This window comes from Uliginosibacterium sangjuense (assembly GCF_059132465.1).
The window spans coordinates 621,972-677,389 of the sequence record NZ_CP101132.1 but is presented as its reverse complement, the minus strand read 5'-3'; the positions used below and the strand labels follow the sequence as shown (position 1 = coordinate 677,389).

Annotated in this window: 57 protein-coding genes and 1 tRNA gene (2 of these 58 cut by a window edge); 13 read left to right on the top strand and 45 right to left on the bottom strand. The window is 66.7% G+C overall.

Annotated features, from left to right (window positions below; translation table 11 throughout):
• The 6 genes from NMB43_RS03075 to NMB43_RS03050 all read right to left on the bottom strand — a co-directional run.
• Positions 1-213, bottom strand: partial view of a NanQ anomerase/TabA/YiaL family protein gene (locus tag NMB43_RS03075; protein WP_494350692.1) — the beginning only. Its footprint begins 237 nt before the window's first position; only the first 213 of its 450 coding nucleotides appear in the window; the start codon lies at positions 211-213; its stop codon lies off the left edge, out of view.
• A gap of 126 nt (positions 214-339) precedes the next feature.
• Positions 340-588, bottom strand: a complete 249-nt coding sequence (locus tag NMB43_RS03070; RefSeq protein WP_494350691.1) for a YfhL family 4Fe-4S dicluster ferredoxin — start codon at positions 586-588, stop codon at positions 340-342.
• 66 nt (positions 589-654) lie between these two features.
• Complete coding sequence (gene coaD / locus NMB43_RS03065; RefSeq protein WP_494350690.1) at positions 655-1,149, bottom strand: pantetheine-phosphate adenylyltransferase; 495 nt, start codon at positions 1,147-1,149, stop codon at positions 655-657.
• On the bottom strand, positions 1,146-1,691 hold the full coding sequence (gene rsmD / locus NMB43_RS03060) for a 16S rRNA (guanine(966)-N(2))-methyltransferase RsmD (protein ID WP_494350689.1): 546 nt from the start codon (positions 1,689-1,691) through the stop codon (positions 1,146-1,148). The genes coaD and rsmD overlap by 4 nt, the downstream gene beginning before the upstream one ends.
• On the bottom strand, positions 1,688-3,025 hold the full coding sequence (locus tag NMB43_RS03055; protein WP_494350688.1) for a M16 family metallopeptidase: 1,338 nt from the start codon (positions 3,023-3,025) through the stop codon (positions 1,688-1,690). Before NMB43_RS03055 ends, rsmD begins: the two co-directional genes overlap by 4 nt.
• Positions 3,026-3,036: 11 nt before the next feature.
• Entirely contained in the window at positions 3,037-4,416 is a 1,380-nt protein-coding gene (locus NMB43_RS03050; protein ID WP_494350687.1) for a M16 family metallopeptidase, read from the bottom strand.
• Positions 4,417-4,533: 117 nt separating this feature from the next.
• On the opposite strand from NMB43_RS03050, the gene ftsY reads away from it, so the two are divergent.
• Both ftsY and NMB43_RS03040 read left to right on the top strand, forming a co-directional pair.
• The gene (gene ftsY, locus NMB43_RS03045; RefSeq protein ID WP_494350686.1) at positions 4,534-5,553 is read left to right on the top strand and encodes a signal recognition particle-docking protein FtsY; all 1,020 of its coding nucleotides are present in this window, start codon (positions 4,534-4,536) and stop codon (positions 5,551-5,553) included.
• A 93-nt stretch (positions 5,554-5,646) separates the two neighbouring features.
• Positions 5,647-5,826 carry a hypothetical protein gene (locus tag NMB43_RS03040; protein ID WP_494350685.1) on the top strand — a complete coding sequence of 60 codons (180 nt, stop codon included), beginning with the start codon at positions 5,647-5,649 and terminating at the stop codon, positions 5,824-5,826.
• Positions 5,827-5,844: 18 nt separating this feature from the next.
• Here NMB43_RS03040 and zapD read toward each other — a convergent pair whose 3' ends face one another.
• The 9 genes from zapD to glnA all read right to left on the bottom strand — a co-directional run bounded on the left by zapD (position 5,845) and on the right by glnA (position 14,478).
• On the bottom strand, positions 5,845-6,600 hold the full coding sequence (zapD, locus tag NMB43_RS03035) for a cell division protein ZapD (RefSeq protein ID WP_494350684.1): 756 nt from the start codon (positions 6,598-6,600) through the stop codon (positions 5,845-5,847).
• Between the two features lie 55 nt (positions 6,601-6,655).
• On the bottom strand, positions 6,656-7,282 hold the full coding sequence (gene coaE / locus NMB43_RS03030) for a dephospho-CoA kinase (RefSeq protein ID WP_494350683.1): 627 nt from the start codon (positions 7,280-7,282) through the stop codon (positions 6,656-6,658).
• 1 nt (position 7,283) lies between these two features.
• The gene (locus NMB43_RS03025; RefSeq protein ID WP_494350682.1) at positions 7,284-7,994 is read right to left on the bottom strand and encodes an SPOR domain-containing protein; all 711 of its coding nucleotides are present in this window, start codon (positions 7,992-7,994) and stop codon (positions 7,284-7,286) included.
• 81 nt (positions 7,995-8,075) lie between these two features.
• On the bottom strand, positions 8,076-8,789 hold the full coding sequence (locus tag NMB43_RS03020; protein ID WP_494350681.1) for a type III pantothenate kinase: 714 nt from the start codon (positions 8,787-8,789) through the stop codon (positions 8,076-8,078).
• 105 nt (positions 8,790-8,894) lie between these two features.
• Positions 8,895-9,710 (bottom strand): biotin--[acetyl-CoA-carboxylase] ligase, encoded by an 816-nt coding sequence (locus tag NMB43_RS03015; RefSeq protein WP_494350680.1) that lies wholly within the window; start codon positions 9,708-9,710, stop codon positions 8,895-8,897.
• 105 nt (positions 9,711-9,815) lie between these two features.
• The gene (gene ntrC, locus NMB43_RS03010; RefSeq protein WP_494350679.1) at positions 9,816-11,240 is read right to left on the bottom strand and encodes a nitrogen regulation protein NR(I); all 1,425 of its coding nucleotides are present in this window, start codon (positions 11,238-11,240) and stop codon (positions 9,816-9,818) included.
• 64 nt (positions 11,241-11,304) lie between these two features.
• Positions 11,305-12,390, bottom strand: coding sequence for a nitrogen regulation protein NR(II) (gene glnL / locus NMB43_RS03005; protein ID WP_494350678.1), 1,086 nt, complete (start codon positions 12,388-12,390; stop codon positions 11,305-11,307).
• Between the two features lie 57 nt (positions 12,391-12,447).
• Positions 12,448-12,936, bottom strand: a complete 489-nt coding sequence (locus NMB43_RS03000) for a DUF4124 domain-containing protein (RefSeq protein WP_494350677.1) — start codon at positions 12,934-12,936, stop codon at positions 12,448-12,450.
• A 132-nt stretch (positions 12,937-13,068) separates the two neighbouring features.
• Complete coding sequence (gene glnA / locus NMB43_RS02995) at positions 13,069-14,478, bottom strand: type I glutamate--ammonia ligase (RefSeq protein ID WP_494352103.1); 1,410 nt, start codon at positions 14,476-14,478, stop codon at positions 13,069-13,071.
• Positions 14,479-14,851: 373 nt separating this feature from the next.
• On the opposite strand from glnA, the gene NMB43_RS02990 reads away from it, so the two are divergent.
• From NMB43_RS02990 to clsB, 4 genes are all read left to right on the top strand, one after another.
• Positions 14,852-15,304 (top strand): rhodanese-like domain-containing protein, encoded by a 453-nt coding sequence (locus NMB43_RS02990; RefSeq protein WP_494350676.1) that lies wholly within the window; start codon positions 14,852-14,854, stop codon positions 15,302-15,304.
• Between the two features lie 99 nt (positions 15,305-15,403).
• A complete protein-coding gene (nadA, locus tag NMB43_RS02985; protein ID WP_494350675.1) occupies positions 15,404-16,504 on the top strand; it encodes a quinolinate synthase NadA in 1,101 nt (366 codons plus the stop codon).
• Between the two features lie 189 nt (positions 16,505-16,693).
• Positions 16,694-17,440 (top strand): endonuclease/exonuclease/phosphatase family protein, encoded by a 747-nt coding sequence (locus NMB43_RS02980; RefSeq protein ID WP_494350674.1) that lies wholly within the window; start codon positions 16,694-16,696, stop codon positions 17,438-17,440.
• Positions 17,437-18,627 carry a cardiolipin synthase ClsB gene (gene clsB / locus NMB43_RS02975; protein ID WP_494350673.1) on the top strand — a complete coding sequence of 397 codons (1,191 nt, stop codon included), beginning with the start codon at positions 17,437-17,439 and terminating at the stop codon, positions 18,625-18,627. Before NMB43_RS02980 ends, clsB begins: the two co-directional genes overlap by 4 nt.
• Positions 18,628-18,640: 13 nt before the next feature.
• Here the strand turns inward: clsB and gluQRS are convergent, their stop codons facing one another.
• From gluQRS to NMB43_RS02945, 6 genes are all read right to left on the bottom strand, one after another.
• The gene (gene gluQRS / locus NMB43_RS02970; protein ID WP_494350672.1) at positions 18,641-19,567 is read right to left on the bottom strand and encodes a tRNA glutamyl-Q(34) synthetase GluQRS; all 927 of its coding nucleotides are present in this window, start codon (positions 19,565-19,567) and stop codon (positions 18,641-18,643) included.
• Between the two features lie 16 nt (positions 19,568-19,583).
• Positions 19,584-22,016: an ATP-binding protein gene (locus NMB43_RS02965; RefSeq protein ID WP_494350671.1), complete on the bottom strand. Its 2,433-nt coding sequence runs from the start codon at positions 22,014-22,016 to the stop codon at positions 19,584-19,586.
• Positions 22,013-23,005, bottom strand: coding sequence for an ABC transporter substrate-binding protein (locus tag NMB43_RS02960; protein ID WP_494350670.1), 993 nt, complete (start codon positions 23,003-23,005; stop codon positions 22,013-22,015). The genes NMB43_RS02965 and NMB43_RS02960 overlap by 4 nt, the downstream gene beginning before the upstream one ends.
• A 70-nt stretch (positions 23,006-23,075) precedes the next feature.
• Positions 23,076-23,393: a rhodanese-like domain-containing protein gene (locus NMB43_RS02955; RefSeq protein ID WP_494350669.1), complete on the bottom strand. Its 318-nt coding sequence runs from the start codon at positions 23,391-23,393 to the stop codon at positions 23,076-23,078.
• Positions 23,390-23,578, bottom strand: a complete 189-nt coding sequence (locus tag NMB43_RS02950) for a YgaP family membrane protein (RefSeq protein ID WP_494350668.1) — start codon at positions 23,576-23,578, stop codon at positions 23,390-23,392. Before NMB43_RS02950 ends, NMB43_RS02955 begins: the two co-directional genes overlap by 4 nt.
• A 134-nt stretch (positions 23,579-23,712) precedes the next feature.
• Positions 23,713-24,138: an Lrp/AsnC family transcriptional regulator gene (locus NMB43_RS02945; protein WP_494350667.1), complete on the bottom strand. Its 426-nt coding sequence runs from the start codon at positions 24,136-24,138 to the stop codon at positions 23,713-23,715.
• Positions 24,139-24,263: 125 nt separating this feature from the next.
• Here NMB43_RS02945 and ocd point away from each other — a divergent pair, with 125 nt between their 5' ends.
• Positions 24,264-25,337: an ornithine cyclodeaminase gene (gene ocd / locus NMB43_RS02940; RefSeq protein WP_494350666.1), complete on the top strand. Its 1,074-nt coding sequence runs from the start codon at positions 24,264-24,266 to the stop codon at positions 25,335-25,337.
• Positions 25,338-25,407: 70 nt separating this feature from the next.
• On the opposite strand, the gene NMB43_RS02935 is transcribed toward ocd, so the two are convergent.
• On the bottom strand, positions 25,408-26,961 hold the full coding sequence (locus NMB43_RS02935) for a helicase HerA-like domain-containing protein (protein ID WP_494350665.1): 1,554 nt from the start codon (positions 26,959-26,961) through the stop codon (positions 25,408-25,410).
• 50 nt (positions 26,962-27,011) lie between these two features.
• Positions 27,012-27,569, bottom strand: a complete 558-nt coding sequence (locus tag NMB43_RS02930) for a hypothetical protein (protein ID WP_494350664.1) — start codon at positions 27,567-27,569, stop codon at positions 27,012-27,014.
• Between the two features lie 195 nt (positions 27,570-27,764).
• Here NMB43_RS02930 and NMB43_RS02925 point away from each other — a divergent pair, with 195 nt between their 5' ends.
• The 3 genes from NMB43_RS02925 (at position 27,765) to ruvC (ending at position 29,979) form a co-directional block, all read left to right on the top strand.
• The gene (locus NMB43_RS02925) at positions 27,765-28,490 is read left to right on the top strand and encodes a YebC/PmpR family DNA-binding transcriptional regulator (protein WP_494350663.1); all 726 of its coding nucleotides are present in this window, start codon (positions 27,765-27,767) and stop codon (positions 28,488-28,490) included.
• Positions 28,491-28,557: 67 nt separating this feature from the next.
• A complete protein-coding gene (locus NMB43_RS02920; RefSeq protein ID WP_494350662.1) occupies positions 28,558-29,418 on the top strand; it encodes a DMT family transporter in 861 nt (286 codons plus the stop codon).
• Between the two features lie 9 nt (positions 29,419-29,427).
• Positions 29,428-29,979: a crossover junction endodeoxyribonuclease RuvC gene (gene ruvC, locus NMB43_RS02915; RefSeq protein ID WP_494350661.1), complete on the top strand. Its 552-nt coding sequence runs from the start codon at positions 29,428-29,430 to the stop codon at positions 29,977-29,979.
• 24 nt (positions 29,980-30,003) lie between these two features.
• Here the strand turns inward: ruvC and NMB43_RS02910 are convergent, their stop codons facing one another.
• Positions 30,004-30,915, bottom strand: a complete 912-nt coding sequence (locus NMB43_RS02910; protein WP_494350660.1) for a hypothetical protein — start codon at positions 30,913-30,915, stop codon at positions 30,004-30,006.
• A gap of 86 nt (positions 30,916-31,001) precedes the next feature.
• The gene (locus tag NMB43_RS02905) at positions 31,002-31,988 is read right to left on the bottom strand and encodes a TRAP transporter substrate-binding protein (RefSeq protein ID WP_494350659.1); all 987 of its coding nucleotides are present in this window, start codon (positions 31,986-31,988) and stop codon (positions 31,002-31,004) included.
• 319 nt (positions 31,989-32,307) lie between these two features.
• On the opposite strand from NMB43_RS02905, the gene NMB43_RS02900 reads away from it, so the two are divergent.
• Together NMB43_RS02900 and NMB43_RS02895 are read left to right on the top strand one after the other, a co-directional pair.
• Entirely contained in the window at positions 32,308-34,401 is a 2,094-nt protein-coding gene (locus NMB43_RS02900; protein ID WP_494350658.1) for a molybdopterin-containing oxidoreductase family protein, read from the top strand.
• A gap of 67 nt (positions 34,402-34,468) precedes the next feature.
• Complete coding sequence (locus NMB43_RS02895; protein ID WP_494350657.1) at positions 34,469-34,936, top strand: tetratricopeptide repeat protein; 468 nt, start codon at positions 34,469-34,471, stop codon at positions 34,934-34,936.
• 187 nt (positions 34,937-35,123) lie between these two features.
• On the opposite strand, the gene rlmB is transcribed toward NMB43_RS02895, so the two are convergent.
• Together rlmB and rnr are read right to left on the bottom strand one after the other, a co-directional pair.
• On the bottom strand, positions 35,124-35,861 hold the full coding sequence (gene rlmB, locus NMB43_RS02890) for a 23S rRNA (guanosine(2251)-2'-O)-methyltransferase RlmB (RefSeq protein ID WP_494350656.1): 738 nt from the start codon (positions 35,859-35,861) through the stop codon (positions 35,124-35,126).
• Entirely contained in the window at positions 35,854-38,709 is a 2,856-nt protein-coding gene (rnr, locus tag NMB43_RS02885; protein WP_494350655.1) for a ribonuclease R, read from the bottom strand. Before rnr ends, rlmB begins: the two co-directional genes overlap by 8 nt.
• Before the next feature lie 90 nt (positions 38,710-38,799).
• Here rnr and NMB43_RS02880 point away from each other — a divergent pair.
• Positions 38,800-38,884 (top strand) — tRNA-Leu (locus tag NMB43_RS02880).
• 121 nt (positions 38,885-39,005) lie between these two features.
• Here NMB43_RS02880 and NMB43_RS02875 read toward each other — a convergent pair.
• The 18 genes from NMB43_RS02875 to NMB43_RS02790 form a co-directional block, all read right to left on the bottom strand.
• A complete protein-coding gene (locus NMB43_RS02875) occupies positions 39,006-40,316 on the bottom strand; it encodes an adenylosuccinate synthase (protein ID WP_494350654.1) in 1,311 nt (436 codons plus the stop codon).
• Positions 40,317-40,323: 7 nt separating this feature from the next.
• Positions 40,324-41,487 carry an ATP phosphoribosyltransferase regulatory subunit gene (locus NMB43_RS02870; RefSeq protein ID WP_494350653.1) on the bottom strand — a complete coding sequence of 388 codons (1,164 nt, stop codon included), beginning with the start codon at positions 41,485-41,487 and terminating at the stop codon, positions 40,324-40,326.
• A 2-nt stretch (positions 41,488-41,489) separates the two neighbouring features.
• Entirely contained in the window at positions 41,490-41,675 is a 186-nt protein-coding gene (locus NMB43_RS02865; RefSeq protein WP_494350652.1) for a DUF2065 domain-containing protein, read from the bottom strand.
• Positions 41,675-42,553 carry a protease modulator HflC gene (hflC, locus tag NMB43_RS02860; protein ID WP_494350651.1) on the bottom strand — a complete coding sequence of 293 codons (879 nt, stop codon included), beginning with the start codon at positions 42,551-42,553 and terminating at the stop codon, positions 41,675-41,677. The genes NMB43_RS02865 and hflC overlap by 1 nt, the downstream gene beginning before the upstream one ends.
• Complete coding sequence (gene hflK, locus NMB43_RS02855; RefSeq protein WP_494350650.1) at positions 42,553-43,797, bottom strand: FtsH protease activity modulator HflK; 1,245 nt, start codon at positions 43,795-43,797, stop codon at positions 42,553-42,555. The genes hflC and hflK overlap by 1 nt, the downstream gene beginning before the upstream one ends.
• A gap of 14 nt (positions 43,798-43,811) precedes the next feature.
• Complete coding sequence (hflX, locus tag NMB43_RS02850) at positions 43,812-44,960, bottom strand: GTPase HflX (RefSeq protein ID WP_494350649.1); 1,149 nt, start codon at positions 44,958-44,960, stop codon at positions 43,812-43,814.
• 42 nt (positions 44,961-45,002) lie between these two features.
• Complete coding sequence (gene hfq, locus NMB43_RS02845; RefSeq protein ID WP_494350648.1) at positions 45,003-45,251, bottom strand: RNA chaperone Hfq; 249 nt, start codon at positions 45,249-45,251, stop codon at positions 45,003-45,005.
• 103 nt (positions 45,252-45,354) lie between these two features.
• Positions 45,355-46,683, bottom strand: coding sequence for a ribosome biogenesis GTPase Der (der, locus tag NMB43_RS02840; protein WP_494350647.1), 1,329 nt, complete (start codon positions 46,681-46,683; stop codon positions 45,355-45,357).
• 19 nt (positions 46,684-46,702) lie between these two features.
• The gene (gene bamB, locus NMB43_RS02835; protein WP_494350646.1) at positions 46,703-47,839 is read right to left on the bottom strand and encodes an outer membrane protein assembly factor BamB; all 1,137 of its coding nucleotides are present in this window, start codon (positions 47,837-47,839) and stop codon (positions 46,703-46,705) included.
• On the bottom strand, positions 47,839-48,477 hold the full coding sequence (locus tag NMB43_RS02830) for a YfgM family protein (RefSeq protein ID WP_494350645.1): 639 nt from the start codon (positions 48,475-48,477) through the stop codon (positions 47,839-47,841). The genes bamB and NMB43_RS02830 overlap by 1 nt, the downstream gene beginning before the upstream one ends.
• Before the next feature lie 41 nt (positions 48,478-48,518).
• The gene (gene hisS / locus NMB43_RS02825) at positions 48,519-49,778 is read right to left on the bottom strand and encodes a histidine--tRNA ligase (protein WP_494350644.1); all 1,260 of its coding nucleotides are present in this window, start codon (positions 49,776-49,778) and stop codon (positions 48,519-48,521) included.
• Between the two features lie 55 nt (positions 49,779-49,833).
• Complete coding sequence (gene ispG, locus NMB43_RS02820) at positions 49,834-51,087, bottom strand: flavodoxin-dependent (E)-4-hydroxy-3-methylbut-2-enyl-diphosphate synthase (RefSeq protein ID WP_494350643.1); 1,254 nt, start codon at positions 51,085-51,087, stop codon at positions 49,834-49,836.
• A 7-nt stretch (positions 51,088-51,094) separates the two neighbouring features.
• Positions 51,095-52,048 carry a RodZ domain-containing protein gene (locus NMB43_RS02815; protein WP_494350642.1) on the bottom strand — a complete coding sequence of 318 codons (954 nt, stop codon included), beginning with the start codon at positions 52,046-52,048 and terminating at the stop codon, positions 51,095-51,097.
• A complete protein-coding gene (pilW, locus tag NMB43_RS02810; protein WP_494350641.1) occupies positions 52,048-52,893 on the bottom strand; it encodes a type IV pilus biogenesis/stability protein PilW in 846 nt (281 codons plus the stop codon). The genes NMB43_RS02815 and pilW overlap by 1 nt, the downstream gene beginning before the upstream one ends.
• Positions 52,890-53,981, bottom strand: coding sequence for a dual-specificity RNA methyltransferase RlmN (gene rlmN, locus NMB43_RS02805; protein WP_494350640.1), 1,092 nt, complete (start codon positions 53,979-53,981; stop codon positions 52,890-52,892). Before rlmN ends, pilW begins: the two co-directional genes overlap by 4 nt.
• A 37-nt stretch (positions 53,982-54,018) precedes the next feature.
• Complete coding sequence (gene ndk / locus NMB43_RS02800; protein WP_494350639.1) at positions 54,019-54,444, bottom strand: nucleoside-diphosphate kinase; 426 nt, start codon at positions 54,442-54,444, stop codon at positions 54,019-54,021.
• Between the two features lie 123 nt (positions 54,445-54,567).
• On the bottom strand, positions 54,568-54,936 hold the full coding sequence (locus NMB43_RS02795) for a sirohydrochlorin chelatase (protein WP_494350638.1): 369 nt from the start codon (positions 54,934-54,936) through the stop codon (positions 54,568-54,570).
• Positions 54,933-55,418, bottom strand: partial view of a tRNA threonylcarbamoyladenosine dehydratase gene (locus NMB43_RS02790; RefSeq protein WP_494350637.1) — the 3' portion only. Its footprint extends 315 nt past the window's final position; only the last 486 of its 801 coding nucleotides appear in the window; its start codon lies beyond the right edge, outside the window; its stop codon occupies positions 54,933-54,935. The genes NMB43_RS02795 and NMB43_RS02790 overlap by 4 nt, the downstream gene beginning before the upstream one ends.

Here is a 55,418-nt window from a genome sequence, read left to right as displayed (position 1 = left end):
GTCGATGTAGCGCCGGTGCGACTCCCAGAAACCTTCACTGTGCGGCTTGGCGTCATAGCGCTGGACCAGCGCGAAGAGCTGGTCGCCCACGATGTCATGGCGCCGCGCCGGCAGTTCCTCCAGTTTCTGCGTGCGCAGGAAATCGAAAGCCTGGGCGAACAGCGGGTGGAGGGATTCGTAGCGCGCCGCGTTGGGCAGGTAGTCGATGATCATGGCGTGGTCCGGTCAGGTCACAGGGAAAGGACGATGCCGCAGCATGCCTCAAGCCGCCTCACCACATCTTGACCAGGCGCGACGATCCAGCCGCAAAATCTTGTGTCGCGGCCTTTTCCCCGGGCTTTACTTGCTGGTGAGCTTGATGAACTTGGTCATCAGCTCATCCTTGCTTTCGACACGGTCGGGGTTCAGCGGAATGCAGTCGACCGGACAAACCTGCTGGCACTGCGGCTCGTCGTAGTGGCCCACGCATTCGGTGCACTTGTCGGGATTGATCTCGTAGATTTCGGCGCCCTGGGAGATCGCATCGTTCGGGCATTCTGGCTCGCAGACGTCGCAGTTGATGCATTCGTCGGTGATCATCAAAGCCATGGGTTCTTACCTCGGTTGTTGCTGCAGGCTGCTCGCCTGTCTGGAAGTGAATAGGGAAGGAAAGCCTCACACCTGCCCGGCCGCGACCTTGCGCTTGATGCGCTCGTTCACACTGGGCTGCACGAAGGTGCTGACGTCGCCACCCAACACGCCAATCTCGCGCACCATGGTGGCGGACAGGAACATGAACTCGTCGCTTGGCGTGAGAAACATGGTCTCCACGTCAGGGTGCAGGCGGCGGTTCATGCCCGCCATCTGGAATTCGTACTCGAAGTCGGACACCGCGCGCAGGCCGCGCACGATGACCTTGGCGCCCTGGCTGCGAATGAAGTCGATCAGCAGACCCGAGAAGCCATACACCTCGACGTTCTGATAGACGGAGAGGACTTCGCGCGCCATCTCCACCCGCTCGTCGAAGGTGAAGAAAGGGCGCTTGCCGCTGCTCGCAGCCACGCCGACGATCAGACGGTCGAACACGCCGGCGGCGCGGCGCACGAGATCCTCATGGCCACGCGTGAGCGGATCGAAGGTTCCGGGGTAGACGGCGATGTGCTGACTCATGGTTCATCCTCGCGGGCGAGCAGGTGATAGTGCACCTGCCCGGCCTTGCCTGCCTTGATGCTGCACAGGTGGCCCAGGCGCTCGATTGGGTGCTCGGCCTCGGCGTAGACGCGCCCTCCAGGCGCCAGCAAGGCCTCCAGACTGGGCGCGATGCGCTCCAGCCACCCCTGATTGTACGGGGGGTCGAGAAAGATGATATCGAAGCGGCGCCCCGCAGTCTGCGCAAATTTCGTCGCATCGCCGCGCACCAGGCGCACCCGCGACTCGGCCTTGAGGCTGGCGACGGCAGCGCGCAGATGCTCCACCACGCGCGGCGCCAGTTCCACCATGACCACCTCGGCCGCGCCGCGCGAGGCCGCCTCCAGCCCCAGCGCACCGCTGCCGGCGAAGAGATCGAGGCAGTGCAGGCCATCGAGGTCTTGCCCCAGCCAGTTGAACAAGGTCTCGCGCACGCGGTCCGGCGTCGGCCGCAGGCCGATCGCATCCGGCACCGTGACCATGCGCGAGCGCCACTCGCCTCCGACGATGCGCACCTTGCTCATGGCTGGCCCGGCCCGCCCACCACCACGGTGATCAGGGCGTCGGGCTTCACATGCCGCGCAAAGGCCGCCATCACGTCCTCGCGCGTGAGCGCCCGCACCCGCGCCGGAAAGGTGTCCAGCGAATCGAGCGGGCTGCGGTAATACGCGATCGACGCAACCTGGCCCAGCACCTTGCGATTGGTATCCAGCCCCAGGGCCTGGCCGTTGATGAGATTGTCCTTGGCCGCCTGCAGCTCGGCCTCACTGGGCCCCTCGGCGAGAAATTTCGTCAGCACCTCGCGCACCACCGCGACAGCCTGATCCGCCTGCTCCGCCTTGGTCTGCAGGCCGATCTGGAACGGCCCCTGGGCCAGACCCGGCGCGACGTAGCTATAGACGCTGTAGGCCAGGCCACGCGCATCGCGCACCTCTTTCATCAGGCGTGACACGAAGCCGCCACCGCCCAGCACATAGTTGCCCAGGCGCAAGGCCAGGGTGTCCGGATCGTTACGCTTGATCGTCGGCAGGCCGATCGCCACATGCGCCTGCGCCGAGGGGTGGGCGATGCGCTCGCTGAACGCCTGCGGCAGCGGCGCGTCCGCCACCGGCGGCAACACCTCGCCTGCGGGCAGTTCGGCGGTCAGGCGCTGCACGATGCGCTCGGCCTCTGCGCGGGTGAGGTCGCCGACCAGGGTGATCACCATGCCGCGTGCGACGTAATGGCGCTGATGGAAGCGCAGCAGGTCCTCGCGCGTGATGCGGCCGAGGTCCTCCTCCCGCACATTGCGCCCGTAAGGATGCTCGCCGTACATGCGCTCGGAGAACCGCCGCCCCAGCACCGCGGCCGGCTGGGTGGCCGCCTCGCGCAGGCCGGCGATGCGCCGTGCGCGCTCGCGCTCCAGCACCTCCGGCGGAAACACCGGTTTGCTCAGCACCAGGCGCAGCAGGTCGAGTGCGGCATCACGCTCGGCCGGATTCGACAGCACCCGAAGCGACAGGCTCGCCATGTCACTGCCGGCGTCACCGCCCAGTTGCGCGCCGACATCGGCGAGGCGGTCGGCGATCTCGTTCTCGTCCAGCACGCGCGCACCGTCCTGCACGCCGGTGTCGAGCAGGCCGTGGGTCAGGCCGGCCACGCCACGCCGATCCGCCGGATTGCGCACGCCGCCGGCGTCGATGTCGAGCTGCACGTCGATCATCGGCAGGTTGTGGTCTTCGACAAGATAGACCCGGCTCCCCTTGTCCGTGGTCCAGTGCTGGATGGATATGCCCGCCTCCGCCACACCGGCCGTCAACAAGGCGATGGGCAACAGCAGGGCAAGGGCGGCATGCCGCGGCGAGTATGCGATTCTCATGATGCGTTCTCTCAGTGACGCAGGCCGGCTGCGGCGCGGGGCGGGTCGGACTTGAGCGGCAGCGGCACAAGTTCGGCGACGGTCAGTCCGTCATCGCCGAGCAGGCCTTGCGCGGCCGCTTTCACCTCGGCCGCGCTCACCGCGCGCAGGCGCTCGAACACGCGCGCCTCGTCGCGCCACGACCAGCCGAGGATCTCGAGCCCCCCGATCTGCATCGCCTGCCCCATCTGCGAATCGCGACTGAAGACCTTGGCGGCGACGAGTTGCGCCTTGACGCGCGCCAGCTCACGCTCGCTGACGCCCTCCTCGGCCACCCGTCGCAACTCGGCGCGCAGGTCCTGCTCAAGCTGGGCCACGGTCACCCCTGCGCTGGGCACGCCTTCCAGAATGAACAGGCTCTGCTGACCGCGCGAGGTAGCGTCATAGCCCGCGCCGACCGACACCGCGCGCCGGCTCTCCTTGACCAGCTTGCGCGGCAGGCGCGCGCCGTCATAACCGTCGAGCACCGCGCCCAGCACCTGCAGGGCCAGCGCGCCACGCGCCTGCGGGCTGTCCTCGTCGGCTGCACGCAGCGCCGGCGCGCGCCAGGCCAGCACCAGATAGGGCAGTTCGGCCGGCGCCTTCACCGTGACGCGCCGCAGTCCGGCCTGCTCCGGCTCGCGCTGCGCTTTGCGCGGGGGCAGTGACACCTGCGCCAGGCCCCCGTAGATCTCGGCGGCCTGGCGGAACACCTCGGCATGATCGACATCACCGACCACCACCACGATGGCATTGTTCGGGCCGTACCAGCGCGCGTACCAGTCGCGCGCATCCTGCGCACGCATGTTGTCGAGGTCCTGCATCCAACCCACGATGGGGCGACCATAGGGATGCGCCTGGTAGACGGCCGCCATCAGACTCTCGAAGACGCGTGCGCGCGGCTGGTCGTCGGTGCGCAGGCGGCGTTCCTCCTTGATGACCTCGATCTCCTTGGCGAAGGCCTGGTCGTCGATCACCAGGTTGCGCATGCGGTCGGCCTCCAGGCGCATCACCTCGCCCAGGCGCGCCGCCGGTACGCGCTGGAAATAGGCGGTGTAGTCCTGGCTGGTGAAGGCGTTGTCGCTGCCACCCAGGGCCGCCACGCGGCGGTTGAACTCGCCCGGGCCGATCTCGCGCGTGCCCTTGAACATCATGTGCTCCAGCGCATGCGCCACGCCGGTCGTACCGCTCAGCTCGTCCATGGCGCCGACGCGGTACCACACCATGTGCACTGCGGTAGGCGCGCGCCGGTCCTCCTTGACCACCACCTTCAAGCCATTGGGCAGGGTCGTCTCCCAGGGATTGGCCCGCAACGGCAGGCTGCAGGCCAGGAGGGCGAGGCACAGCAGGCGCAGAAGGAAGGATGAAGGCATCTGTTAGACTTTCCGGGTTTCGGGCCGCCCCCGCCAGCCACAGGCTGACGCTCGGCGCGGCATCATAATTCAAGCACGGGCAGGACTGTCCGCCCGGCTTTCCGACCGTCACCCCACATGTTTAGTTTCTTCAAGAAGAAAGCCGCGCCCGCGACCGAGACGCCCGCCGCCACGCCAGAGGCCGCGCCCGTCCAGGCGCCGCAGACCGACACGCCGGCCAAACTGTCCTGGCTGCAGCGCCTGCGCAGTGGCCTGTCACGCACCGCCGACCAGATCGGCGGCCTGGGCGACCTGTTCTCGCGCCGCAAGATCGACGAGGACCTGCTGGAAGACCTGGAAGCCACGCTGCTGATGGCCGACTGCGGCGTGGAGGCCACCAACGCCCTGCTGCGCGAACTGCGCCAGCGCTGGAAGCAGGACAAGCTGGAAACCGGCGAGCAGTTGCGCGCCGCGCTGGCCGAGGCCTTGCGCGACCTGCTGCAGCCCTTGCAGGCGCCGCTGCAGGCCGACGGCCATCGCCCCTTCATCATCATGCTGGCCGGCGTCAACGGCGCCGGCAAGACCACCTCCATCGGCAAGCTGGCCAATCATTTCCAGGCTCAGGGCAAGAGCGTGCTGCTGGCCGCCGGCGACACCTTCCGCGCCGCCGCGCGCGAACAACTGGTGGAATGGGGGCGGCGCAACAACGTGACCGTGATCGCGCAGGACGGCGGCGACCCGGCCGCGGTGGCCTTCGATGCGATCAGCGCGGCCAAGGCACGCAGCATCGACGTCGTGCTCATCGACACCGCCGGCCGCCTGCCCACCCAGTTACACCTGATGGAAGAGATCGCCAAGGTGCGCCGCGTGATCCAGAAGGCGGAACCCAGCGGGCCACATGAGGTCCTGCTGGTGCTGGATGCCAACATTGGCCAGAACGCGCTGGCCCAGTTGCACGCATTCGACAAGGCCGTCGGCGTGACCGGCCTGGTCGTGACCAAGCTGGACGGCACGGCCAAGGGCGGCGTGATCGCCGCGATCGCCCGCACCCACCCGAAACCGCTGCGCTTCATCGGCGTCGGCGAGGGCATCGAGGACCTGCAGCCCTTCGAGGCCACCGACTTCGTCGACGCCCTGCTGGCCCCGCGCGAGAGCTGAACACCGAACGTCTGCTTACATCTTGCCGCCGAACGGACTGGAACTCGACGACCCAGCCCCCATCTGACCAGGCATCAACATAAGGAGAACATGATGCCCCAGACCCGGACCCGCACCCAGCAGAACCTGATCGCCCTCACCTTCGCCTCGGTGCTCGCCACGACAGTCAGTGCGTGGGGACTCAACTGGAACAAGGACGCGAACCGCGACACGCGCAGCACGACGCGCGAACAGACGCAACAATTGGATGACAAGGACGGACCTGCCCGCTGAGCGCCAGGGCGGCGCCACTCACAGGTTGCAGAAGGTCAGCTCGAAAGGCACATCCGTCTCGGCCTGGCGCGGGCGGGTAATCAGCTCGGGCGCGACGAAGCGGATGTTGAAGGCATATTTGTTGGCGCTGATCTCGGGCACCACCGCCCATTCGCGCTCCAGGCGCAGGCGCACCATCTGCACCGTGCGCCCGCCCATCATCATCTGATAGACGCCACGCCGCGCCACCTGGCTCTCGGTACGGCCGCTGGCGCGCAACAGGCGCAGCACGATGGTCAGGCCGTCACGCAAGGGCAGCAAGGGCTCCAGCCAGTGCTGCAGGTCATGACGTCGCTCGGCGGGATCGCGATTGAGCCAGAAGTGATAGGACGGCAGGTCGAATTCGCACACGCCACCCGGTATGTTGGAACGTGAGCGGATGGCCATCAGCCACTCGCTGTCGCGCACGTACTGACCCACCTTGCCGGACATGCCCAGCAGCGCCGTACTGGCCTGCTCGATCTCGTACAACGCACCGGCCAGGGCTTCTTCGGAGATCTGTGGATTGTCACGGAAGGCATGCAGAATCTGGCGCTGGCGCTCCAGTTCCTGCACCAGGTCGACCTTGAGGTCGGCGCGGCCGGCAACTTCCAGCAGCTCGAACAGGGTCAGCAGACCCGCATGGTGTTCGTAGGCCCCTTCCGAGGTCGAGAAGTACAGCGCCTTGTCGAACAAATCCTCCAGCCGCAGCAGGGTGCGTATGCGCTCACCGAGAGGATATTCGTAGGTAATCACCGCAACGCTGCCGCTTTTCTGTTGATTTTCTATGGCCTGGAGAAACTGCCGAGCATCATAGCACCGTGCCGGTGCGTTTTTGCTCCGCCTCCCGTATACACCGCAGGTGCAAAGCCTCCACCTGCGGCGCCAGGGCGTCGAGCGCCCCGTCGTTGTCGATCAGGGTATCCGCGAGTGCGGCACGTTCGGCACGACTGGCCTGGCTGGCCATGATGGCGCGCACCTCGGACTCACTCAGCCCACTGCGCTGCATCACGCGCTGCACCTGGGTGTCTTCACGGCAATCCACCACCGCGATGCGATCGCAGCGCGTGCGCCAATGCGAGCCCTCGACCAGCAGGGGCACCACCAGTACGGCATAGGGTCCATCGGCCTCCGCCAGCGCCGCTTCAGCCTGGGCGCGGATCAGGGGATGGAGAATGCCTTCGAGACGCGTACGTGCGGTCGCGTCGGCAAAGACCAGGCGGCGCATCGCGGCACGCTCAAGCGCCCCTGCGGCGTCGATCATTGCATCACCGAACGCGTGCCGGATTGGCTCGATGGCCGCGCCCCCGGGCTGCGTAAGTGTGCGCGCGAGCAAGTCGGCATCCACGATGCTGGCACCCAGCCGGCCCAGTTGCTCGGACACGGCAGACTTGCCGCTGCCTATCCCGCCGGTGAGCCCCAGCACGAAGCCGCGCATATCAGCCCGCCGTGCAGGCCGTGGGCTCGCTGCCCTTGAGCGATTCGGCCGCGCCCTGGCGTGCCAGCTCGATCAACTCGGCGGGCCCGCTCAGACGGATGCGCGAGCTGGCGTTCTCGCGCACGGTGATCTTGGCGGTGCGGATGTTCTTCTTCTGCAAGCCCTCGAAGAAGCGATTGGCGGCAGCCTCGTTGCGATAGAGCCCGAGCGACACCGCCCACTGATCAGGCCCCTCTTCCTTGACCAGAAAGATGTCCTGATAGCCCATCTGACGCAGGTCCGCGATCCGCTTCTCAGCACCCGCGCGCGCCCCTTGCGGCGGAATGTTGACCCAGTAGGATCGGGTGCCTGGCAGCGCCTCCTCGCGCAGGGTCAGGCCATCGCCCGCGCTGCGCACAGCGGCGTTGAGGGCCGCGACCTGCTCGCTCGACAGGGCGGCCCACTCGATGCAGACCTGTGCCCCCGCCGCGCTGGCCGGCGCCTCTGCCCCTGCCGCAGCGGCTTGTGGTGCCGCGTCGGGGGCAGCCACAGCAGCAGGTGCCGAGGCTTCGCCGAGCAGGCGCACCTGCTCCGGATGCAGTTGCGTCTCCAGGCGCTCGGGCTCGCGGCCGCTGCTGCCCAGCAGGTCAACCCCGAGGCGAGGCGAAAGCCACAAACCGGCCAGCACGAGATTGGCGAGCAGCAACAACTGGAAGCTAGTGCGGGCGATCATGGTTTCGATGGCAGGACGGCGGAAGGGCCTGATTATCCGGCGTGCGGCAGGCAGGCGGCAACCACTGCGCCGGCCGGCGGCTCAGCCCTGGCGAGCGATTTCCAGCAAGCCCTCAAGCACCAGCCAGGGCGCCACCAGCAGCGGGGCCGCGATGAATGCCTGCAAGCGCTCCGCCGCACCACCACTGAGCAGCACCGGCGCGCCCGCCGGCAATTGCGCGCGCAGCCGCTCGATGGCCCCGAGCTGGGCGTGCAGGCAGCCGTTGTAGATGGCATCGGCAGTGTTGCGCGGCAGCGCCTGGGGAACCCCTTCGGCCAGCGGCAGACGCGCGGTGCCACGGGCGAGCGAAGCGCGCATCAGGTCGAAGCCGGGAAGGATGCAGCCACCAGCAAAGCTGGCTTCGGCCGTCAGCAGGTCGACGGTGGTGGCCGTGCCGGCGTTGACCACCAGGCAGGCAGTCCGCCGCCAGTGCCAGGCGCCGATGAGGGCAGCCCAGCGATCAGATCCCAAGGCCTGCGGGCGCTCATACGCGTTGCGCACCCCAGCGCGCACCGCGCTGGCCTGCAGCCACTCCACAGACGCCGCCGCGTCCCCCAGGGAAGTTCGCAGTTGCTGCTCGACCGCCTCGCCCGCGACGTTGCTGACGACGACCCGCGGCCCCTGCGTCAAGGCGTGGGCCAGCCAGGCGCAGTGGGACAAGGCGTCGTAGGCGAGAGCCTCGCGCTGCAACCAGTCGTGGCCGTCGTGCAGGCCGAGCTTGAGGCGGGTATTGCCCGCGTCGATGAGGAGAAACATGGCTGGATGCTGGCGCGCAATAGGCGCCGGCGTCAATGGCGGCGGCGCACATGCATGCTCCGCAACGCGCCCGAAGGCGGCGCCCGACCGGGCTGTTACAGCCGCTTACTGGGCCCCGGCAAACACTGGACGCAGGCTGACCTCGCCACCCCACACATGACGGACCCGTCCGCCGGTCTCGAGCAGCAGCGCCCCTTGCTCGTCCACGCCGAGACAGAGGCCGCGCATCTCCCGCCCTTCCTGCCACACCCGTACCGGCAGGTGATGGAAAGCATTGCGCGACGACCATTCGGCGCGCAGACCGGCAAAGCCATCGGCGGAAAAGCTGTCCAGCACCTCGATCAAGGCGCGCAGCAGCGCCGCCAGCAGCGACTCCTGGCTGCACGAGAAGCCGGCGTCGGACAGGGCTGCGCAGGGTTGGCCGACCATGCTCGCGCGCTCGGCATCCTCCTGCAGATTGAGACCAATGCCGATCACCGCGGCGATTTCACCCTGGGCACCGACCGCCTCGACCAGCACGCCGCCCAATTTGCGTCCGTACAGCAAGACGTCGTTGGGCCATTTGAGCGCCAGGCCATCCACACCCAGGCACGCCAGCGCGCGGGTGACCGCCACACCCACGGCCAGGCTGAGCCCATGCAGCGGGAAGTTGTGCGGGAAGCGCCACAGCAGGGAGAAAGTCAGGCTGGCGCCAGGCCTCGCATGCCAGCTACGCCCGCGCCGCCCGCGCCCGGCGCTCTGGCGCAGCGCAAGCAGCACCTGGCCGCCGGGAGCCCCTGCGGCCGCCTGCTGCAGCAGGCTGGTGTTGGTGGACGCGCATTCCGGCACGAGCCTGAGTTCGCAACGACGGGCGAAGTCGCCGAGGATGTCTTGGACCAGGGAGAAATCCGGGCCGGGAGGGAGGGACGGCAGGTTGATCACGTACAGCAGGGCTTGAAACTGGGGCAGGCGCGCAGTCTAGCCGGCCCGGCCCGGCGGGGCCAGCCGCTCTTGCGGGCATGCGCCCGCACGAGCGGCGCATAGGACTCAGGCGGGCTCGTGCGGCTCCTCGCGGCCGCCATCTATCCCCAGTTCCTGGATCTTGCGCGTGATGGTGTTGCGACCGATGCCGAGGATCTGCGCCGCCTCGACGCGACGCCCGCCGGTCGCCGCCAGCGCACGCAGGATCAAGGCGCGCTCGAAGTCGCGGCTGAGACGGTCGAACACCTCGCCCGGCGAGGAGATCAACAAGCGATCGGCCTCGCCATTGAGTGCCGCCAGCCAGTCTGTGCCCACCACCGGCGCGGCCGCGCCGACCTCGCGCATCTCGGCCGGCAGATCGGCCAGATCCACCATCTGCCCCGGCGCCATCACGGTGAGCCAATGACAGAGGTTCTCAAGTTGGCGCACATTGCCGGGAAAGTCCTGCGACTGCAGATGGCGGACCGCCGCCTCGGTCAAACGCTTCGGCTCAACCCCCAGTTGCTGCGCGCTCTGCGCAAGAAAGTGGCGCGCCAGCAGCGGGATGTCGTCGCGCCGCTCGCGCAGCGGCGGCAGGCGCAGGCGGATCACGTTGAGGCGGTGGAATAAGTCCTCGCGGAACTGTCCGTCGCGCACACGCTGTTCCAGATGCTGGTGGGTCGCCGCAATGACCCGCACATTGGCCTTGACCGGAGCATGCCCGCCGACGCGGTAGAAGTGACCGTCCGACAGCACGCGCAGCAGGCGGGTCTGCAATTCGGCCGGCATGTCGCCAATTTCGTCGAGGAACAAGGTGCCCCCCTCCGCCTGCTCGAAGCGACCGCGCCGCTGCGCCGCCGCGCCGGTGAAGGCGCCGCGTTCATGACCGAACAGTTCGGACTCCAGCAGATCGCGCGGGATCGCCGCCGTGTTGATCGCGACGAACGGGCCTTCCTTGCGCGGGCTGTGACGATGCAGGGCACGCGCCACCAACTCCTTGCCGGTGCCTGACTCGCCATTGATCAGGACAGTGGCATGCGACTGGGAGAGCCGGCCGATGGCGCGGAACACCTCCTGCATCGCGCCGGCCTGGCCCAGGATCTCGGGCACGCTGGTCACTGCCTCTATCGCACCAACCTGGTGCGTGCTTTCCTCCAGCGCGCGGCGCAGCAGATCAAGCGCCTGATCCACGTCGAAGGGCTTGGGCAGGTACTCGAAGGCGCCGCCCTGGAACGCGGCCACCGCGCTGTCCAGGTCGGAATAGGCGGTCATGATGATGACCGGCATGTTGGGATGACGCTCCTTGGCCTTCTGCAGCAGTACGAGGCCAGACTCACCGGGCATGTGGATGTCGGAGATCAGCACCTTGGGCGGGCTGCCGGCCGACTCCAGCACGGTCAGCGCCTCGGTTGCCGAGGAGAAACTGCGAAAGCCGATGTTCTCGCGCGCCAGCGCCTTTTCGAGCACCCAGCGGATGGAACGGTCGTCATCAACAATCCACACAGGATTCATAAGGGGGTCCGATAGCTTATTGGGTTGTATGGATCCGAAGCAGCGGCCTTACACCGCCGGTTTGTCAGTTCTGGTTCGGCTGCCCGATCGGCAACAGGATCATGAAGCAGGTGTGACCGGGGCGACTCACCACGTCGATGGTGCCCTGGTGCTGCTCGACGAAACTCTGCGCGATCGACAGGCCCAGCCCGGTCCCCCCCTCGCGGCCCGACACCAGCGGATAAAAGATCTTGTCCTTGATGTCGTCCGGAATGCCAGGGCCGGTGTCGATGACTTGCAAATCCAGTGCCAGTTTATGGCGCTTCTTGGCCAGCGTGACCTGGCGCGCCGCGCGCGTGCGCAGCGTGATACTGCCCTCGCCCTCCATCGCCTGTGCGGCGTTGCGCGCGATGTTGAGCACCGCCTGGATCAACTGCTCGCGATCGGCAGTGAGGAAGGGTAGGCTGACGTCATAATCGCGCTTGACCATGACCTTGGGGAACTCGGCCTGGATCAGTTTGTGCACCCGCTCCAGCACGTCGTGCACATTGAGTAGCGCCGGGTGCATCATGCGATGCGAGTTGAGCAGGCGGTTCATCAGGTCCTGCAGGCGATCCGCCTCGGCGATGATGACCTGGGTGTACTCGCGCCACTGCGGATCATCCAGCTCGCGCTCCAGCAGTTGCGCCGAGCCACGGATGCCGCCCAGCGGATTCTTGATCTCGTGTGCGAGGTTGCGCACCAGTTCGCGGTTGGCCTGCTGCTGCTGCGCCAGCTGCTCCTCGCGCGCCACCTTGAGTTGGGCGTCGATCGGGCGGAACTCCAGCAACAGGCGAGCCGGTGGCAGATCGACCGGAGTCACCGTGCAATCAAGGTGCAACACGTTCTGCTGCGGACGCCGCACCGCCACGTTCTGACCGGTATAGCTCCAGTTGTTGAACAAGGCATTGTCCAGCGCGGCATGCAGGCCGGCCGCCTCGCCCATGATGATGGGCAGGGGCTTGCCAAGGCATTGCTTGTGGCTGACCGCGAAGAGATTCTCGGCCGAGGGATTCAGGTAGCAGATACGGTGCGCCGCATCGACCAGGACTACCGAGGAAGACAACAATTCGAGGCCGCGGGTGTGGGCGGCCAGACCATCCGGATCATTGGCAAGGCTAGGAGGGTTCATAGCCGGATACCGTCAGCAAGAAGCACGCCAGGCACCACGCCCAGGCATGACGGCGGGCTACTTGAGGTTGGAGATTTCTTTGCGGATGGCCTCGACGTTGCGTTCATGCAAGGCCACCTTGTCCTTGTAGGGCTGGACGCGCTCGAGGAACTTGGCGTAGTTGCGCTCATCGCCCAGGCGCACGGACTCTTGTTCGGTGAGCGCCTTGCGCGCCTCCTCCAGCGACTTCTCTTCGGTCGCCAGCTCCTGCTCGAGGATGCGGCGACGATCGTTGTCGCGGCTCTTCTGCGTACCGTCATCCACCCGCGGGAAGCTCGAGGGCGTGGGCGTCGCGGCTGCCGGCTTGCGTACCGGCATCGCTGGCACCGTGCTGATCGGCTGCTCGCGCGACAGCAGGGTGCAGCCCTTGCGCCCCGGCGCAGGCTTCTCGTTGGTATAGGTGGGGCTGCCGCCCGGTTCGTCCACACACTTGTAGATGTCAGCCTGGGCCACCGAGGCAGACAGGCAGGCGAGGAAGACCGAACAACGGCGCAGGACAGTCATCATGGTTTCCGGATGGAAGAGAGCCGACAGTTTAGGCGCAGGCCCCGCAAACGCAAAGCCTGCAGCCGACAGGCGCCCGGTAAAAAAAAGGACGGGCCGCAGCCCGTCCTCCTTCGACCATCAAGCCGGGAAGGCTTAGATCGAGTAGTACATGTCGAACTCGACCGGGTGGGTCGTCATGCGGAAGCGCTGGACTTCTTCCATCTTCAGGTCGATGTAGGCGCTGATCATTTCGTTCGAGAACACGCCACCACGGGTCAGGAACTCGCGGTCCTTGTCCAGGTATTCCAGAGCCTGTTCGAGGCTGGAACAGACGGTCGGGATCTTCGCGTCTTCTTCCGGCGGCAGGTCGTACAGGTTCTTGTCAGCGGGGTCGCCCGGGTGGATCTTGTTCTGCACGCCATCCAGGCCGGCCATCATCAGCGCGGTGAAGCACAGGTACGGGTTCGCGCCCGGATCCGGGAAGCGGGTTTCGATACGGCGGGCCTTGTCGGACTGCACGAACGGGATACGGATCGAAGCGGAACGGTTACGGCCGGAGTAGGCCAGCTTCACCGGGGCTTCGAAGCCGGGGACCAGACGCTTGTACGAGTTGGTCAGCGGGTTGGTGATGGCGTTCAGCGCACGAGCGTGCTTAATGATGCCGCCGATGTAGTACAGCGCGAACTCGGACAGGCCGGCGTAGCCGTTGCCCGCGAACAGGTTCTTGCCATCCTTCCAGATCGACTGGTGCACGTGCATGCCGGAGCCGTTGTCGCCAACGATGGGCTTGGGCATGAAGGTGGCGGTCTTGCCGTACTGGTGTGCCACGTTGTGCACGATGTACTTCAGGGCCTGGGTCCAGTCGGCGCGCTTGACCAGGGTGGAGAACTTGGTGCCGATTTCGTTCTGGCCAGCGGTCGCCACTTCGTGGTGGTGCACTTCGACGGGAATGCCGATGCCTTCAAGCGCCAGCACCATGGCAGCACGGATGTCGTTGGCGCTGTCGACCGGGGGAACCGGGAAGTAGCCGCCCTTGACGGTCGGACGGTGGCCGGTGTTGCCGCCGTCGAACTTCTCGCCCGAGGCCCAGGCTGCTTCTTCAGCGAAGATCTTGTGCGAGGCGCCTTGCATGTCCACCTTCCACTCCACGGAGTCGAAGATGAAGAATTCGGGTTCCGGGCCGAAGTAGGCGGTGTCGCCCAGGCCGGAGGACTTCAGGTAGGCCTCACCGCGCTTGGCGATGGAGCGGGGGTCGCGGTCATAGCCCTTGCCGTCGGAGGGTTCGACGACGTCACAGGTCAGGACCAGGGTGGTTTCGTCGAAGAAGGGGTCGACGTAGGCGGTGTCCGGATCCGGCATCAGCAGCATGTCGGAAGCCTGGATGCCCTTCCAGCCGGCGATCGAGGAGCCGTCGAAGGCGTGGCCTTCGGTGAACTTGTCTTCGCCAAAGGCGCTGATGGGCACACCGACGTGCTGTTCCTTGCCACGGGTATCGGTAAAGCGGAAATCGACGAACTTGACGTCATTTTCCTTGACGAGCTTGAGCACGTCTTGCACAGACAGGGACATATTGGCTCCTAGAAGAGTTATCCGGTTTTTGAGTCGATAAACCAATCCACGGCCGCGTGCAGGCAGCAGCCACAGGCTATCGTGAATGCGGAAGCAGGTACCGTGCCACCGAATGGAGCGGATGCCGGCTGCAACCAGTCAGGCTTCAGGCTTGATCGCCATAAAGTCGGCGGCCATTCTGCCATAAGGACGCAGTAGCCGGGGCAGAGCGGCGCGCCGCACCAATTAAGTGCGCCATGCCGCCAAATCACGCACCAACTCAGGGCGTGCGTCATCAGGGGCACGTCGACTGCACTGATTGAGTTCTCGCCAGGCCGCCCCCATACTCGGAACTCCCCAGTCACATTTCCTTGTTGGCACACACACCATGGGACAACTCAGCGACATCCTCCGCCTCGCCCAGGAACGCGCGCAGCAACTCAAGCTGCCCTACGCTGGCGCCCTCACCCCGCAGGAAGCGGCCGAGATGTGGAAGCTGGCGCCAGGGGCCAAGCTGGTCGATGTGCGCACCCGCGCCGAACTCGACTGGGTGGGCCGCATCCCCGGCGCGGCCGAGATTGAGTGGAACAGCTACCCCGGCAGCGTGCCCAATCCGCACTTCGTCGCCCAGTTGAAGCACCAGGTCGATCCCGAGTCGGTGGTGATGTTCATCTGCCGTAGCGGCGCGCGCTCGCACGCGGCGGCAATCGCCGCCACCGAGGCCGGCTACTCCGGTTGCTACAACGTGCTGGAAGGCTTCGAAGGCGACAAGGATGCCCACGGGCAGCGCGGCAAGATCGGGGGCTGGCGCCACGCAGGCCTGCCCTGGCAGCAGTCTTGACGCGGAACAAGGTGGGCACCCCAAGGGGACACAGGTAAAATCTCCTCCCCGCGTGCCTTCCGCGGCCGACATCAGTGCCCCTATCAGCAGACCATCATCATGCAGACCGCCACCATCAGCTTCGATCGTTTCAATGCACTCAAGGACGAGGAGGCACATGAGCGCATCCGCGCCGCCAAGGCCAGGCTGGGCAAGCGGGTGACCCTGCTGGTGCACCACTACCAGCGCGCCGATGTGTATCAGCACCACGACCTGACCGGCGACTCGCTGAAGCTGTCGCGCCTGGCCTCCGAATCGGACGCCGAGTTCATCGTGTTCTGCGGTGTGCATTTCATGGCCGAAGTGGCGGACATCCTGTCCAAGCCCGAGCAGATTGCGATCCTGCCCGACCTCGCGGCCGGCTGTTCGATGGCCGACATGGCCAACCTCGCCAAGGTGGAGCGCTGCTGGCGCGAATTGACCGAGGTGCTGGGCACGCCGGACGAACAGATCACGCCGGTCACCTACATCAATTCCGCTGCCGACCTTAAGGCCTTCTGCGGCCAGCACGGCGGCATCGTGTGCACCTCCAGCAACGCGCCCAAGATTCTCGACTGGAGCTTCGCGCAGCGCCCGAAGGTGCTGTTCTTCCCCGACCAGCACCTGGGTCGCTGGACCGGCCACAAGATGGGCATCGCGCTGGACGAGATGATCGTGTGGGACCCGGACCTGGAGTACGGCGGCCACACGCCGGAGGCGATCCGCAAGGCCAAGATGCTGTTGTGGAAGGGCCATTGTTCGGTGCACCAGATGTTCCAGCCGGCGCACATCATCAAGTGGCGCAACCAGCATCCGGACGGCTTCGTGATCTCGCACCCCGAGTCGGCTTTCGAGGTGTGCCGCCAGTCCGATTACGTGGGCTCGACCGAGTACATCCTGAAGACCGTCAAGGACGCCGCGCCGAACACCAAGTGGCTGGTCGGCACCGAGCTGAACCTGGTCAACCGCCTGGCCGAAGAAGTGAAGCACGAGGGCAAGCTGGTGCAGTTCATGTCGCCGATGGTGTGCATGTGCTCGACGATGCAGCGCATCGACCCGCAACACCTGGCATGGACGCTGGAGAACCTGGCCGAGGGCAAGATCGTGAACCGCATCTCGGTGCCGGCGCACGAGGCCAAGCTCGCCAAGCTCTCACTCGACCGCATGCTCGCCGTGTCCTGACCCCATCCGCAGGAACACGACAGGGGCCGCCGGGACACCTCTCCCGACGGCCCCTGCCTCATTCTGCGGAGCGACCCTTGCGGCGCGGAACGCGCAAACGGGTTCCGAGGGACAGCCCTGAGGCAGACACGCGCGGAAACTGGCATAGTTCCCTCACCCTGGTCGAACGCATGACAAATGCAGTCATCCATGCAAACCCTCAGCGTGTGCAGCTACAACATCCACAAGGGTTTCTCGCAGTTCAATCGCCGCATGGTGATCCACGAACTGCGCGAACGACTGCGCCAGCTGGGGCCGGACATCGTGTTCCTGCAGGAGGTGCAAGGCCTGCACCTGCGCCATGCACGGCGCCACCCAGAGTGGCCCTTGCAGCCGCAGCATGAGTTCATCGCGGGCGATGAGTGGCATGCAGCCTACGGCGGCAACGCGTCCTACGCCCACGGCCATCACGGCAACGCGGTGTTGTCACGCCTGCCCATCGTGACTGCCAGCAACTACGACGTGACCCAGCATCGCCTGGAACGGCGTGGCCTGCTGCATTGCGACCTCGCACGGCCCGATGGCGGGCGCATCCACTGCATCTGCGTGCACCTGTCGCTGACCGAGCATCAGCGGCGACGCCAACTGCAGGCCCTGGCCGAGCATGTAAACCGCCATGTGCCGGCTGACGAACCGATGATCATCGCCGGCGATTTCAACGACTGGCGCGCCCGCGCCGGCGAGTGGCTGGCCGCCCAACTGGGGCTGCACGAGGCGCACACCGAATGCCATGGCCGCCCGGCGCGCAGCTTCCCCAGCTCGATGCCGGTGCTGCGCCTGGACCGCATCTACCTGCGCGGCCTGCACGCGGTGGCCGCTGAAGTGCACTGGGGCGCGCCCTGGTCCGGCATTTCCGATCACGCGGCGCTCACCGCGCGCCTGCGTCTGGCGCCATGAGCGGACGGCTGATCCGCGGCAACCACATCAGCCTGCTGGAGACGGGCGGGGACTACTTTCCCGCGCTGGTCGCCGCCATCGAATCGGCACGCCACGAGGTCTTGCTGGAAACCTACATCTTCGAGGACGACGACACCGGCCGCCGCGTCGCCGCCGCGCTGTGCGCAGCGGTCGGGCGGGGCGTGCGGGTGCGCCTGATGGTGGATGGCTTCGGCAGCCGCGCCTTCGTTGAGGACAAGCTGCACGAACTGGAGCGGGCGGGCGTCGAAATCATGGTGTTCCGCCGCGAGATCGCCACCTTCTCCTTCCGCCGCCATCGCCTGCGCCGCCTGCACCGCAAGCTGTCGGTGGTGGACCGGCGCATCGGCTTCGTCGGTGGCATCAACATCATCGACGACATGAACACGCCGCGGCAGACGCCACCGCGCTTCGACTATGCCGTTGCCATCGAAGGGCCCTTGGTCGGACGCATCCACGCCACCATGAGCGAGCTGTGGCAGATCGTGCGGTGGGCCAGCTTCCGCCGTCGCCCGCGCGAGACCTTCGCGCAGTGGGCGCGCCCGCAGCAGCAGCCGGCGCAGCCGCGCATCCCGCGTCGCGGCGAGATCCGCGCCGCCCTGGTGCTGCGCGACAACCTGCGCCATCGCAACGACATCGAGCGCGCCTACCTGGCGGCGCTACGCCACGCCGGGCACGAGGTGATCATCGCCAATGCCTACTTCTTCCCCGGCCGGCGTTTCCGCAAGGCGCTGACCGATGCCGTCGCGCGCGGCGTGAAGGTCACCCTGCTGCTGCAGGGCAAGGTGGAGTACTGGCTGTTGCACCACGCCTGCCGTGCGCTGTATCCGCACCTGCTGAACTCGGGCATCCGCATCATGGAGTATCGCAAGAGCTTCCTGCATGCCAAGGTGGCGGTGATCGACGATGACTGGGCCACCGTGGGCTCCAGCAACATCGACCCCTTCAGCCTGATGCTGGCGCGCGAGGCCAACGTGGTGGTGCGCGACCAGAACTTCACGCTTCAGCTACGCAGCAGCCTGCTGCGCGCGATGGACGATGGCGCGGTGGAGCTGGATGCGCGCGAGTGGCAGCGCCGCCCGCTGCCGCAGCGCTTCCTGTCCTGGCTGGCCTATGGCCTGATGCGGCTGGCGATCGGACTGGCCGGCTATGGCCAGCGCCTGCGCTGATCGCCCTTCTCGCTCAGCCGAGGTGATGGATGGCCCGCACCTGCGGCACTGCCGCCAGCGACCAATGCGCGCGAGCCCATTGCCACAGCGTCGCCACATCGGCATGCAATAGCGCCTCCGGCACAGGTTGGCCAAGAAAGCGCAGCGCCGCGTGCAGCGCGGCGACGGCCTGCGCCGGGTCTACCGCGGGCGCCAGGGTTTGCTTGGAGAGTTTCTCGCCGGCGGCATTGGTTGCCACCGGCAGGTGGGCGTAGTGCGGCGTAGCCACGCCCAGCGCATGCTGCAAGGCGATCTGGCGCGCCGTGGAGTCGAGCAGGTCGGCGCCACGCACGACGTGGGTGACGCCCTGCTCCGCATCGTCGACCACCACCGCGAGCTGGTAGGCGAACAGGCCGTCGGCGCGTAGCAGCACGAAGTCGCCCACGTCCTGCCACACGTCCTCGCACTGCTCGCCCTGGATCGCATCGACGAAGCGGACCTCGCCCGGCGCCGTGCGCAGGCGCCAGGCACGCGCCTCGCGTCCCGCCGGCAGGCCGGCGCGGCAGGTGCCGGGGTAGCGCCGCGAACCGTCGCGCGCCAGGGTCGAGTCAGCCATCTCGCGCCGCGTACAGGCACAAGGAAACACGGTGCCGCGCGCCTGCAGCGTCGCCAATGCCGCGTGGTAAGCCGCGCTGCGCGCGCTTTGCCACCATGGCTCGCCATCCCACTCGAAACCACAGGCCTCCAACTGGCGCAGGATGGTGTCGGCGGCACCGGGCTGGCTGCGTGGCGTGTCCACATCCTCGATGCGCAACAGCCAGCGCCCGCCCTGGGCGCGCGCCTCGAGGCAGGAGCCCAGGGCGGCGACGAGCGAGCCGAAGTGCAGCGGGCCGGTCGGCGACGGCGCGAAACGGCCGACGTAGGCGGGCACGGGCAGGACGGAGGCGGCGGGTGGAAGCATGGGCCGCCAGCTTAGCTCAGGGCGCCCGCTCCGGTGGGCGCGGCGCACAGCGCGGCAGCAGCAGGCGGAAGCGGGTGCCCAGGCCGGCCTCGCTGTTCAGTTCAATGCGTCCACCCAGGGTCACGGTGACGAGGTTGTAGACGATGTGCAGGCCCAGGCCGGTGCCGCCGCGCCCCAGCTTGGTGGTGAAGAAGGGGTCGAACACGCGCTTCTGCAGTTCGGCCGGGATGCCGATGCCATCGTCGGTGCAGGTGAGTTCGATTTCGTCCGCCTCCCGCGCCTGGGCGTGGATGCGGATGCGGCCGCGGCTGCGCCCTTCGAAGGCGTGCGCCACTGCGTTGGTCACGAAGTTGGTCAGCACCTGACCCAGCGCACCGGGGTAGCTGTCGAGGCGCAGCCCCGGCGCCACCTCCAGCTCCAACTGCCAGGGCGTGTTGCGCAGGATGGGCGAGAGCGTGGCGACGAGTTCGCGCAGCATGTCGGCCAGGTCGAACTCGCGGCGCCCCTCGCTGACCTGGTCCACCGAGACTTGCTTGAAGCTGCTGACCAGGCTGTGGGCGCGCGACAGGTTGCGCTCCAGCAGGACGGATGCCTCGCCCAGGTCGCCCACGTAGCGGGCGAGCACCGAGCGGCGCAGGCGGTCGGCGGCGAGATCACGCGCCAACTGCTGCGACATGTCGCGCACCGTGGAGGCGACGATCACGCCGTTGCCGATGGGGGTGTTGAGCTCGTGCGCCACCCCTGCCACCAGGGTGGCGAGCGCGGCCAGCTTCTCGCTGCGGATCAGTTCGTCCTGCGTCAGTTTGAGGCTCTCCAGCGCCTGCGCCAGGGCCTCGGTGCGCTCACCCACGCGTTGCTCCAGGGTGGCATTGAGGTCCTCCAGGGCGCGCCGCGCATGTTCCGCCTCGGTGACGTCGACGAAGGTCCACACCCCCCAGCGGGCATCGTCGGCCTCGAAGGCACGCGCGAACACGCGGAAGCGGCCACTGCCGTGCGCCGTGCGCATGTCCATCAAGCGATCGACATCGTGCATGCGCTCAAGCAAGTCAAGGGTGAGGCTCAGGTCATCCTCGTACTCCACCAGCGGCAGGCTGGCCAGCGGCTGGCCGACCACCTGTGCGCGCGACAGCTTGAACACGCGCTCGGCCATCACGTTGAGGTCGACCACGCTGCGCGTGCCGAGGCGGGTCAGCAGCACCGGCACCGGCGACAGGTTGAACAGGTTGGAAAAGCGGCTCTCGCTGTCGCGCAGGCGTTCCTCGGCCCGGCGCTGCTCGTCCAGTTGTGCCTGCTGCTCGCGCAGCGCGCGTTGCAGGCGCCCGGTCATGTCGCCGAAGGCGCGTGCGAGACGCCCGATCTCGCCGCCGGCGGTGATCGGCAAGGCCAGTGCGCCGCTGGCTGGCGTGCCCAGGGCATCCGCCGCCTCGGTCAGCGCGACCAGGGGCCGCGCGATGCGCCGCGCCACCCACCACGCTGCGCCACTGATCAGGGCGAGCAGCAGCAGGCCCATCAGCAGGGCGGCATGCAGGGTGAGCTGGCGCGGCGCCCAGTAGCTGTCGGCCGGTTCCACCAGCACCAGCCGCCATTGCCCGCCGCGCACCGGCACACTCGCCACGCGGTCCGGCCCGCTGCCGCGCGAATCTGCCCAGCGCATCCAGCCCAGCCCGCCCGCCGGCCCGGGCAGGGTGTCGCTGAGGCGCTCCGGCGCCGCGTCTGCGGCCAGGCGGTACTCGGCCTTCAGGCGCGTCACCTGGGCCGCATCGCCAGTGCCGACCAGGGCGCGGCCTTGCAAGGTCGGGCGGCGGCCATGCGCCAGCACCACCCCCTCGCTGTCGAACAGCACCGGGTAGGCACTGGCGCGCTGGAGCTTGCCGCGCACCACTTGCTGCAGGCGGGCGGCGGCAAAGCTCATGCGCAGGAAGCCGACGATCTGCCCGCCCGCGTTGCGCACCGGTTGCAGCGCATGCAGGGCGGCCCGCCCCTGGGCGTCGACGAGCGGGCCGGCAAGGCTGGCCAGGCCGCTGTAGCGCGCCTGGCGTAGCCACAGGGCCTGGCTGTCCGGCGGAATCTCGCGCCCCAGCGCGGTATCCAGCAGGGTGCGTCCGTCCAGGTCCAGCAGGGCCGCCGAGCGCACGTACACCATGTCACGGCCGACCATGTTGCGCAGCAGCCCGGTCAGTTCCGGCGCCAGGCGCAGGCGTGCCGCCGGCGGGCTGCCCAGGTAGGCGGCAAAAGGGGGCTGGCGCGCATCGGCGCGCAGGCTCTCCAGCGTGCTGTCGAGGTAGGCGTCGAGGTAGCCGGCGATCTCCTCCGCGCGCTCCAGCAAGGACTGGTCCTGATGGCGCGCGCGTAGTTCCCACTGCGCCTCGACGGCCAGCCACAGCACCAGGCCTACCGGCAGCAGGGCCAGCGCGACGAAGTAGGCCAGCAACTGGCTGCGGATTCTCATCCGACAAAGCTCCCGTCGAACAGGGCCTCGACCTGCGGACGCCGGGGCAGCAGGCCGCGCGCGACGAAATGCTCGACGTACTCGAAAGCAGCGTTCTGCAGCGATCGCTCGGCCACGCCCTGACCGAAGCGCAGACGGTTGTCGGCGCGCCCCAGCAGGCGGGCGCCCACTAGCGAGACATGCTCGACGCGACCGGCGAGGCGTGCGCGCAAGCGCGCTTCGCCAGCCTGCGGATTGGCACGCCACCATGCCTGCGCGTCGAACCAGGCGGAGATCAGACGGCGCAGTTCGGCGCCGCGTGCCTGGCCCAGCGCGCGCTGCACCACCAGTCCGTCCTGGATCAAGCCCGGCGTCTCGGCGCTACTGAACAGCGCGACCTGGCCGCGACGCAGTGCTTGCGCGGCATAGGGCTCCCACGAGTGGCCGATGTCGATCAGGCCTTCGCTCAGACGCTGCGACACCTCCGAGGCATCGACGTTGAACAGTTGCACGTCGCCCAACCCGAGGCCATGGCGGGCGAGGAAGCGCAGCACCAGGAGCTCGCCAAAGCCCCCCAGGCCCAGACCGATGCGTCGGCCTCGCAGGGCGGCGGCATCCGACAACGGGGTGTTGGCCAGCAGCACGTCGCCGCCGACCGACTCGTCCGACACCAGGATCATGCTCAGGTCGTCGCGCTCGCGCGTCAGCATGATCATGTCCCCCAGCGACACGCACACGCCGTCGTAGCTGCCCGCCACGAAGTCGCTGAGCATCTGCCGCGTGTCCTGCGGCAGATGGACCTCCACCGCCACGCCGGCCTGGTCCAGCAGGCCCAAGTCCTGCGCCAGCAGCAGCGGGTAGTAGCCGCCCCAGAGGTCGATTGCGATCCGCAGGGGGCGGCTGGCGACAGCCTCGCCGGAAGCCCGCCGTTCGCAGGCTGCGAGCAGCGGCAGCCCGCTCAGCAGCACCATGGCGCGCCGGCGCGAAACGCTCCCTCTGGTGTCCTGCACGCTCGCTCCCCGTTGTCTGGCGCCTCATGGCGAGAACGGCGGCGAGCAGGGATTCTTGAGCGCCTCCGGTTTATTGCCCGAGGCGCTGGCGAGCCTCGTCAATGCCGCCGTAGTCCTTGATGCGGGAGTAACCCAGACGCTTGAGCTCATCATGGGCGAGAGCGGAGCGCCGGCCGGAACGGCAGTACAGGATCACCTCGTCCTCCTTGCCCACGCCAGCCATCGAGATGCGCTGGGCGATGCTGGCATGGTCAAGGTTGATGGCGCCCTTGAGGTGACCCTGGGCGTACTCCTGCGGCGTACGCAAGTCGATCACGAAAGACTTGGCGGCCGCCAGCACCGGCAAAACGGCGATGGCAGCCAGAAACAGCAGACGGAATGGTTTCATTTCTTCACGGGACAGGAGTTGAAGCCGATGAGCTTGTAGGCCGGACAGTAACGGAACAGCCCGGTCAGCAGCGGCACGACCCCGATCCAAGCCCAGCCACCCAGGTTGCCGCTCAGCGCCGCCAGGATCAAGGCCAACCCCAGCACGATGCGCAGCACACGATCCACGCCTCCGACATTTGCCATAGCCTGCTCCTTGCTCACGGAAAGGGGACGCCTGAAGAACACGCAGCCGCGCCACGTATTCCCGGCGCCTTCTTTGTAGCCCCGCCGATCGCCCGCGGAAAGCCCGGTCCGCGCCTCTCTTGAGGCGGCGCAAGTCAGGCCAGGCGGTAGGTCTCCAGGTGGATGCTGGTCTCGGTGTTGCTGATGCCCTTGATCAGGCGGATGCGCTCCAGCACCTGGGCCAGTTCCTGCAGGTTGGCGGCGCGCAGCTCGGCCAGCAGATCCCACCGCCCGTTGGTGTCGTGCAGGCAGGCCACGCCGGCTTCGCCGAGCAGGCTGGCGATCACGCGCCGCGTCTCGTTGCCCTCCACCGCGATGCACATCCAGGCCTTGATCACATTGGGCTGTGCATCGGGCCGCAAGCGCACGGTGTAGCCCACGATCACGCCGGCGTCTTCCAGGCGCGCGATGCGGTTGGTCACGGTGCCGCGCGACACGCCCAGCTTCTGCGCGAGCGCGGCAACGCTCAGGCGGGCATTGGTGCGCAGCAGGCCCAGCAGTTTATGGTCAGTCGCATCCATTCTGTCGATTTGCCAATCTGATCTGTCATTTCGACAGATTAGCCTGCATTTCTGCAAATTTCTGGCGATATGAATTGGCAGCGGCTTTGGCGAGACTGAAGTATCCCCCAGCATCGAGACGCATCATGGGCTCGCACCGACCCGACCACCTCGCCCCCCGTACCCTCTTCCTGGGCACCGAAGACCTCGCCCGCCTCGTGGCGCGCAAGGGCATCCGCCCGGTGCTGGCCGGCATGGCGCGCTACCTCTGCGAAGACTTCCAGCGCTGGGCGGATTTCGACAAGACACCGCGCGTCGCCACCCATTCGCGCAACGGCGTGATCGAGCTGATGCCCATCGCCGACCCTGCGCGCTACAGCTTCAAGTATGTGAACGGCCACCCGCAGAACGGCCGCTTCGGCCTGCCCACGGTGATGGCCTTCGGTGTGCTGGCCGACGTGGCCAGCGGCCTGCCAACCCTGCTCGCCGAGCTGACGCTGACCACCGCGCTGCGCACCGCCGCCACCTCGGCCGTCGCCGCCCGCGCCCTGGCTCGCCCCGACAGCCGCGTGATGGCCATCATCGGGAATGGCGCGCAGAGTGAATTCCAGGCCCTGGCCTTCCAGCACCTGCTGGGCATCGAGGAGATCCGCCTCTACGACGTGGACCTCGCGGCCAGCGCGCGCCTGATGAGCAACCTCGCCACCAGCGGCCTGCGCCTGACGCCCTGCGCCAACACGCGCGAGGCGGTACGCGGCGCCGACATCGTCACCACCATCACGGCCGACAAGCGCAACGCCACCATCCTGATGGCGGACATGATCGAGCCGGGCATGCACCTCAACGCGGTCGGCGGCGACTGCCCCGGCAAGACCGAGCTGGAGGCGGCGATCCTGCCGCGCTGCGAGGTATTCGTGGAGTACGCGCCACAGACGCGCGTCGAGGGCGAAATCCAGCAGATGCCTGCGGAATTCCCGGTCACCGAACTGTGGCAAGTGCTGGCCGGCAAGAAGCCTGGCCGCCGCCGCGCCGAGGACATCACCCTGTTCGACTCGGTCGGCTTCGCGCTGGAAGACTTCTCGGCCCTGCGCTACCTGCAGGACCAGGCCATGCAACTGGGCCTGGGTCGGCCGCTGGACCTGATCGCCGTGGCGGACGATCCGAAGAACCTGTTCGGGCTGCTGGGCCAGAGCACGCTGGTACCAATGACTCCGGCGTAGGCCAGCAGCCTTCCCGTCATGCACGCGGTGGGTTGTGGCGACGCGCCGCACCCACCCTGCGACATCAGTCTCAGCGCTTGCGCCCGCCCAGGATCGAGCCCAGCACGCCGCGCACGATCTCGCGCCCGACCGCACTGCCCACGGTGCGCGCGACGCTCTTGGCGGCCATCTGCGCCAGGCCGTCGTGCTTGCCGCCGCGCGGGCCGGTGCTGCCGAACAGGATGCTGCCCAGCGCGCCGCCCAGACCACCGAGCAAATCGCCACCGCCCGCCTCCACCGGCGCACCGGAGGGCGCCTGACCCGGTGCCGCGCCAGTCTTGCCGTTCGTTTGGCTACCACCTGCTGCGGCCGGTGCACCCTTGAGCTTCTCGTAGGCCGATTCGCGGTCCTGCACTTCCTCGTACACGCCATACACCAGCGAGCCGTTGATGGCGGCGATGCGCTCGTCCGCCGTCATCGGGCCGATGCGCGACATGGGCGGCAGCACCATGGCGCGCTCGACCATGCCCGGCGTGCCCTTGGCGTCGAGGAAGGAGACCAGCGCCTCGCCCACGCCCAGCTCGGTGATCGCCGCCTCGGCGTTGAAACCGGGCTTGGCACGCATGGTCTCGGCGGCCGTCTTGACGGCTTTCTGGTCACGCGGGGTGAAGGCGCGCAGCGCGTGCTGCACGCGGTTACCGAGCTGGCCCAGCACGGCGTCGGGTATGTCCAGCGGATTCTGCGTCACGAAGTAGATGCCCACGCCCTTGGAGCGGATCAGGCGCACCACCTGCTCGATCTTCTCCAGCAAGGCCTCCGGTGCGTCATCGAACAGCAGGTGGGCCTCGTCGAAGAAGAACACGAACTTGGGCTTGTCGAGATCACCCGCCTCGGGCAACTGCTCGAACAACTCGGCCAGCAGCCACAGCAGGAAGGTGGCGTAGAGCTTGGGCGAGTTGTACAGCTTGTCGGCGGCCAGGATGTTGATGACGCCTTTACCCTCACCATCGGTCTGCATGAGGTCGGCGATGTTGAGCATCGGCTCGCCGAAGAACTTGTCGCCCCCCTGGCTCTCCAGCGTCAGCAGGCCACGCTGGATGGCGCCGATGCTGGCGGCCGACACGTTGCCGTAATCGGTGGTCAGGGTCTTGGCGTTGTCACCGACCCATTGCGCCATGGCGCGCAGGTCCTTCAGGTCGAGCAACAGCAGGCCATTGTCATCCGCCACCTTGAACACGATCTGCAGCACGCCGGCCTGCGTCTCGTTGAGCGCCAGCAGGCGCGCGAGCAGCAGCGGCCCCATGTCGGAGATGGTGGCACGCACCGGGTGGCCGGACTCGCCGAACACATCCCAGAACACGGTGGTGCATTTCGCCGGGTCCCAGTCGCTGACGCCCAGCGCAGTCAGGCGCTCCTGCAACTTGGGTTTCAACTCGCCCTTGGCGCCGATGCCGGAGAGGTCGCCCTTCACATCGGCCATGAACACCGGCACGCCGATGTTGGCGAAGGATTCGGCCATCTTCTGCAAGGTCACCGTCTTGCCGGTACCGGTCGCCCCGGCAATCAGGCCGTGGCGGTTGGCGAAGTTGGACAGGATCGCGATGTCCTGCCCGTTGGCGCGGGCGATGACGAGCGGGGTACTCATGAGGGCTCTCCGGGTCGTTGTTTCTCTTGCGGCATCCTACCAAGCCTGCGTCACTCGCCGCAGCCTTTGCTGCAGGCGTCATAGGCGCTCTGGCAGCTCGCCGCACGCCCGCAAGCATAGAGCCGGGAGCCGCAGGCCTGCACACACTTGCTCCAGCCCTCGGACTTGGCGGGCGCCACCGGCAAGGCCATGCTGCCGCGCGTCTGTGTGGTCTGGCACTGGCTCAAGGCCAGCGGGCGTTGCGGGCCGGGCAGCACGGACCAGTCGGCGATCAGGGCCAGATCCTGCTCGATGGCGGCGGCGTCACCCGCCTGCGCCAGCAGGCCCGAGCGCTGCAAGGTCGCCACCGCCTCGCAGTCGGCCCGTTGCGCCTGGGCCAGCGTACGCGCCCCGCTCACCGGCAGCCCCAGGTAGTGACGTGCGCATTCATGGGCGAACAGGAAATAACGCGACTCCGGCAGCATCTGAGGCTGCACGGCCGGGTTGTAGCGGATCACCGGCTTGCCCTCCACCACACCCGAGGCCACCACTTCCTTGAGGGTGGCGTCGGCCAGCACGGGTACCGTATGCCCCTTGGCGTCCCGGCAACTGTCAAAGGTAATGGTCACCGTCTGAGCGCAAACCGCGCCGGCTTGCAAGATGACAAACACAAAAGCAGCCCGAATCAGGTACCCCATGACCCCACTCCTTGAACGCAAATTGATGCGGCGCAATCTAGCAGGCGCCCTTAAATGCCCGGATGGGCCGGCAGATCGGCGGCTGTATAATGCGGACCTTTGTTTTTCAGGATAGAGGGCAACACTATGGCCGGTCACTCGAAATGGGCCAATATCCAGCATCGCAAGGGGCGCCAGGACGCCAAGCGCGGCAAGATCTTCACTCGCCTGATCAAGGAAGTCACCGTCGCGGCCAAGCTCGGCGGGGGTGATGTCAGCGCCAACCCGCGCCTGCGCCTGGCGGTGGAAAAGGCCAAGGCCGAGTCCATGCCCAAGGACAATATCGAGAACGCCATCAAGCGCGGCACCGGCCAGCTCGAAGGCGTGGTCTATGAGGAAGCACGCTACGAAGGCTATGGCATCGCGGGCGCAGCGGTCATCGTCGATTGCCTGACCGACAACAAGGTGCGCACCGTGGCCGATGTGCGCCACGCCTTCAGCAAGTACGGCGGCAACATGGGCACCGACGGCTGCGTGGCCTTCCAGTTCAAGCACTGCGGCCAGTTGATGTTTGCCCCCGGCACGGACGAGGACAAGCTGATGGAAGCCGCGCTGGAAGCCGGCGCCGACGACGTGGTCAGCAACGAGGACGGCTCCATCGAAGTGATCACCGGCCCCTGGGAATTCACCACGGTGAAGGAAGCGCTGGAAGCCGCCGGCTTCAAGGCCGAGTTCGGTGAAGTGTCGATGAAGCCGCTCAACGAGACCGAGCTGTCCGGCGAAGATGCCGTGCGCATGCAGAAGCTGCTCGATGCGCTGGAGTCGCTGGACGACGTGCAGGACGTCTACACCTCGGCCGTGATGGACGAGTAAACTCTCCACCCTCGTTGCATATGGAAAAGCGGCGCGATGCGCCGCTTTTCTTTTTGGAGTCTCACCCGTGCTGGAACGCGCTCTCGCTCCCCTGTTCGTCTTCCTGTGGAGCACCGGCTTCATCGGCGCCCGCCTCGGGCTGCCCTATGTCGAGCCGCTCACCTTCCTGCTGTTGCGCTATGCGCTGGTCGTGGTGCTGATGGGTGGCGCGGCGCTGGCCTTCCGCGCGCCGTGGCCGCGCTCGCCGCGCGCCGTGCTGCACATCGCGGTCGCTGGCGTGCTGATCCATGCCACCTATCTGGGCGGGGTGTTCATGTCGATCAAGCTGGGCCTGCCGGCCGCGCTGTCGGCGCTGGTGGTGGGCCTGCAGCCCATCGTGACGGCGCTGGGCGCGGGCTGGTTGCTGAAGGAGAAGGTGGCTCGCCAGCAGTGGCTGGGGCTCACGCTGGGTTTCGTCGGCGTGGCCCTGGTCGTCACCCACAGCCGCAATCCCGGCTTGGGCCAGGACTGGCCACTGACGGCGCTGGTGCCGGCCGTGGTGGCACTGGTCGGCATCACCCTGGGCACGCTTTACCAGAAGCGTTTCTGCCCGAGCTTCGATCTGCGCAGCGGCGCGGTGATCCAGTTCCTCGCCAGCGCGCTGCTGACCTTACCGGTCGCGCTGACCACCGAAAGCATGCAGGTCGACTGGTATGGCGAGTTCGTCTTCGCCCTGCTGTGGCTGGTGCTGATGCTGTCGGTCGGCGCGGTGAGCCTGCTCAACCTGCTGATCCGCCGCGGCACGGCGGTCAAGGTAACCAGCCTGTTCTACCTCACGCCGCCCACCACCGCGTTGATCGCCTGGCTGATGTTCGGCGACATGCTACAAGGCCTGGCCCTGGCGGGCATGGCTCTGGCCGTGTTGGGTGTGTGGTTGTCGCGACGCTAAGATGCGGCCATGACGCGCCTTGCACTCCCTCCCACCCGCATTCTCGGTATCGACCCCGGCCTGCGCATCACCGGCTTCGGTGTGATCGAGCGCGCGGGCACCCAGCTTGCCTACATCGCCAGCGGCTGCATCCGTACCCCCGAGGGCACGCTGCCCGAGCGCCTGAAGGTGATCCTGCACGGGGTACAGGAAGTGGTCGCCACCTATCAGCCCACCGAAGCGGCCGTCGAGATCGTGTTCGTGAATGTGAATCCGCAATCCACGCTGCTGCTGGGCCAGGCGCGCGGCGCGGCGATCTGCGGCCTGGTGTCGCACGGACTGCCGGTCATGGAATACACCGCGCTGCAGGTGAAGCAGGCGGTCGTCGGCTATGGCCGCGCCAACAAGGAACAGGTGCAACACATGGTGTGCCGCCTGCTCGACCTGCCGGGCACCCCACAGGCCGACGCGGCGGATGCATTGGCCTGCGCCATCGCGCATGCGCACGGCGGCGCTGCGGGCGGTCTGCTGGGTACGCTGGGCACCCGTGGCCGCAAGCGCGGCAGCCGGATCGTGGCGTGATCGCGCGGCCGCGCCGCGGCCGGCTCAGAAGCTGACCGCGATCCCCAGCGCCAGGCCCTCGACGTTCTGGCCGAAGCGGTAACGCATCACCAGGCGCGTACGCGTCACGATGATGTCATAGGCCGAAGAATCGAACTCGATGCCGAGACCCAGCGAGGTCAGGTGATTGAAGCCCAGCAGCCCGGCCTGGCTGCCGAGGAAGGTGGAGTGCGCGCCTTCCAGCACGTAGCGCACCGGGTTGCCCATCAAGGTCCAGTCGCGGATCGGTGCGCGCCAGCGCGCCCACAGGCTGGTCGACTCGGCCCGCGCCTGGGCATTGACGCCGTTGCCAATCTCGCCAAGGGAGCGCAGGTAGAGGTTGGAATAGCGCCACTCCACGTCGATCTCGCGCTCCGGCTTGTAGTCCTCGTAGTCCAGCATGAGGGAGCCGCCGGCGCCCCAGGCCTCCATGGTCGTGTTGCCCTGGAGGAAGTCCCAGTCGCTGCCGCTCTTCTGCTCGAGATACCAGCTGCCCAAGGTGATGTCGCTGACGACCGAGCCGAGGGCGAAGTTGAAGATGGGTCGCAGGACCAGTTTCTGGGTCAGCGGAAAATCCCAGCCCACGCCGCCGCTGAGTGAGCCCACGTTCCACTTGAGCGGCACCTCGCTGGTCTGGGTGCCATTGGAGGCCAGGAAGGTGGGGTCATAGCGCGAATAGGCCACGCCCCCCTCCAAGTACACCGGCGTCGTCTTGCTCAGAGTGAAGCCACCCGCCAGTTGCGTCATGTACAGGCTGGTGTCCGACTGGCTGCCGGACCCCGCACTGATGCTGAGCGTACTGGTCGTCACGTCCGGCACGACCGAGAAGGACATCAGGCCCAGCACCGCATTGGCACGCTTGCCGACATCCGGCGTCACGATCGAGAACGCCGAACTCTGGGCCCAAGCTGAAGCCATCGGCACGATGGCTCCTACCAGACTCCAGGCCAACCGCCGTGCCAAACGACGCGCCCCGCCATGCCTGACCATCCGCACTCCCCCATCTATTTAGCCAGCACCTCCTGCCAGGTCGTGACAGTCCAATTGCTGGTGAACAGCTTATTGATTGCTGGTTCCGCTGCCTTGCGGATTGCCGCGGCGTCCGGCGTGCTCACCATCATGCCGCCGCTGCGCAGTTGCCCAAGAATACCAGCCTCGCGTGCAGAGAACGTGTCAGAGCCCCACTTCGCGGCCGCCTGCATGGCCTCGCGCACCAGCTTGCGATCGCGTTCGGACAGCTCCTTGTTGAAGAAGCAGGCGTTGGCCATGGGCATGCCGAAGCCGACCAGGTGATTGGTCAGGGTCAGCTTGCTCTGTACCTCGTTGAGCTTGAGCGACTGGATCTGCGTGAGGTCACCCTCGGAGGCCTCCGCCGTGCCGTTCTTGAGCGCGTCGTAGATGCCCGGCAGTGGCACCGTCACCGCCGCCACGCCCAGCGAGGACCACACGGCATTCCAGTCCGGCGTGGGCGGCAGGCGCAACTTGAGCCCCTTGAAATCGGCCGGCGACTGGATCGCCTTGTTGGAGGTGAACTGGCGGTAGCCGCGATACACCGGGTCGAACACGACATACCCCTTGGCCGCGATCTCGGCCTGCATCTTGTGCCCAATGTCGCTGGCCCACACCGCCTGCAGGTGCTTGAAGTCGCGGATCACGTAGGGGCCGTTGAAGAAGAAGTACTTGGGCGCGTAATCCTGGATCGGCTGACCGCCAGTGAGCATGATCTCGCCCACACGCTGCGCGCGTTCGCAGGGCAGCATGGCCGGGTTGATGGTCTGCTCGTTGAGCACGCCAGCCGCCACCGTGACGCTGAAGTGCTTGCCGCGAGCTTCCAGTTCCTGCTTGAAGCGCTGTGCGGTTTCCTCCAGCAGATGGCCCTTGGCGAAGGGGGTGGCCACGCGCACGGCAACCGGCGCGGACTGCTCCGGCGTGGTGCTGCAGGCGGACAGGAATAGCGCGCCGATGGATACGGCGATGACTGACTTATGCATTGTTCGACTCCCTATTTCGTATAGCCCAGTGTGTTGCCTTGATCTTGATCTGATGGTGCCTCGCGAGGCCCCGGCAGCCTGCCAGCGCGATGTGACAAGCCGTGTCGGACGCCTTGGCGCCCTGCCTTGCCTCGGCCGTCGCGACAGCAATGCATGGTGGCCGCGCGCCCCCGCAGCGACAAGCAAGACCTTCGGGCAAACCTATGCGTACAAATGCTTAGTTGCCCTGCAGCGCCCGTGCTACGACGAGCAGACTTGGCATCCGGCTCAACGCCGGGATCAGCCTAGAATGAAGACCGCCGTCCTCACAGGAGCCTCCATGTCTGCCTCGCCCCCCACCCTGGTCCGTGCCGCCTGCCCGCACGACTGCCCCGACACCTGTGCCATGCAGGTCACCGTGCAGGATGGCCGTGCCATCAAGATCCAGGGCGCGAAGGACATGCCCTTCACCGACGGCGCCCTGTGTACCAAGGTCGCCCACTACCTGGAGCGCACCTATTCCGAACAGCGCCTGCTGCACCCGATGAAGCGCGTCGGCCGCAAGGGCGAGGGCCGCTTCGAACGCATCAGTTGGGATGAAGCGCTGGACATCATCGCAGCCAAGTTCCGCGAGATCGCCGCAGAGGACCCGCGCGCCATCCTGCCCTACAGCTATGCCGGCACCATGGGGCTGGTGCAGGGCAGCTCGATGGACCGCCGCTTCTTCCACAAGCTGGGCGCTTCGCACCTGGCGCGCACCATCTGCGCCGAGGCCGGTGCCCAAGGCTACAAGGCCACCATCGGCGCCAGCCTGGGCATGGACCCCGAGGCCTTCGCCGATGCGCCCTACATCCTGATCTGGGGTTCGAACCCGGTGGTCTCCAACCTGCATCTGTGGAGCCGCATCGTGCAGGCGAAGCGCCGTGGCGCGCGTGTCGTCTGCATCGACCCGCTGCGCAGCCAGACCGCCGAGAAATGCGACTGGCACCTGGCCCCCTTGCCCGGCACCGATGGCGCACTGGCGCTCGCGATGATGCATGTGCTGATCCGCGACGATCTGCTGGATCACGACTACATCGCGCGCTACACCCTGGGCTTCGAGGCGCTGCGTATTCGTGTCGCCGAATGGACGCCCCAGCGCGCCGCCGAGGCGACCGGCCTGGAGGCGGCCGACATCGAACGTCTGGCACGCGAATACGGTACGGCGAAGCCCGCCGCGATCCGCGCCAACTACGGCTTGAACCGCTGCGCCGGCGGCGGCAATGCGATGCGCACCATCGCCTGTCTGCCCGCCCTCACCGGCCACTGGCGCCACGCCAATGGCGGCGCGCTGCTGTCCAGCTCGGGCAGCTACGGCGTGGATAGCGCGGCGCTGGAGCGGCCCGACCTGTTCCCGGCCGGTCTCGTGCCGCGCACGATCAACATGAGCGCCATCGGCGACGCCCTGCTGGAAACGCGTGACCCAGCGATCCGCGCCATCTTCGTCTACAACAGCAACCCGGTCGCCGTCGCGCCGGACAGCAATCGCACGCGCGCCGGCTTCGCGCGCGAAGACCTGTTCTGCGTGGTGCACGAGCTGTTCCAGACCGACACCGCCGACTATGCCGACATCCTGCTGCCGGCCACCAGCCAGCTTGAACACTGGGACGTGCACAAGTCCTACGGCCATCTCAACGCGCTGGCCAACGTGCCCGCCATCGCCCCACTGGGCGAAGCCCGCCCCAACAGTGCGGTATTCCGAAAGCTGGCGCAACGCATGGGCTTCCGCGAAGCCTGCTTCAGCGAAGATGACGAAAGCATCGCGGCGGGGGCCTTCCGCCGCGACCACGCACGCTCGGCCGGGCTGGAGTGGGAGACGATGAAGCGCGAGGGCTGGAAACGCCTCAATGTGGCCACGCCCTTCGCCCCGTTTGCCGATGGCGACTTCCCCACGCCCTCGGGCAAGTGCGAGTTCTACAGCCAGACGCTGGCCGACGCCGGCCACGATCCGCTGCCGACCTATGTGCCGCCGCGCGAAGGGCCGCGCTCCAACCCGACGCTGGCGCAACGCTTCCCGCTGGCCTTCATCAGCCCGCCGGCGCGCAACTTCCTGAACTCCAGCTTCGCCAACCTGCCGCGCTTCGTGCAGGGCGAGGGCAAGCCCTGGCTGGACATGCACCCGGACGACGCCGCTGCGCGCGGCCTGCAGGACGGGCAGCGCGTGCGCATCTTCAATGATCGCGGCGCCTTCCACGCCTGGCTGCGTGTAAGCCGCGAGACACCCACGATCCGCGCCGGCGTGGTCAGCGCCCCCTCCATCTGGTGGCAGAAACTCTCGGGCGACGGCGAGAACGCCAACGCGGTGACCTCGCAGGCACTGACCGACCTGGGTGCTGGCGCCACCTTTTACGACTGCCTGGTGGACGTGGCCGCCGCGCCCCTGCCCGACGTGTGACAGAACGCTGACAGCAGGAGCGCGCGCAGGGGACTACCCTGAAAGTCCCCACCCACGGAGATGCACCATGCGGAAACCGATCATGTTGTGCGCAGCCGCCCTCGCCCTCAACCTCACCTGCAGCGTCGCCGCCGCCATCGGCAACGACGACCCACCGCCGAGCAGCGCCGCCAAGCAGGACTACGAACGCGGCACCGCCGCCATCAAGCGCTCGGACTGGGCCGGCGCCATCACCGCCTTCAGCGCGGTGGTCGAACGCGAGCCCAAGAATGCCGACGCCTGGAACTGGCTGGGCTACGCCAACCGCAAGTCCGGCAAGCTCGACGCCGCCTTCAAGGCCTACGACCAGGCGCTGGCCATCAAGCCCGACCACCGCGGCGCACACGAATACGTCGGCGAAGCCTTCCTGATGGCCAACAACCCGGCCAAGGCCGAGGAACATCTCGCCACCCTGGCCAAGCTGTGCAATGCACGCTGCGAGGAATACGAAGACCTGCAGAAGGCGATCGCGGAGTACAAGGCCAAACCGAAGTAGGGCGGAACTCCGCTGGAGGTTCCGCCGGCCGCCTGCAGGGCGGCGGGGTGAACCGCGTATAGGGCCGGATGGCGTATGGAGAAGTGGTCAGTGGCCCGGGGGGAGGATTGGCGGAACCTCCTGCGGAGTTCCGCCCTACGTCACTGGATTCCGGCCTGCGCCGGAATAACGGTGACACCCCGATGAATCACAGCGTCCGCTGCCGCCGCGCCTCGAACAGGCAGATGCCCGTCGCCACCGACACGTTGAGACTCTCGACGGAGCCGAACATGGGAATCTGCGCCAGCTCGTCGCAGGTTTCGCGCGTCAGGCGGCGCAGGCCGTCACCTTCGGCGCCCAGCACCCAGGCCAGCGGCACTTTCTGGTCGATCTGGTACAGCGACTTCTCTGCCTCGCCGGCCGCGCCCACGCACCACACACCGGCTTCCTGCAGCTCGCGCAGCGTACGCGCGAGATTGGTCACGGTGATGTAGGGCACGGTGTCGGCCGCACCGCTGGCGACCTTGATGGCGGTGGCGTTGAGGCCCACTGCGCGGTCCTTGGGGGCGATCACCGCATGCGCGCCGGCCGCATCGGCCACGCGCAGGCAGGCGCCCAGGTTGTGCGGGTCCTGGATGCCATCCAGCACCAGCAGCAGCGCGTTCTCGTCCAGGCCATCGAGCACGTCGTCGAGCTTCACCACGCCCTGGCGCGCCACGATGCGCGCTACCACGCCCTGGTGACGATGCGTGCCGGCCATGCCGTCGAGGCGCTGGCTGTCGGTCGGGATGATGCGCACCTTGGCCAGCTCGGCCCGCTCGACGAGGTCGCGCGCGCGGCCGTCCTGGCGGCCGGCCGCGATGAAGATCTCCTGCACGCTCTCGGGGTCGTGGCGCAACTTGGCGGCCACGGCATGGAAACCGTGGATGAAGCGAGTCTCAGCCACGACGACCTCCCTTGGCAGGACGCTTGGCGGCTGGCTTGGTGGCCGACTTGCTTGCCGGCTTGGCGGCAGGATGACCGGATTTCTTGCTCACGCTGGATGACTTTCGGCTGCTGGAAGAAGCCGGCGATTGTGCCTGCTGACGCTCGCCACGGGGCGCCGCGCCACGACTTTTTGCCGGAGCCTTGATCGCATCCAGCGGCGGCCCCTTGCGCGGCGGCAGGCCGGCCAGCTCGCGCCAGCTCACCACGCCATCATCCTCATTCACCGGAGCGCTCGGCACCGGCTTGCGCGGGCTGCGCGGCGCGTCGGCCTTGGCCGGCACAAGCTTGGGCGCAGCCGCCTTGGCGCGACCCTGGCGATTCGGCTCGGGCGCCGCGACGGCCACCGCCCTGCCACGCCGAGCCGGCTTGGACTCTGCCGGCAACACCGGCGGCGGAGTCTCCTGCGCGACCGCCACGAAAGCGTCCGGCGCGGTACGCGGCGCCTTGCGCGCGGCATCCTTGGCCGTCTTGCCAACACGCATGGTGTCGCGCGTCACACCCTCGACCAGCTTGAAGTCGATCTTGCGCGACTCCAGGTCCACACGCACCACCTGCACCTTGACGCGCTCCGACAGGCGGAAGCGCTCACCCGTGCGTTCCCCGACCAGCTCGTGGCGCGACTCGTCGAAGTGGAAGTAGTCCTTGCCGAGGTCGGAGATATGCACCAGGCCTTCGACGAACAGGTCGTCCAGCGTCACGAAGATGCCAAAGGACACTACGGCCGTGATGCTGCCTTCATACTCCTCGCCGACGCGGTCCTGCATGTAGTAGCACTTGAGCCAGGTCTCTACGTCACGGCTGGCCTCGTCGGCACGACGCTCGGTCTGCGAGCAGTGCACCCCGATCTCTTCCCAGATGCCGCCGGACTTGGCCTTGGCTGGCGGCTCCGGGGCACGCGGCGGCGCCTTGCTTGCCGACTTGGCGTGCCCGCCCCTGCCCTTACCCTGCGGCTCGGGCGCGCGACGCCGCCGGCGCGTGTCCATCAGCAGCTCGACCGGACCGCGGTCCGGGTTGTACTGCTTGCGGGTCAGCACCGCCTTGATCGCACGATGCACCAGCAGATCCGGGTAGCGGCGGATCGGCGAGGTGAAGTGCGTGTAGGCCTCGTAGGCCAGGCCGAAGTGACCGACGTTGTCGGGGCTGTAGACCGCCTGCTGCAGCGAACGCAGCATCACGGTCTGGATCAGCTGCGCGTCGGGGCGCTCCTTGATCTGCTCGACCACCTTGGCGAAGTCGCTGGCACGCGGATTGTCCCCGCCCGCCAGGCTGATGCCGAACTCGGCCAGGAACTCGCGCAGCTTGCCCAGCTTCTCGGCCGTCGGCCCTTCGTGCACGCGATACAGCGCGGGGTGCTCGTGCTTCTGCAGGAAGTCGGAGGCGCACACATTGGCCGCCAGCATGCATTCCTCGATCAGGCGGTGCGCATCGTTGCGATGCTCCGGCACGATGCGCTCGATCTTGCCCTGTTCGTCGAAGACCATCTTGGTCTCCACCGTCTCGAACTCGATCGCGCCGCGCTTGGCGCGCGCCTTGAGCAACACGCGGAACAGCGCGTCGAGATTCTCCAGGTGCGGCAACAGGGGGGCGTACTGCTCGCGCAAGGCCGCATCCTGGTCGTACAGCATGGCCGCAACCTTGGTGTAAGTCAGGCGCGCATGCGAGAACATGACGGCCGGGTAGAAGCGGTATTGCTTGACGACCCCGGTGTTGCTGATCGCCATGTCGCACACCATGCAGAGGCGCTCGACCTCGGGATTCAGCGAACACAGCCCGTTGGACAGCTTCTCCGGCAGCATGGGGATCACGCGGCGCGGGAAATACACCGAGTTACCGCGCGCCAGGCCGTCCGCATCCAGCGCGCTGCCGGGCGTGACGTAATGGCTCACGTCGGCAATCGCCACCAGCAAACGGAAGCCCTTGCCCTGGCGCTCGCAATACACCGCGTCGTCGAAGTCCTTGGCCGTCTCACCGTCGATGGTCACCAGCGGCAGTTGGCGGATGTCCTCACGGCCGGGGCCCCAATCCTTCTTCAGCACACGACTGGGCAGCTTCTTCGCCTCGGCCTGCGTGGCCTCGGAGAATTCGAAAGGCAGATCGTGCTTGCGCAGCGCGATCTCGATCTCCATGCCGGAATCGGCGTAGTTACCCAGGGTTTCGACGATGCGCCCGATGGGCTGGCTGTAGGCGGTGGGCTGCTGGGTGATCTCGACCGTGACGACCTGGCCGTCCTTGGGCTTGGTGCGGCCCGTGCCCGGCGTCAGCAGGATCTGCTGGTTGATGCGGCGGTTCTCGGGTGCGACGAAAGCGACGCCCTGCTCCACCACCACGCGCCCGACCACCTTGTGGTTGGCGCGCTCCAGCACTTCGATGATCTTGGCCTCGCGGCGGCCACGCTGGTCGACGCCGATTTCGCGCACCAGCACCTTGTCGCCGTGCAGGACTTCGCGCATCGCGCGCGGGCCGAGGAACATGTCATCGGCGCCGTCATCGCGGACCAGGAAGCCGAAGCCGTCCGGGTGCCCCTCGACGCGGCCACGGACCAGGTCGGCCTTGTCTGGCACGATGAAGTCCCCGCGCCGGTTGCGCATGAGCTGGCCTTCGCGCTCCATGGCGCCGAGGCGACGCGCGAAATGCTCCAGCTCCTCGTCCTGGATATCCACCAGATCGGCCAGCTCGTCGCCCGACATCGGGCCACCGGCCTCGCTCAGCAACTGCAGGATGTACTCGCGGGAGGGCAGGGGATGTTCGTACTTCTCCGCCTCGCGCGCGAAATGGGGATCGGCCTGCCGGACCTTGGAATAACGCACTTGGCGCTTGGCTACGGCAGGAGGGGTGTTCTTTTTGTTTTTGGGTGCTTGACTCATTCTCAAAGTGCTATATAATGCGCGGCTTCCGTTGCCCAGGTGGCGAAATTGGTAGACGCGCTAGTTTCAGGTACTAGTGCCGCAAGGTGTGGAGGTTCGAGTCCTCTCCTGGGCACCAAATTCGGGAAGAAAGCCAGCTCACAAAGCTGGCTTTTTTCTTTTCTGCTCCCCCTCGCGCACTCCCCGACTGCGCAGTGGTGAAGGCAAAAGGCCGGCTTGCGCCGGCCTTTTTCATTCCATCAAGCAGAGAAAGGATGCTGCTTGAGGATGGTCTCGTCGCGCTCCGGGCCGGTCGACACGATGGCGATCGGCACCTGACACAATTCTTCCAGACGATCCAGATAGGCGCGCGCATTGGCCGGCAGGTCCTCCCAGCGCTTCACCCCGAAGGTGCTCTCGCTCCAGCCCGGCATGGTCTCGTAGATCGGCTCGCAAGCCGCCACTTCGTCCGCGCCAATGGGCAGCAGGTCCAGCACCTTGTCGCCCAGCTTGTAGCCGGTGCAGATCTGCAGTTCCTCGATACCGTCCAGCACATCGAGCTTGGTGATGCACAGGCCGGTCAGGCCATTGATGCGCGCCGAGCGGCGCAGCGCAGCCGCGTCGAACCAGCCGCAGCGGCGCTTGCGCCCCGTCACGGTACCGAACTCGCGGCCGACCGTGGACATCTGGTAGCCCGGGCAGGCCGGCGTCTCGATGTCCAGCTCACTGGGGAACGGTCCACCGCCCACGCGCGTGCAGTATGCCTTGGTGATGCCCAGCACATAGTGCAGCATGCCCGGACCGACGCCCGAACCCGCTGCGGCCTGGCCCGACACACAGTTGGACGAGGTCACGAAGGGATAGGTGCCATGGTCGATGTCCAGCAGCGTGCCCTGCGCGCCTTCGAACAGCAGGTTCTTGCCGGCCTGGTTGGCGTCGTACAGCGCGGCCGATACATCCACCACCAGCGGACGGATCGCTTCCGCGTCTTGCATGGCCTGGTCATACACCCCCTGAAACTCCACCGGTTCGGCGCCCAGATACTGGGTCAGCACGAAGTTGTGGTAGTCCAGCACCTCGCGCAACTTGGCCGCGAAACGCTCCGGGTTGAACAGGTCATAAACGCGCAGCGCGCGGCGTGCCACCTTGTCGGCGTAGGCCGGGCCGATGCCCTTGCCGGTGGTGCCGATCTTCTCACCAGCACTCTTCTTGGCTTCGCGCGCCTTATCCAGCGCAGAGTGATACGGCAGGATCAGGGGGCAGCCCGGGCTCACCTTGAGGCGCGAGCGCACGTCGATGCCATCCTTCTCCAGCACCGCAATCTCGGACAGCAGGTGATGGATGTCCAGCACCACGCCATTGCCGATATAGCACTGCACGCCTTCGCGTACGATGCCCGAGGGCACGAGGTTGAGCTTGTACTCCTTGTCGCCGATGACCAGCGTATGACCCGCGTTGTGGCCACCCTGGAAACGCACCACGCCCTCGGCATGGTCGGTCAGCCAGTCGACGATCTTGCCTTTGCCCTCGTCACCCCATTGGGTGCCGACGACGACTACGTTCTTTGCCATTGGAATCCTAATCTCCCTGCAGAGGCTCGACGCGCCATGCGCCGTCCTTCAAAACCAGTTGCCGGTCGCAGCCGGCTTCACACCATGTACCGGCGTGGCCGGGCAGCTCCATGATCACGATCTCGCCCTGCTCACGCAGTGCGGCAATCGCCTCGGCCAGGCCTGCCTCGCCGCTCACCGGTGCGAGCACCGCCGAGACATTGCCCGCATCCGGCATCAATGCGGCCAGCTCGCGCAGATCCAGGCTGAAACCGGTAGCCGGACGCGCCCGCCCGAACTCACGCCCCACTTCGTTATAGCGCCCGCCCAGCGCCAGTGCCGTGGGCGAATGCGCGGCGTAGGCCGCGAACACCAGGCCGGTGTGATAGTGATAGCCCCGCAGATCGGCCAGATCGAATGACAGCGGCAAGTCATGCAGATGCTTGGCAAGGTGCAACAGATCCTCGATTGCGGTGCGCACACCCGGCACATCGGGCAACTCACCCAGTGCGCGCAGCAGGACCTCGGCACCGCCATAGAGTGTCGGCAGGGCGAGCAGCGGGGCGCGGATGGCTTGCGGAAAGCCGGCACAGAAATCACGCAGCGCCGGCACATCCTTGACCTGCAGGATGCCGAACAGGCGCTCCTCGTCGGCACGCTCCAGCCCGGCAAACTGCGACAGCGCGCGAAACAGACCCATATGGCCCACGTCGATGCGGCTCGCGCTGAGGTTGGCCAAGGCCAGCGTGCGCGACAACAGGCGCAGGACTTCCACGTCGGCCTCGATGCCGCCATGCCCGTACAGCTCGGCACCGATCTGGATCGGCTCGCGCGAAGCCGTCATGGTACGCGGCAGGACATGTACGACCGGAGCGCAGTAGCACAGGCGCGCCACACCACGACGATTGAGCAGGTGGGCGTCGATGCGCGTGACCTGCGGCGTCATGTCGGCGCGCAGGCCAAGGGTGCGCCCGCTCAGTTGGTCGACCAGCTTGAAGGTGGAGGCCTCCATGTCATGGCCGGTGCCGGACACCAGGGACTCCAGGTATTCCACCGTAGGCGGAATGACCAACTGATAACCGTGCAGGCGGAACTCGTCCAGCAGGCGACGGCGCAGCAACTCCAGCCGCGCAGCCTCGGCCGGCAGGGCATCCTCGAAGTGTTCGGGCAGCGCCCAACGTGGCAAGGCCATGATTACATCACCAGGAACAGCAGGAGCAGGCCCGCGATCATCGAGCTCAGGCCGATGAAGCGGACCTGCCCGTCCATCATGCGGGTCAGGCGGCTAAAGGTCTCGCGCCACGCACGCGGCGCGATGAAGGGGAACAGGCCTTCAAGCACCAGCATCAGCGCCAAGGCGGTCAGCAGATACCGCCACATCACTTGCTCTCGCGGCCGTTACCCTTGAGGTACTTGAAGAACTCAGAGCTGGGGTCGACCACCATCACGTCGCTCTTGTTGCGGAAGCTGGCGCGATAGGCCTCGAGACTGCGGTAGAAGCGATAGAACTCGGGGTTACGGCCGAACGCCTCGGCGTAGATCGCTGACGCCTTGGCATCCGCTTCCCCCTTGATCTTCTGTGCGTCACGATAGGCCTCGGCGACGATCAGCTCACGCTGGCGGTCGGCGTCGGCCTTGATCTTCTCGGCCTCGGCACCGCCGGTGGAGCGCAACTCATTGGCTACGCGCGTGCGCTCGGCCACCATGCGGCGATAGACCGACTCGCTGACCTCAGTGGGCAGGTCGACGCGCTTGACGCGCACGTCAATGATCTCCATGCCGTAACGCTTGGAGTCCAGGTCAGCCTTGCGGCGCATGTCTTCCATGATCTGCGCGCGCTCACCCGACACCACCTCGTGCACCGTGCGCTTGCCAAACTCCTCGCGCAGGCCGGAGGTCACGGTCTGCTCCAGGCGATTGCGTGCCTTGGCTTCTTCCGCGCTGAACGAACGGTAGTACAGCGCCGGATCGGCGATACGCCACTTGACGAACAGATCGACCAGCACGTTCTTCTTCTCGGAGGTCTGGAACAGCTCCGGGTTCGCCGTATCGAGCGTCAGGATGCGGCGATCGAAGTAACGTACGTTCTGGATCAGCGGCCACTTGAACTTGATACCCGGCTCGGTGACGATGCGCTTGATCTCACCCAACTGGAACACCAGGGCGTACTGGCGTTGGTCCACGGTGTAGATCGACATCGACAGCACCACCACCACGAACAGCAGCAGGCCGGCAAAGACTGGCAGACGGTCGCGCATCAGCGTTCTCCCCGCTCACGGTTGCGCAGCGCCTCGCGGCTGCGGGTATCGGCCACGCCGGTCGGCGGCGCACTGGCGGGCAACTCGGCGGCACGCGCCGGCGCCGTCGGTTCGCCGGCCGAGGCGGGAGCGGCCGCGCCACCCTGGCCCTGCAACAGCCGGTCCAGCGGCAGATACAGCAAGTTGCCGTTGCCCTTGGCATCCACCATGACCTTGGAGGTACTGGTGAAAATCTGCTGCATGGTGTCGATGTACATGCGGTTGCGCGTGACCTCGGGCGCCTTGGCATATTCCTCGTAGATCTGCTTGAAGCGGCTGGCGTCGCCCTGGGATTGCGCCACCACGCGGCCGGCGTAGCCATTGGCCTCTTCCAGCAGGCGGGCTGCAGTGCCGCGCGCCTTCGGGATCACGTCGTTGGCGTAGGCCTCACCCTCGTTCTTGAGGCGCTCGCGATCCTGACCGGCCTTCACCGCATCGTTGAAAGCTTCCTGCACCTGCTGCGGCGGCTGGGCGTTCTGCAAGGTGACCTTGCTGATCTGGATGCCGGTCTGATAGCGGTCGAGGATCTGCTGGATCAGCTTGGCGACCTTGTTGGCCACTTCCTCGCGCCCCTGATACAGCACGAAGTCCATCTGGCTCTTGCCCACCACCTCGCGCATGGCCGTCTCGGCCGCCTGCTTGACCGATTCCTCCGGTTCACGGTTATTGAACACGAAGGCCGCAGGGTCATTGACGGTGTATTGGACCGCGAACTGGATGTTGATGATGTTCTCGTCATCGGTCAGCATCAGCGCCTCGCGCAGGTCCTGCGCGCGCTCATTGCCGCGATAGCCGACCTCCACCGTGCGCACCTGCGACACGTTGACGAGTTCATGCGTCTCGAATGGATAGGGCAGGCGCCATTGCAGACCTTCGGTGGTCGCTTCCTTGAACTTGCCGAAGCGCAGCACGACGGCACGCTGGCTGGCGTCAACAGTGTAGAAGCCACTGCCCAGCCACAGCAGGGCCACCACTGCGGCCACCAGGACGATGCCGCCCCCTAGTTGGCGCGGGCTGACTGGCATGCCGCCATCCCCGCCGCCGGAACCGCCATTGCCGCGGCCGCCCTTCATGCCGAAGGCGCCGGAAAGACGGCGATTGAAATCGCGCCAGACCTCTTCGAGATCGGGCGGCCCCTGATCATTGCCGCGTTTGTCGTCGCCGCCCTGGTTGTTGTTTCCCCAGCGCGGGTCGTTCAAGGACATGAGTATTCCCGTGATCACGATGGAACTTGACCTGTTTGAACAATTGAAGGCGGATGGTGGCTGCCGGATTCCGGCAGGAACAGACTTGCAGCCAGCGCACTGCGCAGACCGGCGACGCCCGCACCCGTACGGGCGCTGAGCAAAACGCGCTGGATATTACCATAGCCGTCCTGCTCGACGCCCGGCTCACCGGCAGTGGCATCGATCTTGTTCCACACCAATACCTGCGGCACATCGCCCGCCCCGATCTCCTGCAGCACCTCGTTGACAGTGGCGATCTGCGCCTCGCGGTCCGGCGAGGCGGCGTCGACCACATGCAACAGCAGATCTGCTTGCGCCGTTTCCTCCAGCGTGGCATGGAACGCCGCCACCACCGAGTGCGGCAGGTCGCGGATGAAGCCGACCGTGTCCGACAGGATGATGTGAGCGCCCGCCTCGGTCAGGAAGACCCGGCGCGAAGTCGTATCGAGCGTGGCAAAGAGCTGGTCGGCTGCGTATGCGCCCGCCTTAGTCAGCGCATTGAACAGGGTCGACTTGCCGGCATTGGTGTAGCCGACCAGTGAGACCGTCGGAACTTCACGGCGTTCCCGCTGGCGGCGCCGCACGCGACGCTGTTTTTCAAGCTGTGACAGTCGCTCCTTGAGCAGGGCGACGCGCTTGCCGAGCAGGCGGCGGTCGGTTTCGAGCTGGGTCTCGCCCGGACCGCGCAGGCCGATGCCGCCCTTCTGCCGCTCCAGGTGAGTCCAGCCGCGTACCAGGCGGGTGGACAGATGTGCAAGCTGGGCCAGCTCGACCTGCAGCTTGCCCTCGTGACTCTTGGCGCGCAGCGCGAAGATGTCGAGGATCAGCGAGGTGCGATCCACCACCCGGCGATTGAAGGTCCGCTCCAGGTTGCGCTGCTGGGCCGGCGCCAGCTCATGATTGAAGATGACCAGGTCGGCCTCATGGGCCGCGGCGATCTCGCCGATCTCCTGCGCCTTGCCCTTGCCCACGAACAGCGCGGGATCGGGTGCGGCACGCCTGGCTTGCACCAGTGCCACCGTCTCGGCGCCCGCAGAACTCACCAACAACTGCAGTTCCGCCAAGCGCTCCGACACCCCGCCGTCGCCAAAGTCGAGCTGCACCAAGACAGCGCGATTTCCACTCGCGGGGCGGTCAAACATGATTCAGACACGAGCCAGCGAACCGGCCCGGAAGGACGACGTTCAGGCCGACTCCTTGCTGTCGGCATTCTCGTGCGGGATGGAGACGGCACGCGCCGGGACGACCGTGGAGATGGCGTGCTTGTAGACCATCTGGGTCACGGTGTTCTTGAGCAGTACGACGTACTGGTCGAAGGATTCGATATGCCCCTGCAGCTTGATGCCGTTGACCAGGTAGATCGACACCGGCACGTGCTCACGACGCAGGATGTTCAGGAAAGGGTCTTGAAGAAGTTGGCCTTTGTTGCTCATGTGTGGGCCTCGATTTTGTTATGCGTTGAAGGGATCGCGAAAAACGCCGCGCCCATGAACCGCCAGCATACCGGAATATCGCGATGCACAAAACGTACCCGGATTACTGGTCGCGGATGTAGGGGTTGTGCGTAGAGCGGAACTCCACGCGCATCGGCGTGCCCTGCAGACGGAATGCGTCCATGAAGGCGCGCTCAAGATACCGTCTGTACGAATCCGGGACATGATCCAGCGCATTTCCATGTATGACAACCACCGGCGGATTCTGACCACCCTGGTGCGCGTAGCGCATCTTGGGGCGGAAAACGCCATGCCGCGGCGGCGCCTGCTTCTCCAGCGCGGCCTGCAGCACGCGCGTGAGCTTGGGTGTGGGTAGCTTGGCCATGGCGGCGGCGTAGGCGAGATCCACCGATTTCAGCAAGGCGCCGATGCCGGTCGCCTGGAGTGCCGAGATGTAGTGGAAGCGCGCGAAATCCAGGAAGGGCAGCTTGCGCGCGATGTCGACCTTGACCCGCTCGCGGCGGTATTCATCGACGTCGTCCCACTTGTTGACGGCGATCACCAGCGCCCGACCGGCTTCCATGGCGAATCCGCCGATATGGGCATCCTGATCCGAGATGTCCTGACTGGCATCCAGCACCAGCACCACGACGTTGCTCTCCTCCACCGCTTGCAAGGTCTTGATGACCGAGAACTTCTCGATGGCCTCGAAGACCTTTCCCTTGCGGCGCAGGCCGGCGGTGTCGATCAGGGTGTAGTTGCGGCCGCCACGCTCGAAGGGAATTGCAATGGCGTCGCGCGTGGTGCCCGGCATGTCGAAGGCGATCACCCGATCCTCGCCCAGCAGGGCGTTGATCAAGGTGGACTTGCCGACATTGGGGCGGCCCACGATGGCCACCTTGGGACCGCGGGAATCGTCGCCAGCCTCTTCCTCGTCGCGCGGAAAGCTGTCGAGCACCATCTCGACGACGGACTTGACGCCATCGCCATGTGCGGCCGAGATCACATAGGGCTCACCGCAAGCCAGCTCGTGGAACTCGGCGCTGACCATAGCGCGGTTCATGCCTTCGCCCTTGTTGACCAACAAGTAGACCGGACGCCCGCTGCGCCGCAGGCGGTCGGCGATCTGCTTGTCGTGCGGGGTGAGGCCGGTGCGGCCGTCCACCACGAACAGCAGGGCATCGGCCTCGGCGATGGCCGACTCGGCCTGGCGAGCCATCTCGGCGACGATGCCTTCCTTCGCACTCGGCTCAAAACCACCGGTGTCCACCACCAGGTAAGGGCGGTCGCCGAGGCGGCCGATGCCGTAGTGGCGGTCGCGCGTAAGGCCTGGCATGTCGGCCACCAGCGCATCACGCGTTCGCGTGAGGCGATTGAACAGGGTGGATTTGCCGACGTTGGGGCGTCCGACCAGGACGAGGGTGGGTCTCACTGCATCTGGCTTTCGGTTATTAGCGGCGGCTCAGCACGCTGATGCCGCCCTCGCGGGTCTGGGCGACCCACTGGGTATTGAGCAGCGGCACCATGGGCGCACGCAGGCCGGATGAATCGAGCTGGATGCGCCCGACGAAACGGCCATCGTCGGCCGCCAGCAGATGGATCCAGCCCTGCGCGTCGCCGACCGCGACCTCCGTGCCCAGGGCCAAGGGACGACCGACACCGCGGTAGCTCAGCTTGTCCTGCTTCCAGGCGGTCGCGCCAGACCCCAGCTCGAAGGCATGTACGTTGCCGTTCTCGTCGCTCACGTAGACATGCCTGGCGTCGACATCCACGCCGCTGGCGCTGGACAGGTCGCGCGTCCAGCGCACCACGCCGCTCGCCACATCGACGCAGGCCACGCGGCCCTGGTAGGCTGCAACGCAGGCAACACCTCCGCGGACGACCGGGTCGCCCACCACGTCTGCCATTCGCTCAAGTTCGTTGGACCCTTTGGGCGTGGCAACCGAGGCCTCCCAGCGCGGAAAACCGCCGGACAGGGTGAGCGCCATCAGCTTGCCGCCCGGGAAGCCGGCCAGCAGCAGATCGCCGGCGCGCGCGATGCCGGAAAAGGTGCGCAGCGACAGGGAGGCCTGCGCGCGTTGGTAGACCCAGCGCCGTTTGCCATCGGCACGGTCGATCGCGACCAACTGACTGTCGCCGACGCGCACCACGATCAGGTCGTCGGCGATCAGCGGGGCGCCCAGCACTTCACCCCCGGCCGCATAACGCCAGCGCCGCTCGCCACGCTCCGCACCCAACGCGATCACTTCGCCACCAGTTGTACCGACGAGGACCAGTTCACTGTCGGCAGCCACGCCGCCCGCCAGCTTCGCCTCGGTCTTGCTGCGCCACACCTCACGCCCTTTGTCGAAGCGCGCCAGCGCGCCGTCGGCCCCGGCGGCATAGACGCTTTCGCCGACCACGGCCGGGCGCAGCACGGCATCGCCATCTGCACCGACCCGACCACGCCACTGGACTTCCGCTTTGACCACGGGCTGGAACTCGACCAGCGGAGCAGGCTTGGGCCCCTTGTCGGACGACCACCAGGAGGCGCAGCCCGACAGTGCGAGCAGCAGGGCGAGCGGAACAAGACGGCGAGCAGCAGACATCAGGCGCCTCCCAGCGCTTCCAACTTCAGTTCGACTGCGCCACGCAAGCTGCCGGCGTCGGCGCTGAGGGCGCTCAGGGCCTCCTTGTAGGCATCGCGCGCCTGCTCGCGTTCGCCCTTGGCGTAGAGCACATCACCACGCAGGTCGGCGAAACGCGCACGGAAGGCCTCGTTGGGCTTCAGGCTGAGGGTCTTGAGCGCCTCGTCATAGGCCTTTTCGTCCAGTTGCAGCGCGGCCAGGCGCAAGGCGGCGATGTCGCGCATCAGGGAGTCGCCAGCCTTGTCGATGACGTTCTGCAGCTTGGGCTTGGCTGCCTTCACGTCCTTGGCCTCGACATCGGCCTGGGCCATCAGCAAGGCACCGAGGTCGGCCTGCAAGGTGCCAGAGTGGTCAGCGAACAGCTTGCCGGCGGCCTGGCGGGCGCTGCCCGCATCGCCCTTTTCCAGCGCCAGGTTGATGGTGCTCAGCAGGCTGCTGGCCTCACCCACGCGCCGGGCCTGATACATGTTCCAGCCCTGCCAGCCGATGATGACCACCGCAACGCTCGCAGCCGCATAGCTGACGAGATTGCCGTACTTCTCCCACCAGGCCTTCATGGCCGAGAGTTGTTCCTGTTCTTCGAGGTCGTATGCCGCCATGATGTGGTTCTCTTCCGATCCGTCTGTCTTGTTGAATTGTCTTAGTCGCTGCCGTACAGCTCGCCAGCCAGCGCCTCGGCCAGCCCATCGACGCCCACGCGACGCTGCTCACCCGGTTGACCGTCGGCGGTACGCAGAAGCTTGAGCGTGACTTCGTTGGCCGCCACCTCATCGTCGCCGATGATCACGGCATAGCCCGCACCGCTGCCGTCGGCCTTCTTCATCTGCGACTTGAAGCTGCCGCCACCGCAGTGATAGACCGCCGACATGCCGGCACTGCGCAGGGTTTCTGCCACGCGGAAACCCAGCTTGCCGGCAGCTTCGCCCGCATGTACCACGTACACGTCCGGCGAGGACAGCGGCCCGTCCTCCATGCCCTCGGCCCACATCAGCATCACGCGCTCCATGCCGATCGCAAAGCCGGCCGCAGGCGCCGGCTTGCCGCCCAGTTGCTCGATCAGGCCGTCGTAGCGACCGCCGGCACAGAAGGTGGCCTGCGCGCCAAGGCGCGTGGTCGTCCATTCGAACACGCTGCGGTTGTAGTAGTCCAGCCCGCGCACCAGGCGCGGGTTGAGCTTGTAGGGCACGGCTGCCTCGCGCAACAGCGCGGTCAAGCCATCAAAGTGCTTCAGCGAGACCTCGCCGAGGTAATCCATCAGCTTGGGCGCCCCTTCGACAATCGCCTGCAGCTCCGGGTTCTTGGTATCGAGCACGCGCAGCGGATTGGTGTAGAGGCGGCGCTGGCCGTCTTCGTCCAGCTTGTCCTTGTGACCTTCCAGGTAGGCGATCAGCGCGGCACGGTGCTGCGCACGCTCGGCGGCATCGCCCAGCGAGTTGATTTCCAGCGTGACGTCTTCCAGGCCGAGGTCATCCCACAGGCGCGCGCACATGACCATGTGCTCGGCGTCCACGTCCGGCCCTTCGAAGCCCAGGGCCTCGACACCGATCTGGTGGAACTGGCGATAGCGCCCTTTCTGCGGACGCTCGTGGCGGAACATCGGGCCGGTGTAATAGAGCCGCTGCGGTTGCGAGAACAGCAGGTTGTGCTCGGTCACGGCACGCACGCAAGGCGCCGTGCCTTCGGGGCGCAGCGTCAGCTTCTCGCCATTGAGACGATCCTCGAAGGAGTACATCTCCTTCTCGACGATGTCGGTGTGCTCGCCGACGCCGCGCACGAACAGCGCGGTGGGCTCCACGATGGGCGTGCGGATCGGCCGGTAGCCGTAGCTCTTGAGCCAGTCGCGGACGATCTCCTCGAATGCTTCCCAACGCTCCGCCTCATCGGGGAGCAGGTCGTTCATGCCGCGAACGCCTTGAATCTTGTTGCTTGCCATTGCTGTCTTTTCTGCGGCTCGCTCAGGCGGCGAGGCCTTTCTTCGGATACTTGGTGGCGACGTAGTCGTCGAGGATGGCGCGGAACTCGTGGGCGATGTTGTCGCCACGCAGGGTCATGGCCTTCTCGCCGTCGATGAAGACCGGCGCAGCCGGGGTCTCGCCGGTGCCCGGCAACGAGATGCCGATATTGGCATGCTTGCTTTCGCCAGGACCATTTACGACGCAGCCCATCACAGCCAGCGTGAGGTTCTCGACGCCATCGTACTGGTTGCGCCAGGTCGGCATCTGCTCGCGCACGTAGCTCTGCACCGATTGCGCCAGTTCCTGGAAGAAGGTGCTGGTGGTACGGCCGCAGCCCGGGCAGGCCGTGACCATCGGCGTGAAGGCGCGCAGGCCCATGCTCTGCAGGATCTCCTGCGCGACAATCACTTCTTGTGCACGCGAACCGTTGGGCTCGGGCGTCAGCGAGATGCGGATGGTGTCGCCAATGCCTTCCTGCAGCAGCACCCCGACGGCGGCGGTCGAGGCCACGATGCCCTTGCTGCCCATGCCGGCCTCGGTCAGGCCCAGGTGCAGCGGGTAGTCGCAGCGGCGCGCCAGTTCGCGGTAGGTGGCGATCAGGTCCTGCACGCTGGACACCTTGCACGACAGGATGATGCGGTCGCCAGCCAGGCCCACGTCTTCGGCCGCCTGTGCGGACTCCAGCGCGGAAACGACCAGCGCCTCGCGCATCACGGCACCGGCATCCCAGGGCTCGGCGCGGCGGCCGTTGTCATCCATCATGCGCGCGAGCACTTCCTGATCCAGGCTGCCCCAGTTCACGCCGATGCGTACCGGCTTGTCGTGTTTGCAAGCCACTTCGACGATCTGCGCGAACTGCAGGTCGCCCTTCTTGCCCTTGCCTACATTGCCCGGATTGATGCGGTACTTGGCCAGCACCTCGGCGCAGGCCGGGTTCTCGGTCAACAGCGTGTGGCCGTTGTAGTGGAAGTCGCCAATCAGGGGCACGTCCACGCCCATCTTCAGCAACTGCTCGTGGATCTTCGGCACCGCCTTGGCGGCCTCGTCATTGTTGACGGTGATACGCACCAGCTCCGAACCGGCGCGCGCCAGCTCCGCGATCTGGATCGCCGTCTTGATGTGGTCCGCCGTGTCGGTGTTGGTCATCGACTGCACCACGATGGGCGCGGCCGAGCCCACCGCGACCTTGCCGATGCGGACCAGGCGGGTGGGATGGCGGGCCGCGGCGGCGGCAGGATTCAGGCAATCACTCATGACAGGCTCAGGGAAGACTCAGACGCGCTACGTTGACCTTGGTATGCGGCGCCAACTCGACCGGACGACCATTGGCCACCAGCTTGACGCCAGAGGCATTGCCGATGACCAGGGACAAGGGCCCGCTCCCGAGGACCTCCTGGGTGGAGCCAGGCTGGTTCAGGCGCGAGAAAATGATCCGGTCGGCTGCATCACGCACCTCAACCCAGGCCTCGACCTCGAAGCTGAAGACCAGGCGTACCTGGCCAGCCAGCAAGGCGGGGGCCGACGCCGTCACCGGCACGGCGGCAGGTGCGGACGCCGCGGGCTGCGCAAGCGGCTGACTGCTTGCCGCCACGGGCGCGCTGGCCGGCACCGAGGCGGCGACGGGCTCGCTCTGGGCCAGCGGCATGCTGGCCTCGCCCTGCGGGGCGGAGGCATCCACCGGGGCAAGGCTGGCGACGGGTGCTGACAGTTCGACGGGCGCGGGCACGGCCGCCTGCTCGGACTGCGCCACCACATCGGCCAGGGTCTGCTCATCGCGCGGCTCGAACCAACCGTAGAACCAAGCCGCGCACAGCAACACGAACAGCGCGAGACAGACCGCCGCCGCCGGCCAGGCCGAGAAACGCGCCGCGCGCGGTCCCGGCATCTGGCCCAGGCGCGCCGGCTGCGCGGCGAGGATCGCCTCGCGCGGCGGCTCCAGCCCGGCCAGCAGGGGCTGCGGATCAAGCTTGAGCAGGCGCGCGTAGTTGCGGATGAAGCCGCGCGCGAAGGTCACCTCGGGCAGATGGCTGAGGTCGCCCGCTTCCATCGCTTCGATCTGGCGCGGCGTCAGCTTGAGATAGCGCGCGACCTCGGCGATGGTCATGCCATGCGCCTCGCGCGCCTCGCGCAGACGTGCCCATACACTGCCGGCTTCGGTCGTCGTGGCCGGCGGCGGAGTGCTGCCGTCGTCCTGAGCTTGCTCCAGCACGTCCATCAGTCGTATTTCCCCTGCATCAATGCCTGATACTCCTCCGAAGCCATGTGGCTACGGCGCAGCTTGATCGCGTAGTCAGTCTCGGTCTGCTTGTTGCCCAGCTTGCGCTCGATGCGCAAGGCCAGCCACAGCACCTCGGCTCCTGGCTCGGACAAGCGTTTCTGCAGGCTGTTCATCCACTCCTTGGCACGCGGGTAGTTGCCGCCGCGATAGGCAATGTCAGACAGATTGAACAGCGCCCGAATATTGGTCGCATCTATCTGCACTGCACGCATGAAGGCCTGCTCGGCGGCACGGTCGTCCTTGCGCCGCAGATTGCACATGCCGATATTGGTCCACGCCTGGGCGGGACGCTGGTAGTAGGGGTTGCGCGCCGCCTGCTCGAGACGCGCAATGCCGTCCTGCTCGCGCCCCTGGGTGCACAGGAACCAGCCGTAGGCGTTATTGACCGCAGGGTCACCCGGCGCCAGGCGGGCGGCGCGCTCGAAGGGCTCGCGCGCCTGATCGAACTGCTCGAGGAAGGCATACACCTGCGCCATCAACAAGTAGGCCGGGGCGTAAGTCGGGTCGTAGCCGATCGCTTCCTTGGCCTCGTCCAGCGCGACACCGAACTTGCCGGTCTCGACATAGGCCGCACCCAGGTCGGTGTGGGCCTTGGCGCGTGCGCGCTGCTGATTGCCGGCAGTCGGCATGTCCGCCGTCGGCCGCGACGCCGACTGCGCGCTGCCGCGGGTATCGGGCGCCACGGTTTCGACCGCCCCTGTCGCGCTGGTGGTGGTCGTCGTCGTCGTGCAGGCAACGGCACCCACCAGGGCTCCCGCTACCGTGATCACGCGCATCATCATCGTCTAACCTCGCTGATTGGAACCACCCGCCGCTGGGTGCGGCGGGTGCGGTCTTGCACTTGGCCAGCGAGCTGGCCGCAGGCCGCATCCACATCGTCCCCACGCGTCTTGCGCGTGGTCGTCACGATACCGGCATCGATCAGGATCTGGGCGAAGCGCTTGATGCGCGGCGCCGGCGAACGGTCGAAACCAGACTGCGGGAAGGGGTTGAACGGGATCAGGTTGTACTTGCAGGGGACCTGGCGTGCTATCTCGACGAGTTGCCGCGCATGCTCGTCCTGGTCGTTGATGCCGTCGAGCATCACGTACTCGAAGGTGATGAAATCACGCGGCGCGCGGTCGAGGTAACGCACGCAGGCAGCCAGCAACTCTTTCAGCGGATACTTCTGGTTGATCGGCACCAGCTTGTCGCGCAAGGCATCATTGGGCGCGTGCAAGGAGACCGCCAGCGCCACCGGGCAGGCCTCGCGCAAGCGGTCCATGGCCGGCACGATGCCCGAGGTCGACACCGTCACGCGACGGCGCGACAGGCCATAGGCGTGGTCGTCCAGCATCAGGTTCAAGGCCGACACCACATTGTCAAAATTCGCCAGCGGCTCCCCCATGCCCATCATGACCACGTTGGAGATGATGCGTTCCCCGTCAGCGGTGGCGCCCAGCAGCCGGTTGGCCAGCCACAACTGACCGATGATCTCGGCCGCGGTCAGGTTGCGGTTGAAGCCCTGCTTGCCGGTGGAGCAGAAGGCGCAGTCCAGGGCGCAGCCGGCTTGCGAGGACACGCACAGCGTGCCGCGCTTGGTCTCGGGGATATAGACGGTCTCGACTGCATTGGCGCTGCCGACGTCCAGCAGCCATTTGCGCGTTCCGTCGGCAGACACCGAATCGCGGATCGGCGTCGGCGGCACGACGCAGGCCTCGTCCCGCAGCTTGGCACGCAGGCTCTTGGCGACGTCGGTCATGGCGTCGAAATCGGTCTCCCCGAAACGATGCACCCAGCGCAGCACCTGGCGCGCGCGGAAGGGCTTCTCGCCACGTTCGGCGAACCAGGCGATCAGGGCTTCGGCATCGAAATCGAGGAGGTTCTGCATCTTGTCAGGCGAGCCTTGCGGCCCGCCCCAGTCCAGCTTAACGGGAATAGACGTTCATGCCCGGGAAGAAAAACGCCACTTCAACGGCAGCGGTTTCCGGGGCATCGGAACCATGGACCGCGTTGGCGTCGATGGATTCCGCGAAATCGGCGCGGATCGTGCCGGGCGCAGCCTTCTTCGGGTCGGTGGCGCCCATCAGCTCACGGTTCTTGAGGATGGCGTTCTCGCCTTCCAAGGCCTGGATCATCACCGGGCCGGAGGTCATGAAGGACACCAGATCCTTGAAGAAGGGGCGTTCCTTGTGCACGGCATAGAACTGGCCAGCCTCCTGCTCGGACAGGTGCACCATCTTGGCGGCAATGACCTTCAGGCCAGCGTCTTCGAAGCGCTGGTAGATCTTGCCGATCACGTTCTTGGCGACGGCGTCGGGCTTGATGATGGACAGGGTGCGTTCAATTGCCATGTTGTCTTCTCCAAACTGGGGCTGAAAAATGGGGTGACCAGAAACGGGGGTCCTAGCTGGCCGGTCAAAAATAACCCGCTATTTTATCAGCACTTTTCAGTATTTCGAAAGGCAAGCCCCGGCTCAGTCCCTCGCCAGTGCTGCCCGCGCCATGGCGTCCAGCACCTCCGGCGCTTCGCCCAGGACCGGCGCGAGGCTCAGGACAAGGCCCGGATGGCGCGCCCGCGCCGCCTCCAGCAACAGCGGCACGTCACGCCGTACATGCCCGCCCTGGGCCAGGAAGACCGGCACCACGCACAGCTCGTGCTGACCCGCCGCGACCGCCTGGTCGATGGCTTCGGGCAGGCTGGGTGCCATGAATTCGAGGAAGGCGAGGCGCACATCGCGCGCCGGCGCCTGTGCCAGGATGCGCTCACGCAGGCGCTGCATGGGCCGCGCCCACTCGGGGTCGCGCGCGCCATGGCCAAACAGGATCAGCCCGGGGGCGCTCATGCCACCTCCCCCGCCGCCCGCACATCACGCTCCAGCCAGGCCAGTGCGCGTGCCGCCGCCATGAAGCCCATGCTGGCGGTGACCGTCACGGCCGAGCCGTAACCGGCACAGGACAAGCCCTGCGGCGCCTCGCCAGCCGCGCAGGCTTGCGGCCGCTGCACGGGCTCACGCGAATAGACCACCTCGATGCCGAACTTGCGCCGCGCATCGCGCGGAAAACCATGCGCCTTGCGCAACTGCGCGCGCACCTTGGCGAGCAGCGGGTCTTGCTCGGTCTGGGCGAGATCGGCCACGCACAGGCGGGTCGGGTCGCTCTTGCCACCTGCGCTGCCACACATCACCAGGGGCCAGCCCAGGTCTCGGCACAACACGGCCATCGCGATCTTGACGCGGGCGGCATCAATCGCATCCAGGATCAGGTCGTGTCCGGCCAGCAACTGGGCGGCATTGTCGGGCGTCACGAAATCCTCGACCGTGTCCAC

What these genes read in the sequence shown, in the direction of transcription:
- NMB43_RS03025 (WP_494350682.1), bottom strand. Translation starts at nt 7,994, where the DNA reads ATGATCGCCCGCACTAGCTTCCAGTTGTTGCTGCTCGCCAATCTCGTG.
- NMB43_RS02980 (WP_494350674.1), top strand. Translation starts at nt 16,694, where the DNA reads ATGCAAACCCTCAGCGTGTGCAGCTACAACATCCACAAGGGTTTCTCG.
- bamB (WP_494350646.1), bottom strand. Translation starts at nt 47,839, where the DNA reads ATGTCTGCTGCTCGCCGTCTTGTTCCGCTCGCCCTGCTGCTCGCACTG.
- NMB43_RS03050 (WP_494350687.1), bottom strand. Translation starts at nt 4,416, where the DNA reads ATGCCTTCATCCTTCCTTCTGCGCCTGCTGTGCCTCGCCCTCCTGGCC.
- NMB43_RS02950 (WP_494350668.1), bottom strand. Translation starts at nt 23,578, where the DNA reads ATGGCAAATGTCGGAGGCGTGGATCGTGTGCTGCGCATCGTGCTGGGG.
- coaD (WP_494350690.1), bottom strand. Translation starts at nt 1,149, where the DNA reads ATGAGTCAGCACATCGCCGTCTACCCCGGAACCTTCGATCCGCTCACG.
- hflK (WP_494350650.1), bottom strand. Translation starts at nt 43,797, where the DNA reads ATGTCCTTGAACGACCCGCGCTGGGGAAACAACAACCAGGGCGGCGAC.
- pilW (WP_494350641.1), bottom strand. Translation starts at nt 52,893, where the DNA reads ATGATGATGCGCGTGATCACGGTAGCGGGAGCCCTGGTGGGTGCCGTT.
- NMB43_RS02945 (WP_494350667.1), bottom strand. Translation starts at nt 24,138, where the DNA reads ATGGATGCGACTGACCATAAACTGCTGGGCCTGCTGCGCACCAATGCC.
- NMB43_RS02830 (WP_494350645.1), bottom strand. Translation starts at nt 48,477, where the DNA reads ATGGCGGCATACGACCTCGAAGAACAGGAACAACTCTCGGCCATGAAG.
- coaE (WP_494350683.1), bottom strand. Translation starts at nt 7,282, where the DNA reads ATGCGCGGCTTCGTGCTGGGGCTCACCGGCGGGATAGGCAGCGGCAAG.
- NMB43_RS02795 (WP_494350638.1), bottom strand. Translation starts at nt 54,936, where the DNA reads ATGAGCGCCCCCGGGCTGATCCTGTTTGGCCATGGCGCGCGCGACCCC.
- NMB43_RS02895 (WP_494350657.1), top strand. Translation starts at nt 34,469, where the DNA reads ATGCGGAAACCGATCATGTTGTGCGCAGCCGCCCTCGCCCTCAACCTC.
- ndk (WP_494350639.1), bottom strand. Translation starts at nt 54,444, where the DNA reads ATGGCAATTGAACGCACCCTGTCCATCATCAAGCCCGACGCCGTCGCC.
- ocd (WP_494350666.1), top strand. Translation starts at nt 24,264, where the DNA reads ATGGGCTCGCACCGACCCGACCACCTCGCCCCCCGTACCCTCTTCCTG.
- NMB43_RS02910 (WP_494350660.1), bottom strand. Translation starts at nt 30,915, where the DNA reads ATGGCTTCAGCTTGGGCCCAGAGTTCGGCGTTCTCGATCGTGACGCCG.
- rlmN (WP_494350640.1), bottom strand. Translation starts at nt 53,981, where the DNA reads ATGCAGAACCTCCTCGATTTCGATGCCGAAGCCCTGATCGCCTGGTTC.
- NMB43_RS02990 (WP_494350676.1), top strand. Translation starts at nt 14,852, where the DNA reads ATGGGACAACTCAGCGACATCCTCCGCCTCGCCCAGGAACGCGCGCAG.
- NMB43_RS02935 (WP_494350665.1), bottom strand. Translation starts at nt 26,961, where the DNA reads ATGAGTACCCCGCTCGTCATCGCCCGCGCCAACGGGCAGGACATCGCG.
- glnL (WP_494350678.1), bottom strand. Translation starts at nt 12,390, where the DNA reads ATGAACCCTCCTAGCCTTGCCAATGATCCGGATGGTCTGGCCGCCCAC.
- NMB43_RS03055 (WP_494350688.1), bottom strand. Translation starts at nt 3,025, where the DNA reads ATGAGAATCGCATACTCGCCGCGGCATGCCGCCCTTGCCCTGCTGTTG.
- hfq (WP_494350648.1), bottom strand. Translation starts at nt 45,251, where the DNA reads ATGAGCAACAAAGGCCAACTTCTTCAAGACCCTTTCCTGAACATCCTG.
- hisS (WP_494350644.1), bottom strand. Translation starts at nt 49,778, where the DNA reads ATGAACGACCTGCTCCCCGATGAGGCGGAGCGTTGGGAAGCATTCGAG.
- NMB43_RS02955 (WP_494350669.1), bottom strand. Translation starts at nt 23,393, where the DNA reads ATGAAACCATTCCGTCTGCTGTTTCTGGCTGCCATCGCCGTTTTGCCG.
- ftsY (WP_494350686.1), top strand. Translation starts at nt 4,534, where the DNA reads ATGTTTAGTTTCTTCAAGAAGAAAGCCGCGCCCGCGACCGAGACGCCC.
- NMB43_RS03020 (WP_494350681.1), bottom strand. Translation starts at nt 8,789, where the DNA reads ATGTTTCTCCTCATCGACGCGGGCAATACCCGCCTCAAGCTCGGCCTG.
- gluQRS (WP_494350672.1), bottom strand. Translation starts at nt 19,567, where the DNA reads ATGCTTCCACCCGCCGCCTCCGTCCTGCCCGTGCCCGCCTACGTCGGC.
- nadA (WP_494350675.1), top strand. Translation starts at nt 15,404, where the DNA reads ATGCAGACCGCCACCATCAGCTTCGATCGTTTCAATGCACTCAAGGAC.
- NMB43_RS02875 (WP_494350654.1), bottom strand. Translation starts at nt 40,316, where the DNA reads ATGGCAAAGAACGTAGTCGTCGTCGGCACCCAATGGGGTGACGAGGGC.
- NMB43_RS02925 (WP_494350663.1), top strand. Translation starts at nt 27,765, where the DNA reads ATGGCCGGTCACTCGAAATGGGCCAATATCCAGCATCGCAAGGGGCGC.
- NMB43_RS02965 (WP_494350671.1), bottom strand. Translation starts at nt 22,016, where the DNA reads ATGAGAATCCGCAGCCAGTTGCTGGCCTACTTCGTCGCGCTGGCCCTG.
- NMB43_RS02865 (WP_494350652.1), bottom strand. Translation starts at nt 41,675, where the DNA reads ATGTGGCGGTATCTGCTGACCGCCTTGGCGCTGATGCTGGTGCTTGAA.
- NMB43_RS02900 (WP_494350658.1), top strand. Translation starts at nt 32,308, where the DNA reads ATGTCTGCCTCGCCCCCCACCCTGGTCCGTGCCGCCTGCCCGCACGAC.
- NMB43_RS02815 (WP_494350642.1), bottom strand. Translation starts at nt 52,048, where the DNA reads ATGGACGTGCTGGAGCAAGCTCAGGACGACGGCAGCACTCCGCCGCCG.
- hflC (WP_494350651.1), bottom strand. Translation starts at nt 42,553, where the DNA reads ATGCGCGACCGTCTGCCAGTCTTTGCCGGCCTGCTGCTGTTCGTGGTG.
- NMB43_RS02870 (WP_494350653.1), bottom strand. Translation starts at nt 41,487, where the DNA reads ATGGCCTTGCCACGTTGGGCGCTGCCCGAACACTTCGAGGATGCCCTG.
- ispG (WP_494350643.1), bottom strand. Translation starts at nt 51,087, where the DNA reads ATGAGTGATTGCCTGAATCCTGCCGCCGCCGCGGCCCGCCATCCCACC.
- NMB43_RS02905 (WP_494350659.1), bottom strand. Translation starts at nt 31,988, where the DNA reads ATGCATAAGTCAGTCATCGCCGTATCCATCGGCGCGCTATTCCTGTCC.
- NMB43_RS03040 (WP_494350685.1), top strand. Translation starts at nt 5,647, where the DNA reads ATGCCCCAGACCCGGACCCGCACCCAGCAGAACCTGATCGCCCTCACC.
- rsmD (WP_494350689.1), bottom strand. Translation starts at nt 1,691, where the DNA reads ATGAGCAAGGTGCGCATCGTCGGAGGCGAGTGGCGCTCGCGCATGGTC.
- NMB43_RS03070 (WP_494350691.1), bottom strand. Translation starts at nt 588, where the DNA reads ATGGCTTTGATGATCACCGACGAATGCATCAACTGCGACGTCTGCGAG.
- hflX (WP_494350649.1), bottom strand. Translation starts at nt 44,960, where the DNA reads ATGTTTGACCGCCCCGCGAGTGGAAATCGCGCTGTCTTGGTGCAGCTC.
- ruvC (WP_494350661.1), top strand. Translation starts at nt 29,428, where the DNA reads ATGACGCGCCTTGCACTCCCTCCCACCCGCATTCTCGGTATCGACCCC.
- clsB (WP_494350673.1), top strand. Translation starts at nt 17,437, where the DNA reads ATGAGCGGACGGCTGATCCGCGGCAACCACATCAGCCTGCTGGAGACG.
- ntrC (WP_494350679.1), bottom strand. Translation starts at nt 11,240, where the DNA reads ATGAATCCTGTGTGGATTGTTGATGACGACCGTTCCATCCGCTGGGTG.
- NMB43_RS03000 (WP_494350677.1), bottom strand. Translation starts at nt 12,936, where the DNA reads ATGATGACTGTCCTGCGCCGTTGTTCGGTCTTCCTCGCCTGCCTGTCT.